This window comes from Bdellovibrio sp. CKG001, assembly GCF_055397465.1.
Genome location: NZ_AP029173.1, coordinates 976,697 through 1,034,367, shown reverse-complemented (window position 1 = coordinate 1,034,367; position 57,671 = coordinate 976,697). Strand labels below are relative to the sequence as shown.

Genomic DNA, 57,671 nt, shown 5'->3' with positions numbered 1-57,671 from the left:
GAAGACCGATGAGGACTCAGAGAACCCTTCCAATAAGAGGGGTCGCTCTTTGAACACCGAACCAGATGCTCCAAATGAGAAAGAAGAACAGTCTTGTCCGATTCTTTTACCGCGGTATTTTCCGGGGCCCCCCAATAAACATCTGGAATATTGGATGCCCTGGCTTTATTCAATAGATCCTGAAAGAATTCAGTGAGCGTCATGGGCCCATTTTATCAAGGCCCACATCGGATGGAAGTCCAGACTATTCAACTGGAAACTTATGGCGAGTTCTTTTGGTTGCAGCCTTAGCAATTATCACGTCATATTCCCATTTTTCATTCGGATGAAATACTTTTGGTGTGACAACAGCGAAGCGCCCGCACATGCAGTCCGGCCCAACAAAGTCTTTATTTAGAGGGTTTGGATTGTCGGGGATATTCACGCCCATCTGATGTCCACAAACACAGTCGTAAAGGTATGTTCTAAAGCTCATGTAACCTCCATTCAGTACTCTTCGGAATAAACTAAAAAAACTTTATAGCAACCAGGATCGTGAAGCTCTTACAGGGATTGATAGGGCTGCAGGAGAATTCTTCGTTAAATTTTGCTTAAAAAATGGTTATTAGACTCGGTTATTAGACTTGATTCAGAATTTAGTGATTTCAATAACTTGGAAAAGTATATGGTGCAGTCGGCAGGACTCGAACCTGCAACCCCTTGGTTCGAAGCCAAGTGCTCTATCCATTGAACTACGACTGCACAGAGAACCTCAGACTACCAATGAAGCCTTTCAGAACGCAAGGATTGGACCGGCGCAACGTAGCGTCATTAATCTTCAAGCCACGCGGGCACGCCATAGAGACCTCGGGGGTCTACAGTCTGACTGCCCGTCACCGGATCCAACACCAGAGTACCGTCATTGTATTTCGCACCTTCGACCGCATTAATGTGAGCCATGATGATGAGTTTGTCAGAAACCTCTCTTAGAGCACGGTGCGCCCAGAATGTGACGTTCGGTGCCCAACCAGTCACAGTGCCATCGGTATAACTAAAAGCCGCCAGCCCGGAACGAGCCAAACCATCCACATTCGAGAACTGCCCGTACAGGTAAACGTTCCCATTCAAAATGGCCAGTCCGTTCACCCAACTGTCAACGGAAGGAATTCCTCCCAAAAGGGCCCCTGTGTCCAAATGGATCTTGGCCAAATTACTGGCTGCCTGCCCATCGACATTCGAAAAACCTCCACCGATGATCAAATCAGTGCCTTCGATATCAAAGGCATACACACGTCCATCGACTTGAGAGGTCCAAGGCAATCCCGAAGCATCGATAAAGCTAAGCTTTGCCAAAAATGCCGCCCCCATGCCGTCACTGCCGATATTGGTAAACTCCCCGGCCACCAGCAGACTTCCCTGCACGCTTCGCATGTCGGTGATTTCATCATTGGCACTAGCATCCCATGAAGTCACTTCACCATTCATATCAAGCTCGACCAGATAGTCTCTGCCTGACGGAGTGGTCCCAATATCCCGGAACCTGCCGCCCACAAATATTCTTCCGTCCTGAACCACGACAGCCTTCACATAGTCATCCGGGTTGGGGTGCCAAGGCATCAGCTCCCCTTCCGCATCGTACATGGCCAGGTAACGAGTTTCAGGAAGTCCCAGAGTTTTCGAAGAGTGTGCAAAAAGAAGATCTTCACCCTGAACCAGAGCCGAAATGAAGACACTATCGCTCACCGGACTTGGCGAGTTCGGATTAAACTGAGTTCCATCGGATTTATTCCAATATCCAACAGTCCCGTTTGTGAACGACATAATGTGACTGTCCGTGACTTTCATCAAGGACACCCAACCCTCGGGCTCATAGGTTGTAGACCAGGATGTCACCAGCACAGGAGTCACACCGCTAAAATCAAATCTAACCAGATTGCTGGAGGTATGACCATTGATGGAATCAAACATTCCTCCCACCCAGAGCTCATCACCATGAAGCTCATAGTCACTCAAACCACCCCAAATCGGCGCGATCGTCAAACCACTCACGAACCCGGCGTCAGCCCCTGTCGTCGCATTCAACATCACAAAGGCCCCGCCATCTGTTGCCAGCAAAGAGCCATTATGCAGTTTCAGTTTTCCAGAGTACGCAGAAGTGGCGGCAGTGAAAGAGACATCCGCATTGTTATCAGCAGAATTAAGTTTTGCAATTCCAACAGACACATGGGCATTGGCTCCGACAGTCCCGAATGCTCCGGCTATATAAACAGATCCGGCCGTGGTTTCAATAGAGCGCACAAGCAGCTCGGGAGTGGCATCGGCGGTCAGAGTGGGCGCCCACGAAGTCAGCTCTCCAGTTGCCAGATCAAAAGACGCCAACGCTGTTCGCGGCTGTGAGGGACTGCCTGCTGCGGAAAACTCGCCACCGACATACAAGATGCCATCTTGAATTTTCAAAGCCATGACAGTCGGAGCAAGACTGCCGTAACTGAGATGAGGATCCCAGTCCGACAACGTGCCGTCGGGTAAGATATGAATCAGAGCCTTGGCACCATTTTTTCCATCAAACTTTCCCCCGATAAAAAAACCACCGGCCCCATCAGCAACAATGACCTGTGCTTCTCCAACCGCGGCATCCACCGGACCGAGGGCCGAAACCACCCCCGTTGCCGGATTGTATTTAATAAAGGGACTGCTGCAAGGACCGATTCTAGAAAAGTCTCCGGCAAGGATGGTTCCTCCGTCCGGCATTTGAGCCTGAGAAAAGACCGGCCCATTGGAACAGATTTTCTGACTGATTGAAGGAGCATCCACGATGTCATCAGCCCCATCAGGACCCAACAACGAGGGCAACATTTGCTCAGAGATATTAGCTTCCAGGGTACACCCGGAAGACAGAAGCGCGACAGCTAAAATTGAGACGTACAGAATAAGGACTCGCATACCTAACTTTTCGGGATCCGAGTCTGCAGAATTGAATTACAACACCGATTATTACTGCGAATTAACGTGGGCGTACCACTCCAAAACAATCAAATGTCTTTGACGATCAGATGGTTTTTAAGCTCATTGGAATTACCTGCTGTTAGCGGGAAGTGCGTTTGCAAATCTTTGCCACAAGCCTCTATCGCGGCAACGAACCCATCCGCCCACTTGCCGTCATGCAGATGTTTACCAAGCATACCCAGAATCTCATCCCAGTGCTCTTTTGGCAGCTTCTTGGAAATGCCTTCATCAGCAAGAACCACGGCTTTTTTCTCCATCACAGAAACAAAGATCAAAACCCCCGTCCCATTTTCAGTGCGATGAATCCGGTTCAGATAGAATTCCAACTGCGCACGACGGTGAACGGAATCGAGCTCATCCTTTTCAGGAACAAACACCTTCTGAATCCACTTGGACTTGGCCAACACTTGCGAAAGACCAAAAAAGACCACAACAATCACCGGCCACAGATAAACCCAAGGAGTCACCCACAACCAGTCACTGAATGGAAACTCAACAATGACCAAAAGCAGAGTTAAAAGCAAAGTCAGCGTCAAAGGCACATGCCCCACCGCTGAAGAACGACGAACAATTACAGGAACAATCTCTCCGGAAGTGGTTTCTTCCACTTTGGAAATAGCCGACTCAATCCGCGCAAGATCCGCTTCAGAAAGATATTTATTAATCCAAGCCATAAAGTTCCCTCAAAAAATCAATTACCGCTGCCCAAAACCAGCCAAAACGACTTCAACACCCAAGGCTAGGCTTTAAGCAAAAAGGAGAATCCTAGGTTGTCAGCCAGGCCTCGTCTGCGACTTGGGGAAAGGCTCTTTGCCTTACTCGCAAGTTCCGCAAGCGAACACCAAAAACCCAGCGGCAGCCACCACAGAAAACCAAGAGCGAGGACTGTCCGAAGCGGGTAAGGCAAAGAGCCTTTCCCCAAGACGCAGCCCGGAGAGCTTGGTTTACCAACTGCCGGATGAGCCCCCGCCGCTGAAGCCGCCGCCACCACCGGACCAGCCGCCTCCGCCCCCACCAGAACTCCATCCCCCACCGCCGCCGTAGCCACCGCCCCAGCCGCCACCACCACGGTAGTAACGTCCACGACCACCACCAAAGCGACCCAAGATCGAAATAATGATGAACAGAATGATGATCACACCAATTGGAATATCGCCACCGGCACCGTCACGGTCACTTTTCGCCGGAACACCTTCCTGCAGGCCGTTTTGCTCCGCAAATTCCTTATCAGCAAGACGCAGAATTTCGTGTGTGCCCAGAACGACACCGGCAGAAAACTGACGAGCCCGGAACAACGGCACAACCTGATCACGAATGATCCGGCTGGCGATAACATCAGGGATGGCCCCTTCAAGGCCTTGACCCACTTCAATGCGCAGCTTGCGATCATTGGCAGCAATCAGGAACAAGACACCGTTGTCTTTCTTTTCGTCGCCCAGCTTCCACTTGTCAGTGACAGCAATGGACGCCATTTCGATAGGCATGTCATCCAAAGTGGGAACGATCAAGACCTGAACCTGAGCGACCCCGCGCTTGTTGAAGTCATACAGAAGCTGCATCAGCTCTTGACGGTCGTTGCGGGATAGGTAGCCGACCTCGTCCATCACCGGCCCGGTCAAAGTCGGAACTTTGAATTCAGCCCGGGCCGCAAGACTCAGGCTGAAAAAGATAGAAAAAAGAGAAAGTGTCAGAAAACGCATGAGCGAATTAGAACTTCACGTCTGGAGCTTTTTCCGCTGCCGCTTTTTCTTCCGGTGCCATATCCCACTGAGGCATTTTTTCGAAGTGATACATGATCGCATTCGTCCAGCTTGTTGGCGGGACGCTGACAAGATTATTAAAGCCATTGATGGATTCAATGTATCTTTGACGGGCAATCGTAATGCGATTTTCTGTGCCTTCCAACTGGGCCTGAAGATCACGGAAGTTTTGGTCGGCTTTCAACTGTGGATATTGTTCAGACACCACCATCAAACGGCCCAAAGCCTGGGACAAACCGGATTGAGCCTGTTGGAACTTCGCCAACTGCTCTGGAGTCACCTTGGACGGATCAATCTGCATCGCGGTTGCTTTTGCGCGGGCCTCGGTCACAGCCGTCAAAGTCGCTTCTTCGTGTTTGGCATAACCTTTAACGACATTTACCAAATTCGGGATCAAGTCAGCTCGACGTTTGTATTGGTTGTTCACTTCGGCCAAAGCCGCTTCAGTTGCATTCTTAGCCTGTGGCAAGGACTGAATTCCACAGCCCACCATAAAAGGCATCAGCATCAACATAAAAACTAAAACACGGTTTTTCATAAACAAAAGCCTCCAATAGATTCGTTAGAACTTATAGCTGGACTCCGACGCAAGTTCCGCAGTGAGCCATATTCAGCCAGCGGAGCCACCCGCAAAAAACACGAGCGAGGACTGTCCGAAGCGGCGGGGTCCAGCTATAAGTTCTAACGAATCTCCCAGTGACCCACAATGAAAACCGGATTATATTAGTCGGATGACACGGATTATTAAGCTTCACCACACCGAGACAGCCGGCTGCATTTTCGTTGACAAGATTGCCGGCCTTAACACGCATACGCCCGAATACGGGCAGCGTGGCTGTGTGGAAATTTACGAAGACGAACTGGATCGCAAGCTCTACACCGTGCACCGCCTGGACAAGGCTACATCCGGTGCCCTGGTCTTCGCGACCTCTTCCGAAATCGCGGCAGAGCTGACTCAGCTTTTTGAGCAGCACAAGGTTGAAAAAAAGTATCTCTTCCTGACAGATAAAAAAATCACGCGCACCGAGTTCACTTACGAATCTTATATCAACAAAGAAAAGAATATCTTTGTCAGCCGCGAAACGACAGAGCCCAACTCTAAGACCAGCTTCAAGTGGGTGAAGTCCTTGGGAGGCTATGAATTGTGGGAGGCCGTTCCCCACACCGGCAAACCCCATCAGATCCGCCTGCATGCCGAAGCCAATGGCATCGCCATCCTGGGAGACAGCGAACACGGTGGTTCCAGTCACTTCAGACTGTGTCTGCATTCCCTGCTTTTGGCTTTTGAGCTTAAAGGTCAGAAAATCCGTTTCGAAACAGCACTTCCCGTTTGGGCTCAGGACAATGCCCCTACCGATCCTGAAGAACGGATTCTGGCCGAGGCCTTTCAGCGTCGCGAAAGAATGTTCAACTTCACTCAACTTCAGGAGGAGTGCCTGCGCTTGAGCCATCGTGAACTGGACACCTATCGAATTGACCAGTACGGGGACTATCTGTGGGTTTATTGGTATAAAGAATCCGATCCAACCGTTCAGGATCTTTTGCGCTTTGAAAAGGTCTCAAAGCAATATCACAAAAAGATTTTGATTCGAAAAATGCTCAATCGTGGTGAGGACCCCAATGCCCAGCTTTTGTGGAGCATCGGAAACACCGCACCTCGCTGGCAGGCCAAAGAAAATGGCGTGATTTATGATCTTCGCAGTGACACTGGCCTGTCACCAGGCTTGTTCCTGGATCAACGTGAAAATCGCCTGTGGGTGAAAGAACATGCCAAGGACCGCAGTGTCTTGAATTTATTCTCTTACACCAGTGGATTCAGTGCCGTGGCCGCCCTGGGTGGCGCCCGCGAAGTCTGTACGGTGGATGTGTCAGCCAACTTTATTGAGTGGAGCAAAAACAACTTCAAACTCAATGGCCTTGATCCCGAGGCTGAAAATCACGAGTTCTGGGTTCAGGATTGTCTTTTGTTCCTTAAGGGCACCATTCGCCGCAAGCGCAAATTTGGTTTGATCATCTGTGATCCCCCCTCCTTTGGGCGCTCCAAAAGCGGCGTCTTTTCTATTAGCAAGACCTTTGATGAACTGATGATCAACTGCCTTTACTGCCTGCAAAAAGACGGTTTGCTGCTGTTCTGTACCAACTATGAAAAATGGAACACTGGAGATCTGCATTTGCGCCTGAACAAACTGAAGCGCGAATTTTCCTTCAAGATTCTGCCGGCACCAGCTCAAGGGTTGGACTTTGAGCTCCCGGATCAGGAGCCCTTGATGAAGTCCATTATCCTGCGTAAAAACTAAGGATAAAACTCGTAACGAACCTGAACTCGCTCTTCCCCTTGCAAACCCATCTTGGATCCGCTGGCATAAGGGGGAACCGCACGAGTGGTTTTCTTTTTCTTTGCCGGGAAGAACTTATCAGCCACATAGCAGTCAAAGCGCTTGTCCTTGCATAGAGCTGTGAACTCTTTCTTGTCACCCTTATGGACATACAGCTCAACCGCTTTTGTCATGCGCTCCAAAGCCGCCAGATCCTGCGGGTCCACAACGATTCCGGAGTGGCGCGCCAGCTCCGCCGGGGAGGCCTCGGACTTTGCTCCGGATTTGTCGGTCTTTTTCGCCGCAGAAGTTTTCTTCGTCGCCGGCGCATCATCAAAATCCAAATCCTGAGTTCTCTTATGCGCGCAAGAGGCCATCATCAGCATCAACGAAATCAGCACCAGGATCTTTTTCATTTCAACACCCACTCACCCCAAAGAGCGCCCTCTCCATTTGGATGGGCTTTAGCATAATTGTAGAACTCCTGAACAAAGGCCGCACGTTCTTTTTGATAAACATGCTTCCAGTCCCCAGGTTCAGCCACCGCCAGAACATCATAGTCATTACTGAGTTCGGTATTTCGTTTGATGATTTCATCAAACGAGGTGTCTTTGGCATTTTTAAGCATATCAAACAGGATCATAAAGGTGGTCGTTCGCCCCTTTCCTGCACGGCAATGAAAGTGCACCCAGGCATCAGGTGGCAACGCACGTACTTTTTCAATAAAGCGATCCACTTCCGAATCCACCGGGCGCACATGATCCGTCACCGTCAGACGCACGTACTGATGCCCCGAGGTGCGCACCATGCTTTCTTCCGTCTCAAGGCTTTTGATAACGGTGCCGCCGATCTTGTCCCCCACATGCAGATCCCCCAACAAACGACGTTCACGACGAACGGCTTCGTCGTGATTCAAGTCGGCATTGGCCCAGTCGCGTTCCGCGTACCATGTGACAGGAATATCGTTGATCAGACCGTGGGACTCCTGGCGAAGGTCAAAAACGTATAATGCCGCCTTGTTCTTTTTAACCGGCTTCGCAACCGTCTTCATCGCCTTTGGCGAAAACGTCGCACTGCCAGACATTCGAAGTGCATCACTTTTTCGGTAGTTCACAGGCTGAGCGCCCTCGCGATTGTGATCAAACACCAGCTGCACCGGAGTGGTGGGCTGAGGACGAGTCATAAAAAATGGAACTTTTGTATTCGCAGAAGGTTGGGAATCTGTTGTGACCGCTTTTTCTGCACAAGCACCCAACATCAAAAAAATGGGAAGCAACGCTGCTTTCTTCATAAGGACCCCCTTCACCCAAAATTCTAGGGGAAGGGTCCGCTCATGTCCACCCACTATCTGACTTTTAAAAGGCTATGCCAAAATGCCCCGACTGAACATTTCTTCCAGATACTTCGCCGCACTGTCTTGTGTGCGCATATAGTAGTGAGCACGCAGGATTCCCTGCTCTTCTTCCGTCAAAGAGGCATTGGCCCCCAAACGTTTCAGACGATCCTGAGAGATATGGTATAAAGCCAAAGCACCGGCGACAGAGATATTAAAGCTCTGTACAAAACCGGTCATGGGAATAATCACAGTTTCATCAGCGGCCGCAACCATTTCTGGAGTCACACCGTCGCGTTCATTGCCAAGCACCAGCGCGGTTTTGCCACTGAAATCAATTTCATGCAGAGGTTTGGATTTGGCATCCAGATGGGTCACATAGATCTTGCAGCCCTGGTCTTTAAGAGCCTTCACACAGTCGGCGGTCTTTTTCCATTTTTTGACCTCGACCCACTTATCAGCCCCTTGGGTGACACGATTGGCTTCTTTGAATTTTTCCTGGGTTTCAATCACATGGAAGTTACCAAAACCCAAGCCTTCCGCACTTCTCATCACCGCGGAAATATTCCCACGGTCATAAATCCCCTCAAGCACGACTGCGGTGTCGAAGTTGCGCAAGGACACAACTTTTTCGATTTTTTCGCGACGCTCGTCCGTCAACAGGGGCCCGATCTTATCAAGAACGATTTTGTAGTTCACAAGCAGATCGGATTTGATTTCAAGTTCGGGCCCGTAAGGGAACATGCTGACCTCGTCGATGCAGGACTATTTGTAAAGTGCTTCCGGATTTTTTGCCAAGTCGCGAGTGATGTTCTTTTGGTGTGCCTCCAAAGTACCGCCACCGATTTCAAGCAGCTTCGCGTCTCTCCAAAGTCTTTCCACCACGTACTCGCCCACATAACCGTATCCACCCAGTACCTGGATTGCACGGTCAGCCACATTTTTCGCCATGGTTGTTGCCACCAGCTTAACACCGTCAGAATCCAGACGGTTGCCTTCCTTGTTCAAATCCATGCGACGGGCTGTTTCGTAAACATAAGCACGCGCTGCTTTGTATTCCGCATAGGAATCAGCGATGTAGCGTTGCATTTGACCGAAGTGGTTCAGGGATTTTCCGAATGCTTCACGCTCTTGCGCGTAGCGGTTCATAATCTCGATTGAACGTCTTGCAATGCCCAAGCTCATCGCCGCCAAAGTCAGGCGCTCGATTTCCAGGTTGCGCATCATGTGCAGCATGGAATCACCTTCGTGACCAATCAACGCACTGGCTGGCACATGGCAATCCTGGAAAACCAGTTCTGCGGTGTTGGAACCACGCATACCCAATTTGTCTTTGATCTTCTGGCCCACAGAGAAGCCCTTGTGATCTTTTTCAACCAAGAAAGTGGAAATCAAAGCACGACCGTGTTTTTCACCTGTGCGCGCATAAACCAGAACCAGGTCACATGGAGTGTTGTTTTCATCAATGGTCCCGTTGGTGATCCACATCTTGCGGCCGTTGATCACGTACTCGTTGCCTTTTTTCACGGCTGTCGTTTGCATGCCCAGAACGTCAGTTCCGACAGCAGGCTCAGACATCGCCATAGCGCCCACCCATTCACCAGAGCAAAGCTTTGGCAAAATACGCAAGCGTTGTTCATCACTGCCGTTCACCGCGATGTTGTTCACACACAGCATGGAGTGCGCCAGATAAGCCAGACAGAAACCTGGGTCAGCAGCAGAGAATTCCTCATGCACGATGGTTGCGGCCGTGGCATCCATTCCCGCACCACCAAATTGTTCGGGAACTGTGATGCCCAAAAGTCCTAGCTCGCCCACTTTTTTGAACAAAGCCAGATTGAATTTTTCGCTGCGATCATATTCATGCGCCTGCGGTTCAATTTCCGCTTCAGTGAAAGCCTTCAAAGTTTCACGCAACATAGCGTGTTCAGGTGTTGGATTGTAAAGATCAAATTCTTTCCAATTGAAAGACATAAAGCGACTCCTTGAATCGAGATGCATACTGTCAGGCGAATCTATGAAGAGACCGCCTTCGGGGCAAGGGTTAGACCACAATAATGCGCCGCATTTCAAGCATTTAGCAAGAGGTACTAGACGCTGATTATGCCTTGGAATAGTTTTTTAGGTGCGCCTTAAGGAGAATCACAAATGAAAGCCGTCGTTTTGGGTATTGGAACAGAGCTGACCGATGGGCAGATTGTAAACAAAAATGCTTCTTGGATCTCCAAAAAACTCAAAGACCTGGGGCTGACGACCCAAGCTCATTTAGTGGTGCCCGACGAACGCGATCTGATGCTAGAGGGGATTGAGTTTTGCGCACAAAAAGCAGATTTGATCTTTATCACCGGGGGACTGGGCCCAACTTCAGATGACTTCACCCGGGATGTGGTGGCGGACTGGGCTAACAAGAAACTCGTCTTCGATGAAAGCTCCTGGCAGCATGTGAAAGACCGCCTGACATCGCGTGGGTATGTTGTTAAAGAAATCCAGAAACAGCAATGCTTCTTCCCCGAAGGGGCCCAGGTGCTTCCCAACAAAGAAGGCACGGCCAATGGTTTCTTCCTGGAGGCTCATAGCAAAAAAGTCTTTGTCCTGCCGGGACCTCCCCGAGAAATCGAAGCTGTCTGGAATGCGAGCATCACCCAGTGGCTGCAGCAGAACACCCAAGGTCTGGATCCTTACATCACACGCAAATGGGATACGATCGGCATTGGCGAATCCGATGTGGCTATGATCGTGGAAGAGGTTTTGCGCGGGATCAAGGTGGACAAGGGCTATCGCGTTCACCTGCCGTATGTCGAAATCAAGGCCTCGTTTCACCGCACTCGAGAGCAGGAGCTGCAAGCACCGCTGGAGCATCTGACGGAAGCCCTGCAGTTTTGTACGATCGCCCGTGATGGTGACGACGTGGCCGAACTTTTCGCCGAAAAACTTCGAGAGATCAAATCCATTTGCGTGATCGATGAGGTCACGGGTCAGTTTCTGATGAACCGTCTGATGCCGGTCTTACGCGGATTTATGACAGATCAACTGTGGAGCTTTTCAAAATCCCGGGAAGTCAAAAGCCCTGCGGACCTTCATCTGCACCTGCTTCCCAAGGACGAACACAGTTGCGAGGTCAGTCTGGATTACCGCGGACGAAAGGTGAAAGACTTCATCACAAGTCCCTATAAAACCATGAACATGAAAGAACGAAGACACCAGTACTTTGCCGAAATGGCGGTGATCTTCTGGCTGAAAAACCTATGAGGATCAGCCCGCCCTGCGGAAGCCACTGAAAAGCTTTTCGATAAATCCCTGCTTGGTCCAGTTTTCTGGTGCCTCGATCAGACGAAGATAGTTCTGATCTGCATAACGAAGATGATCATAGATCATGGCACAGGCATCTTGAGCCGAGGCATATTCCGAGGCCTTGATGCTGTTTTTATAAAAGTCCCCGACGATGTCGATACTGCCGTTGGGATTCAGAAAGACCTCGATCACACCAAAATCGAAGTACATCTTGCGCTCCAGCGGACGCAGCTTATGACCTTCAAACTTAAAATGTTGAAAAACCCATTTTTCTTTGGCTGCCTCAAGCAGCTTGCCCTCGATATAGGCTGTGATCTTGTTGCTCATAATCAATCCCTCAGTGGTACGTTCAAGCGAGGTCTCCGACTGATACACTTATCGGCTCACCCAGCAGTTTTATTGAGGGGGTGGGCCCAAATATGAGAAAAACCCCTGTATATTCCTATACAGGGGTTTTTTCGCGGGAAAATCTTAAGTTTTTTTAAGCGTTTTACTTTTTTAGATTCAGCCCTTTCAGAGCTTCCGCCATAGCCCCCAAACCAGAGGCTGCAGTGGAATGAGACTTCCAGCTGGTGTCTTCCACTTCGCCAGGAAGCCCCAAGGCTATCTTCTTTTCTTCGAAAAGAATTTGATCCACCTGAACAGTCACATCATCACCACGCTTTTTGTTTTCATATTGAGCGGCATCCACAGAGTCACGCCATTTTGAACGTGGCAATAGACCCGTTACACCCGGAGCGATGTTCACAAAAAGACCATAGGTTTCTTTCTTTTCCACTTTCCCCTGCACCACGGTGCCCACTGGGAACTTCTGAGGAACCGTCATCCAAGGATTGCCCGCCCCGTCAGCCTGTTTCAAAGAAAGCGAAATCTTCAGTTTTCCGTCGATTTCTTCCATCTTCAAAAGTTTCACCGTGACCGGTTGGCCAGGCATCACAACTTCTTTCGGATCATGAACGCGAGACCAGGACAGCTCAGAAACGTGGATCAACCCTTCGATACCGGATTCCAGCTCCACGAACGCGCCGAATTTTTCAAGACGCACGATCTTACCCTCCAACAAAGCTCCCGGCTGGTGCTTCAACATGAAGGTGCCTTCGTTTTCGGCTTTTTGCAGATCCAGAACCTTACGACGGGACACAACGATGTTGCGGCCTTTCGGATCCAACTGCGTGATCATGAAGTCAAATTTCTTACCCACGTATTCGTTGGCATCCTGAACAAAGCGACTGTCAATCTGACTGATCGGGCAGAAAGCTGTTTTACCCTGGATGCTGACACGGAAACCGCCGTTGCAAGTTTCAGTCACACGGCCTTCCACCGGAAGCTCCATATCGAATGCATCCTCCAAGGAATCTGTGGAGGCATTCAAAGAACCTTTTTTTGCCAGACGGACTTCACCGCCCTTGATCGCCGTCACAACACAATCGATATAATCACCGACTTTGTATTTTACTTCCTTGTTTTCATCCAAAAGATCCTTCGTCAGGATCATACCATCGGTCGGTGTTCCGGTGGAAACAAAGGCTTCTTCTTTCCCGATAGAAAGAATCTCGCCATGCACTTGATCACCGACACTCAAACGAGTTTTCAAACCTTTTTCAGATTGAGCAAAAAGTTCTTCAAAAGAAGCGAAGTCCTTTGATTCAGGAACATCATCACCAAAAATATCTTTTTTAGACATAAAGCAGTCCTTAAGTTTAAAGAGAAGATAGAGAATAAAGGCAGCCCACCCCTTTGACCAGCACCGCCGCACAAAGCCATAGCCCCTTCCCCTGGGCTTTACCCCCGCTTTATGAGCAACCGACAGTGCTGCCGCAGTTGGGGCAGCGATAACATCCGCTAGTCAGCACTGTGTCACTCCCGCACTCTGGGCATTTCATGGTGAAATTCGGCACCGAGACCTCCTCCACCACCTTGGGCTTTTCCTTCAGATTCAAGGGCTGGCTTTGCTTGCTGCCGTCCCGATAGACCGCCACAGCCTTCACGCCCAGCTCCCAGGCCAGGAAGTAAATGCGACTGATATCGTCTTCGGTGGCCGTGCTGGGCATATTGACTGTTTTTGAAATAGCTCCGCTCACAAAAGGTTGCACCGCCGCCATCATCAGGACATGGCTTTCTGGAGAAAGGACGCGATGACCCGGGGGAGCTGTTGCACAATCGAAAACCGCCACATCCTCAGGGCGTATGTGAGGTGCGCCCACAACGGAGTTGTTTTCCTCGATATACTTCAAAATTGCCTGACGCTCTGGCTGTGGATATTCCAAGGCTTGCAAGGCCGTATCAACAGATTGATTGACGATTTGAATCTCACCGCCGCCGACAAGTTTTTTAAATTTGATCAATGAAAAGTCCGGCTCGATCCCCGTGGTGTCACAATCCATCAAAAGGCCGATGGTTCCCGTCGGTGCAATCACCGTCGCCTGAGCATTGCGATATCCATGCTTTGTGCCATTGTACAAGACGCCCTTCCAAAGATTTTTAACAGCCTTGTCCACTCCGGCTGGCAACAAGCGCCATGGAATTTTTCCCACGGCCCGCTCATGCATCTTCATCACCTTCAGCATACTGGAACGGTTGCGACGGAAGCCGTCAAAAGGTCCTTTGGCCCGCGCCATCTCCGAACTGGTCAAATAGGCGACACCCGTCATCAAAGAGGTCAAGGCTCCAGCCCAGGCGCGGCCCTCCTCACTGTCGTAAGGAATGCCTTTTCTCATCAACAAACTTCCCAGGTTCGCAAACCCCAGGCCTAAAGGTCGATAGTTGTGCGAATTCTGCGCAATCTTCAGCGTCGGATAACTGGAATAGTCCACCAGTATTTCCTGAGCGACAAACAACGTGCGTGCCGTATGAATGAAAGCTTCAAAATCAAAGTCTCCAGATTCACCAAGGAACTTTGCCAGATTTATTGAAGCCAGATTGCAAGCAGAATCATCCAGGAACATGTATTCAGAACAAGGATTGCTGGAGTTGATTACATCTGTTTCAGGGCAGGTGTGCCACTTGTTGATCGTGTTATGAAACTGGATTCCCGGATCCGCACACATCCACGCCGCCTTGGTGATACGCCCCCAGACTTCTGTGGCCGGGATTTCACGCAAAGATTTTCCCGTCATTCGGGCTTTCAGTTTCCACGGACGATCTTCCTTCACCGCCTTCATAAAGGCATCCGTAACACGCACAGAGTTGTTGGCATTCTGACCGGAAACAGTTCTATAGGCCTCGCCTTCAAAATCCGCACTCAAGCCCGCGGCAATCAGCAGATGAGCCTTTTGCTCTTCCCGCATTTTCCAGTCAATAAATTCCAGAACTTCAGGGTGATCAATGTCGACCACCACCATCTTTGCCGCACGCCGAGTGGTGCCACCGGACTTAATAGCCCCCGCACCACGATCCAAAACTTCAAGAAAGGAAATCAGACCAGAACTTTTTCCACCCGACCCTGTGGTTTCATATTTGCTGCGAATTTTGGAAAAATTAGTGCCCGTCCCCGAGCCGTATTTAAAGAGCTTTGCTTCGGTCTTGGCCAGATCAAAGATCCCTTCGATACTGTCGTCCACACTTTGAATAAAGCAGGCTGAACACTGGGGACGCTCGTAAGCATTCGTTGTCGGTTGAATGGACTTTTTCTTTTCATCCCAGGCAAAATGCTCGCTGGGGGAATCGGCCTTGTAGGCCTCCCAAAGGCCAGCATTAAACCACACCGGACTGTTGAAAGCGCCCCGCTGGGACAGCAGGATGTATTTCAATTCCTTTCCAAAGATGTCCGCTTCTTTGCGCGAGCTAAAATAGCCCCCTTGCTTTAATGCCGAGGCGACAATCGCTTTCACCACCCGATCCACCATCTGACGAACCGAAGTTTCATGCTTCGTTCGCGGCACGCCCACCTTCCTAAAGTATTTGCTGGCGGCAATATCAATTGCCAGTTGCGACCAGCCTTCCGGGGCCTCCACATTCTTCATCGCAAAGAACGTTTCCCCTTTACGATTGCGAATTTCACAGTGGACTCTTTTCCAGGAAAAAAGGCTTTCGGGATTCTTGCCCGCAGGGACGAAGTAAGACGGACTGTGCAGTGTTTTATTCTTCATGATTACAGTCTAGTGGGACTTTTCGGGGTAGCCAAGCAAGAAGCCCCTCACACTTGTTCGAAAGCCCCACCAACCAAAGGCCGGGATTGTGTTAAGCTTTTGCAACATGTCTTGCCTTTAATCCTTGAAGCTTGTCCAGGTCTGTCAGCAAACCGTTAAGAAAGAATCAACACAGGGGTGGGGAATGAGTCAAGACCCGGTAAAAAAGAAGCTCCTCATTATTAAATCAAACCCGGCAAGTCTGGGGGCCGTTGAGGGTTTTCTTCGCAATCGCGATTGGACCATGAAATCCACAACCAATCTTAAGGAAGCCCTGATCTTCCTTGTTCAGGAACAACCACAGTTTGTTCTGGTCAGCATCGACCATCCCAACCGGAAAGTTCGCAATCTACCCAAGATTTTGACCCAGGCTTTCCCCGTTTGTGTGATCGCGTTTGCAGAAAGCAACTCTGCAGCGTCCTTCACTTTGCTCAATAGCTGCAACACCGAATACGTTCTTTATCCTCCCGTCACCGGGCCCGCCGTCGAGAGGACGGTCAACAAATACTATAAAGATCAACAGATCCGCGAAAGCTCCGCCGGCTTTAATCGTGGTGCTGCTCCAGCAGAAGGCGCCGACGGAGTCATATCCATCAAAGGCCAAGGCCCCGCCGGGGACATGTCCAGTGCCCATAGCATTTTGCAACAACTTCTCAGTGGCGACGAAATGAGCACCATGGCCCACGGCCCGGGCGGTTCTTCTGTGGGCGGCATGATCCCTGGGACCGGCAACAACTCTATGAATGGAATGATGACAGGCCCGGCTTCGACGATGGCGTCGCATACTTCTGCCACCAACAACGGGCTTGGGCCGGAATGGGCCCGCCAACAATCCCCGGCGGACGACCCCTCTTTGGGCTCGCCTACTGGCAGCGGCCCGTTGCGAAATAACGGCCCCTCCTGGGCCCCGATGGAGGGACGCAAAAAGAAAAAGGATCGCACCACCCCGGAACAGATTGAAGAAAATCCGGCGGCCTCCAAACAGGACTCGATCATTCTTCGTGGAGCGAAAAACGCCCTGGACAAGTCGTGCATCAAAACTTCTTTTGCTGAAGCGGAGGCCATTGAGGACTCCACCAACACTTCGTGCATCGTGGTCGAATCCCCGCGTTTTTCAGGTTACCTGATCACCGCCATGGGGAAAGATCGCAAGATCGATGACAGTTTTATCAACAAAATACGTGAAAGACTTTTCCGCTTTCTGAAAGAAAACGGTGAACACATCGAAGACAGTGATCCGATGCAGTTGAAAATAAAAGAGGTCCCTTTTGAGGATTGGGCCCTGGCTCAAGCAGAATTTCTGCGCAAATCAGTGCATGAAGGACAGGAAGTGGCCATGGCCTTCTTCCCCTGCCCGGATGTGAAAATCTGCACCGGAGCCTCTGCTGATGAGGAAATGGCCAGTATTCATCTGAATGAACTTGCCGGTGATGTGGCCGTCGAGTTCAACGTTTATATTTATTTGCCTAAGAATAACAAATACGTCCTTTACACGCCCCGAGGCAGCAAGTTCTTCGCCGTCCAAAAAGAGCGACTGCAAAGCCAGGGCGTGTCCAATTTGCATATTCTCAAAGCTGAAATTCAGGATTTGGACAAATACCGAGCCCAAAACTTCCTGAACGAAAAAATCCAGCTTTTTGAGGAAAAACTGAAAGAAAAAGTTCCCGCCTAAAGCACGCCAAGGCGCACTTTCCTGATTTTTTATTGACCCCGCGCCCGCGCAAGGTTTAGCTCTTAGGACATATGGAAATGAGCTCCGAACGTCCGATGGGAACTACTTTGCAACAAGACAGCGCTATTTATCTGGATTACAACGCCACGACTCCGGTAGACCCAAGGGTCTTTGCTGCCATGGAGCCCTATTTTAAAGATCTCTTCGGCAATCCGGCCAGCGCAGGTCACCATTGGGGTTGGGTGGCGGAAAATGCCATCAGCAAGGCGCGCACACAAGTGGCCAGCCTGATCGGAGCCCGTCCGCTGGAAATCACCTTCACAGGTGGCGCGACAGAATCCAATAACTGGGTTATTTTCGGTCTGCTTTCCAAACTTCGCGAAGAAAACCCCACAGCTCCGATTCATTTTATTACCAGTCAGATTGAGCACAGTTCGATCATGAAAGCCATGGCGGCTGTACAAAAACAAGGGGTCGAAGTTGATTTTCTTCCCGTGAACAAATACGGACAGGTTGAACCTGAAGCAATCAAAAAGGCCATCAAACCGCATACAAAGTTGATGAGCTTCATTTGGGTGAACAACGAGATCGGCTCGATCAATCCGATTCCGGAAATTGCACAGATTGCACGGGAACATCAGATCTATCTGCACACCGATGCGACTCAGGCCGCGGGAAAAATCCCCGTGAATGTGACTGACATGGGCATTGATTTGATGTCCTTCTCTGGTCACAAGATTTACGGCCCTAAAGGGGTCGGTGCCCTTTACATTCGCGGAAAAGACCCGAAGGTTCAACTCAATCCGCTGATCTATGGTGGCGGCCAGGAACGTGGTTTGCGCTCTGGCACCGTCAATGTGCCTGCGGTCGTCGGTTTCGGAGTGGCTTGTGAAATCTGTCAGCAGAATCTGACTGCTGAAACTCAACACATGACCGAGCTTCGCAACTTCCTGTGGCAGCAGCTTCAAGAAGCCATTCCCGGAGTTCGCTTAAATGGCCACCCTACGGAAAGATCTCCGGCCAATTTGAATATCACTTTGCCGGGTATCAAAACTGAGCAGATTCTGCCCCGCCTGCAAAAGCTGGGAGTCAGCACGGGGTCCGCTTGCGGCACCGGAGCCATGGTGGTCAGCCATGTTTTGCGCGGGTTGGGACTTTCCACGGACGAAGTGCAGTGTTCTTTGCGTTTAAGCCTGGGCCGCTGGACAACGCAGGAGGAACTGATGAAAGCTGCTCAAATCCTGAAGAACGCCATAAATAAGTAGTATTTTCATATATTTACACATATCAACCCGAGGCTTATTTGAAGCCTCCCAACCCCTTGACAGCTGTGGTATACTACCCCCATCGTACAGTGGTTAAAGGAGTTCGCCATGATTAACATTTCACCTGAGGCAGCACAGAAGCTTGCGACATTAAAAAAAGAAGAAGGCAAAGAAGAGGCCGCATTCTTGCGTGTGGAAGTCAAAAAAGGTGGATGCTCTGGTCTGTCTTATAAGATGGATTTTGATACAGTCACCCGTGAAGGGGACAAATTCTTTGAGTCTCACGGTCAGAAAGTGGCTGTTGATTCCCAAAGCATGCTTTACCTTCTGGGCATGACACTGGAGTATTCCGGAGGACTTAACGGTAAAGGTTTTGTCTTTAACAATCCCAATGCAAACAAACATTGCGGTTGCGGTTCCAGCTTTAACGTTTAGTTATTGAATTTAAATATTGATATCCAAAAGAGAGCTTCGTGTGAGCTCTCTTTTTTTATGCGGCAACAGCGGTGCTGATAAACTCTTGAATCAATCGTGCCACTTCTTCCGGCTTTGTCTTAATGGCCAAGTGCCCCGCCCCGGTCAGGGCCACCACATCTTCACAGCCAATATGGCGGGCAAATTGCCGATAGGCTTCCTGATTAAACAGCAAGTCCTGCTCATCATAAATCAAACGACAGTCCCCACGGTAAGTGTAAAGACGCGTGTTCCAGTAGGCCCAGTCCTCAGACCGAAGAATCCATGAAAAATGATGAATCATATGAGCCACAAACTGCAGCTTGCGTCCCTTCAATGTTTCCACCGACACTGCCCCTTCGCTGCGTTCATCACGAAAAATCTGCGCCGATCTTTTAAGGAAACTTCGCCCCATGGGTGTCGACAGCATTACATAGACACTTTTCAGATTCAGTGGAATCGAGAAGAAAAATTTCAACTCTTTAGGCAGGAAATAACGAATGGGGTCCGTCACCATCGGATTGATTAAGACCGTCTTTTTCACAAGATGAGGATGGTGTGTCGCCAACCCCCAACAAAGAGCCCCACCATAACTTAAGCCCGCCACATGCACCCGCTGGTTCGGGAAGTTTTCCTGAATAAAGCGCGCCAGCACTTCAATTTGCACTGTGAAAAACAGCTTATCGCTGCTCATATAAACATGGCTTAGATTCGGAACGACCACGCGATAGGTCTGCGACAGGGTTTCAGCGATAGAATCCCAATGGTGAACACTTCCTCCATAGCCATGAAGAAGTATAAGCAGCGGCCCCTGTCCCCGTTCCCGGAAAGTGATCTTGTGTGACATCCATGAAACGTATCGGTAAAGATCTGTTTACAGGACACTGCGCTTAAGTCCAGACCGCAGACTATTTCTGCGGCTTTCTGTCTTGCTGCTGATTTTGTTGTTGTTGCGTTTTCTGCTGCGGCTGTTTTGGCTGCTGCTGTTGACGAGGTCCCTGATTCTGGCCCGGGTTTTTACCAGACTGAGCCTTCTGCTGATTCTGCTGCTGCTGCGACTTTTGCTTTTGCTGCTGTTGTTGCTTTTGCTGCGGCTGTTTTTGCTGCTGCGGCTGAGGGCGTTTTTCATCCCCTTGCACTTGTGGCGGAGCCTGGACTTTGTCCTGGGTCGGCTTATCTTCCGGCTTTTCCGTCAATAGCATCGTGTCGTTCACAGCCTTGGATTCGATGTGTTTGTTGGCGCGGAAGCCGCGAATCTTCTTGGTTTGGTTCTCGATACGCTCCACTTGCTCAGTCAAATCCACTGTCACGTCACCATAACAATGAACCTGGCAGCTCAAGCGACGACCATCGATAAAATGACTGGTCCCGATCAAATTCAGCTCGGCCTTGTTCGGAGGAAGAATATTGGATTCCCCCTCTTTGATGCGGACACGGCATTCCGCACAGGATGGGACACCCTTGCAGATCGAGCGGATCTCAATCTTATTTTCCGTCGCAATCTGCAAAAGGCTCTTATTGGGAGTTCCTTCGACTTCGATATTCTGAGGGAAAAATTTGATTTTCATAACCAAGATCCTTTGAAACAAACAAGCTCCGGGCCATTCCTCTGGCCCAGGGCACATTACTTAACTACGATTTTAACAAACTTCTTTTTACCAGCTTTAACTACAAAGCTTTTGCCGGAAAGCAGATCCATCTTCAAACGAGGATCAGAAACCTTTTCCCCATCAATCTGAACACCGCCCCCTTGAATCAAACGGCCCGCTTCGCTGTTAGAAGCAGCCATACCTGCTTTGACCAACAACGCCGCAAAACCAACTTGAGACTCTGGCGCAACTTCAAAGTCAGGAACTTCATCCGGCAGACCTTTTTCAACAAAGATGCGGTTGAATTCGTCTTCCGCCGCCTGAGCCTCTGACTGGGAATGGAAACGTTTAATCAGGAACTTCGCCAGCTCCACTTTCACCGTTCTTGGGTGCTTGCGGCCTTCAGCCACATCGGTCTTCAACTGTGCCAATTGATTGCCCGTGATATCCGTCAGAAGTTCATACCAACGGAACATCAGTTCATCAGAAATTCTCATGGTCTTACCGAACATATCCTTCGGCGTATCAACCACAGAGATATAATTATCCAAAGACTTGGACATTTTATTCACGCCATCGATACCTTCCAAAATCGGCATCGTCAGCACACACTGAGGCTCCTGACCGTAAGTGCCCTGCATCGCACGGCCCACCAGAAGATTGAACTTCTGATCAGTCCCCCCCAGCTCCACGTCTGTTTTCAAAGCCACAGAATCGTAACCTTGTGTCAGTGGATAGATAAACTCGTGAATACCAATTGGAGTTCCTGACTTATAGCGTTTGGTAAAATCCTCACGCTCCAGCATCTGAGCCACCGTGTACTTGGAAGTCATCGTAATAAACTCCGCCGGATTCATTTTCATGATCCAGGAAGAGTTGTACACAATCTCGGTCTTGTCCGGGTCCAGAATCTTGAAGATCTGCTTGGCGTAAGTCAGACCGTTTTGTTCGATCTCTTCCCGAGTCAACATCGGGCGTGTGGTGTTTTTTCCAGACGGGTCCCCGATCATCGCCGTGAAGTCCCCGATCAGGAAAGACACCTTGTGCCCCAGGTCCTGGAAGGTCTTCAGTTTGTTGATCACAACCGTGTGTCCGATATGAATATCCGGACGAGTCGGGTCCGCACCCAATTTAATATTCAAAGGCTTGTTGGTTTCTTTGGAACGCTTTAGTTTTTTAAGCATGTCCTCGTCGCTGATAAATTCAGCGACACCGAACTTGATTCTTTCTAGCTGTTCTTTAGGGTCTAAAAACATTTACCTAACTCCAATTAAGTCCAGTCTTCGCGGCCAGGGCCGCTACGACATCCTCGCCGTGGGGCGGATTAAGTCCAGTCTTCGCGGCCAAGGCCGCTACGACATCCTCGCCGTAGGCGGCATCCTCCGCGTCCGCGGATTATCTCGCGTGCTCCACAGAGCGGGTTTCGCGCACGACGGTGACTTTAACTTGTCCTGCCTGAGGGACTTCGCGTTCGATCTTGCGAGCGATATCGCGAGACAACATGACGGCCTGATCGTCGGTTACTTTTGCAGATTCAACCAAAACGCGGATGTCTTTACCCGCCTGCAACGCCAGAGTTTTCAGAACGCCGTCGAAACTGTTACCGATGCTTTCAAGGTCTTCCAAACGATGGATGAAGGAATCCATTTGTGGACGACGAGCCCCCGGACGGGACACAGACAAGGTGTAAGCCGCATGAACAATCCACGCCAGGATTGAGTGCGGTTTTTCTTCTTCGTTGTGAGCACGAATCGCGTGGCACACATCTTCAGATTCGTTGTATTTTTTAGCAGCCTCAGCACCCACAAAAGCATAACTGCCTTCAACGGTGTGATCGATCGCCTTACCAATGTTATGCAATAGACCTGCACGGCGAGCCAGCTTCACACTGACACCCAGTTCCGCTGCCAGAAGACCCGCAATCGTCGCCACTTCCAAGGACTGATTCAGGGCATTTTGCCCCTGATAAGAACGGTATTTCAAACCACCGATGATCTTGATCAGTTCCGGGTGCATGTTCGGAATACCCAGTTCCATCACGTGGCGTTCGCCCTCTTCTTTGATGGACTTCATCAGCTCGTTACGTTGTTTTTCAGCGACTTCTTCAATACGTGCCGGATGCACACGACCGTCTTCCATCAGTTTTTCAATTGTACGACGAGCCAGTTCGCGACGAACCGGATCGAAGCCGGAGATAACCACCGCCTCTGGCGTGTCATCCACGATCAGGTCCACACCACAGTGAGCTTCCAAGGTACGGATGTTACGACCTTCACGGCCGATAATTTTACCTTTCATCTCGTCATTTGGCAGAGCCAAAACGCTGACAGTTCTTTCAGAGGTGTATTCAGAAGCAAAACGCGCCAGAGCCGTCGCCAGAATACGCTTGGCTTTAACTTCAGATTCTTTTTGTGCTTCAGCTTCAATCTGCGCAATTTTCTTCGCAGCTTCTTGCTTGGCTTCATCTTCCAAAGCAGTCAAAAGCTGACGACGGGCCTCATCCTGACTCATTGCCGCCACTGACTCCAGCTTGTTCTTCAGCTCAATCGCGTGCTGTTCACCTTTTTTCTCAAGATCTTTGATACGGTTTTCAGAGATCGCCACCTTTTCTTCGCGATCCTTCAGGGAATTCAGATATCTTTCGTTTTCTTCCATCTTTTGTTTGAACTGATCTTCGATCTCTTTCAAACGACGGTCCAACTGCGCTTCTTTGTTTTTTAATGTGGATTTTTGCTTGTGGATGTCTTGTTCGACATTCTTGCGGGCGCGGGATTCAAAGTCCTTGGCTTTATTTTCAGACTCTTTTTTTAGCTTAGCAGCCTCAGCATTGGCCTTGTTGATGATTCGTTCCGCTTCAAAGCGAGCTGATTTCTTTTTATTGTTATCTTGCAGACGCTTGATAACGAAAACAACGGTGGCACCAATGAACAGGCCAATAATGGCGCTGATTACGATCTCCATGATTCATTCACTCCTGATACTTCTTGCAATCGACCCAGCCTGATTCTGTGATAAGATAATCCATCACCACATCATGAGACTCGGTAGGAAGCGGATCTGCTGCGACTTGAAAATCAAAACAAATTCCAACCTTGATCCCCTGGTAGTCTTGCAGAGTTTTGTCATAAAACCCCTTACCTTTACCCAGGCGATTGCCATTCTTATTAAAAACCAAACCGGGAATAAGCAGTCCCGAAATCTCGGGAAGGAATCTTTGCACAGAGCCAGGCTGAGGTTCCCAGACTCCATAAGGTCCCAGGTCGAAATCCCGGGTCTCAAAGAATTCCAAATGCCCCTCGATCATTTTCGGAAAGACCCAGCGCAAGTGTGGGATGTGAAACACTTCCTCGACCTGCGCCTCTTCCGGCAATGCCCGATAGGCTCCCCACACGCCCGCCTGCGATTTTAGAAAATCGTGCAAGTGAGCGTTGAGCTGCTTTTGATGTTGAACAAGACCTTGCGCAAACTCTTGAGCGCAAAGAGATTTAAAGAAGGACCGACAGTCCTTTTTAGAGCTCCAGGAAACAAACATGGACACTCCAAGAAATCAAAACAAAGTCAGTTGTTCAAAACCTTGTTGCTCTTGGAATTTTCTAGATCCATTGAAAGCTGCAAAGCTCTTTCCTCAAGTTTTTCCAACTCGCGGTGCGCTTTACGTTTCAATAGAATAAGTTCTTCGGCAAGATTCATCGCCGTGAGTACGGCCGCATTCTGGAAAGAGCCATTCTTTGTAAGAGACATGGCTTGATTCATCCTGTTGTTTACAAATTCAACGAGCTCCTCAACGGTCGCGTCGTCGTGAGAGGTTTTTAATTTGTAAGGGACACCCGCAATTAGGAAATTGTAGGTTTTTTTCTCAGATGTCACTAGCACCTCAACAGCTGCAGAATCTATGGGGCCTAAACCGGCCAGTAAAAATGCCTAAACCTTTTAAAACTCTAGAAAAATTCCTAGATCAACACTCTTAAAATTATATCCCTAAAAGGTCGATATTCAACAGATTTATTTTTTAGAACAGGTGCATATAATGCCGAGATTCTTCTGATTTTCGCACACGATGGACCGACTGCCCGGCCCGTCGTTCAGCTCATACTCGATGACGTCCTTGAAGTTGCGCATATACGACGCAGAAACTCCATTAAGCTTCGTGTCATTATAAGAGTATTCATCTGTTTTGATCACGGAATTCAGCAGAAAGTTGTTGATGGTGTCTTGCTTGGGATTGATGCGCTGATTCTCAGTCAGCTTAACATCCGTCACCACACCCTTTTCGTCGACCTGTTGCAAGATCAGCTCTGTCTGGACCTTTTTGGCTCCGGAAAACTTGGTCCGCAGAATCAGGTTCATCGCCTGTTTTTCTGCATCCAGATAGTGGATCTTTCTTTGACGCAGCTGCGACTGAGACGTCACAAACTTTTCGTCAGCAATATCCTTCAGGCGGTTTAGATCCACCTTAAAGGACAGCTTTTCATCTTGAAGTTCAGGGAAGCAGCGCATGAGATTTTCATACGATACGGAAATAGGCTTCACGCCTTGGGCCGCCACTGACAACGGCCCCAAAACCAAAATCAAACCAAGTACGTTCTTGAGCATGTACCTAGGGTATTGAAAAGACCCCAGGGGTTCAATCAAAAACCAAGAAAGGCCGGGTTCAAGTCTACATTCCGACTTGGACTGAGACACCAGCTTTCGCATCTTTACCCAGAGCCTGGACAGTGTAAGAACCCGGGAACACCATGACATAGGAGCCTGGTCTGGTCGGGGTCGCAACCAAGTATCGGTCATGAGTGATGGTCATCTTGATACCCGGCGCCGAGACCCAGTTTTGAACGATTCTGCCATTCTTGTCACTACTGAAGTCAAAAAGTCCGGCCAAGTCCGAAGGACTGGAAGCATCACGAACTAAATTGCACAGCTGATCCACTTCCAAAATTCTTTTTCGGTCAGCTTCTGGAAGCTCATTTTTAGCTCGTTCGGATAATCTTCCAGGACAACCTTCGTACGAAAGGCGCTGAATCGAATCTTTCTCCCAAGCACCAGTTAAATAAAGATCTCCGAAATTCCCTTTTTCCAGGCGGAAGAAGGACTTCTTATTATAAAAAAAGGAGGACAAAAACTTGTCCTGTTCTGCTTTGGAATAAAGATTACGATAAACGACCACCCGCTCACCCTTAATCGCCGGAATGTCCAAACGCTCCAAATTCAAAACTGTATTCTGCCCTGCCTGAACCGACACCAATCCCGGATAAAGAGTGTTTTCAAATCCGACCAGATAAGTTCCTGCAGGCAATTCCTGGCGTACATTCAAATCAAAAAATACCGGTTTGCCACAAGAGCCACTTTGACCTTGAACACACTGCGCGACCTTCACCTTTTTGAACACCTGCGACGGAGCCGCCTGCCCGTTCACTGTCAAAGAACCCAAGCTTTGTGCCTGCACCCACGAAGCGCCTAGCAACACAGAGGCATAAACTGCAAAAGTTCCGAATCGTTTTAAAAGTTTCATTAGAACAACTCCCCGTACGATTTCACCTTGATCATGTTCACAATACGCTTGTCCTGACCGTAAACATCCGGCAAGAAGCGAAGTTCAGCATCATCAGTTCTATCGACAGTATAATAAGTCAAAAACACAGGAACCGGCGTGATAAGAGGAATACGCATCTTCTGATAACGCGGATCTGGACGATCACCTTCACGAGAAGGCACTAATCCACTCATTTCATACTTCGTCCAACTGCCGCCAGAGGGACTTATCGATGTCGTATTTCCCGCCAGGATGTATTCCGCAAACTGGAAAGGATCTTCCAAGCGAACACAACCGGAACTCAGTTGCCGACTGGTATCATCGAATAGATTTTTGTTATCGGTGTAGTGCAGGTAGATGGAGTATTCATTTCTCAGCGGGAATTTCACCACCCCAAGCGCATTGTCCGTGCGAGCCTCCTGCACCAAGACATAATTTCTGACGAAACGATCCCAGTTTATGTTTGCCCTTTCACTGGCTGAGACATCCACCAACGAACCATTCACCCATTTGCGCACGCTGAAACCTTTTTTAGACAGATAATTCGGATCCGCCTTGATCAAAGGGATCTTGGTCGCCGCAATACTATCCGGCACGACCCATTCAGGATTCAGCTCCACATAAGTCACACGGTCATTATACAGCATCGGCGTGCGCCAGTGCTCACGACCAGAGATCGCACGGAACTTCATAACACGTTTGTAGTTGTCATAAAGACGGAACTCTGCCGCCGCAATATTAACATACACATACCGAGTCGGCATTTCACTGGGAAGCCAGCGCAAACGTTCCATGTTAGCCTCGATCTGCATGATACGCTCGCTGACAGGAACATTCATAAATCTCAGAACCTGCGGACCGACAATTCCGTCGCCTTCCAAGTTATTGGACACTTGAAACTTACGAACGGCCTGATCAAGTTCACCATCAAAAACATCATTTTCAAAATTACTCAATCGGTATCCCAGTGACAGCAATCGAGAGCGAAGCTGCACAACCTGAGGCCCCTTATAACCCAACATAAACTTCTTCGCAGGAGCCTTGATTTCCCCCCACTCGTTGTCATTTTCTATACTGCGGAAGTAAGCCAGCAGTTGCTTCAGATCAGCATAATTCCCCCCATGTGGGGCGAATTTATCCAGCAGCACACGGAATTCCTCTGCGGTTTTGGATTCAGCGGCATCCAATGTGTTTTTCAAAACTTCGAAATCCTTAAAGACTTTTCGATCGACTTTGATATCAGAATCTACCTGACGCGGATCCAATCGGCCATTTTGCAGATGATCCACATAGCGCAGCAGCGCCTCTGTCATCATCAACTCTAAAGTGATTGAAAAACTGGCCAATTTAGGATGGTTTGAGTAGCCTTCCAGAGTGCTATCCCAATAGTCAGCAACGTTAAGACCGTGAAGATGCGCTGTCTTTAGAACAGACTTCAGTTTGAGAGCTATAGGCGTAAGCTTCCCATCCGCTGTCACCCAGATAGGACGGTAGTCGCGCAACTTATAAAGAGTCAAAAGAGGCGTCTGATGCAGGAAATAGTCACCAATCTTAAACAATGGCGAAGGACTTTGCCTGGTTAGTTGAGCTTCGATCTGTGAAGACGTTGTCGCTCCGGCAACGGACGTCATTAAAATGCTGAAACCGCAACTCAAATAGATAGACTTCTTAACCCAGCTCTTCATAGACATAGAAACCTCTTCAGGTTCCTGATATCCAAATAAAGTGCCACCCCTAGTACTTTCCTGAATGATTTCAGGTAAACATTTCTAGACAGGAGCCGCGAATTGTCAGCTCGTCTCAAAATGAGACAGGGGCATTTCAGCCCCTGCTTTCTAAATCAGCGAATTCAACAAACGAATGATATCCACATCCGGTGGCTGAGCAATGCCTGCCCCTGGTTTGGGCCCGGTCAGCTCGTCCAGGGAATAGTCCATGCGCGAGTCATAACGGCGCTCCCACTGATAGCGCAACCACTTCTCGCGGTCATACCACAAACGCTTGTTTTCATCATCACGACAGGATGCAAGCTCTTGCGGACTGCTGGCCCCCCAGCGCAGCTCGACACAATGATAGGGATCAAAGCTCATGGCAAACACACGCTGGCGCCCCTCTTCCAGATTCAACGTGACTGGAGATCCGCTGGAGTTCACATAGGTGAACTGACAAGCTGCTGATTCACGCTGATAAGTAGCCAAGAGATCGGCGGCCAGGTTCGCTCCTGAATACACAATCGCCGGATCGCCGGCACGATGGCGCTGAATCAGGTTGCGTGACTGATTCAGAAGGTCCATGAAGGACACCTTCAAACGGGCATCCCGTGATGGCGAAGCATAGTCCTCCCATTCCCCGGTCGTCCCGTAAATGTTCGTCGGCAGACGCTCGGGATGGGGCTTCATATCTACCCCCGCCTTGCGCGCCTGTTCCACCGCCACCACACGATCCTTCAAGTTCACACAAATATCAGCCAGAACTTGCTGCATATCTTTGATAGGATCTATTCGCAATTCACCACTGGCCATCATAATGCGCAGATAGTCATAGTAAGGGAAGGCCACCCCGCGATACAGGAACTTTCCTTTGTTCCAGACTCCTTCCGGATCCGGGCTGTTGCCATAGAACTGCTCGGTGCTAAAGCCCGCAAGTTGATCATTGCGTGCACCCACGATCTTTCCGCCGTAGTACTCCCCCGCGGAATTCCGACTGGCCCCTTGCAGCGCCAAAGGTCGGAAGTTCTTAAAGCCCGCTCCGTGCTGAGGATGGCTTCGTGAAAATTTAGGAGTGTACATACCCGAGGTCAGAGTATTGTCCGGATGAGAATCAATATAGAAAATCCGCCCATCATCAGTCACCTTATAGATGATCGCCACGTGCCCGTTCGGATCATAAATGACAGTCCCAGGACGAATGGTTTCCCGACTCAACTTCACCGGATAGAAGTCGGTAAAGCGTCCCGTATCCTCCAGACCAATCATGCGGAAGGTGGCTGAATATGTCATGTCAATCAAAGTACTGTTCAACAAAGCCACGGCATTAGGTGCACTGTTGCGGCTGGGAATCACATCATAGCGGCCGGTGACGTAGTTCCCCATCGTGGAATAGCGAACATCCTTATTCGTATTTCCAGGACGAGACGCAATACTGCTGACAACGGACATGGGAAGCCCGTTCTTCCAGGCAAAATAGCTGCGCAGATAATAAGGAAGGTCTGCGCAATCAGCGAAGAGCCGAAGACTTGCCGGATCTGTCCCGGCATAAGGGTTCGCAGGACTGCGCAGACAGGTATCCACCTTATCGCATTCCCGTCGTTCCACCGCACCGCCAATTCGAGAGACAAACTCACCAAAGCGTTGTTCATCAACTGTCGTCCAGGACGGCTTTGTAATACGCCATCTTGAATTACTTTGGGCTTGCGCAAAAGCCGGCAATATCAACAAGCTCAACATCAAAATCCGTTTCTTCATCATGTACCTCCATGTGCCCTTTATGGGCGCTTTGACTACTTGTTCGACGGGCGAAAAACGTTCTTTTAAAAAATACCGCAGCAAGAACACCTGTCACGCTTCTTGCTGAGGGGATTTGAGTCAATGACAGAAGTTTAATAGATATTGGAAATATCGGAGGACGTATCATGACAAAGTTTAAGTCTCGCAGACTGTGCTCAGCCTTGTTGAGTTTGTTGATTGCCAGCTCGCCCTTGATGAGTATCGCGCAAGAAATCTCAGCCGTAGAGGCGAACGCCACTTCTTCTGCCAAACCTCAAAGTTTGCAAAAATCTGAATTGCAGGTCGGCGGACGATACTTCATTTCTGCGGACGCTTTGAATGTCCGAAGCAGCAATGCCACCACCGGGAATATCGTAGGAAAACTTTCTTTGAATGATGAAATCGAAATCATCGACGTTCTTAACGAAGGAACTCCCCTGGTGCAGATCAAAATCATCCGTTCGGCTTCAGTGAAAGCGGATGCAGCACCTGAACTTTTTGTTTCCAAAGACTATCTTAGTACAAAAGAGCTGGTGACTGCGGCGACAAAGTATTTTGTGATCCAGAACGTGGCCACTGAAAAGACACGTGTTTATGAGCGCTGCACAGCGACTCCAGACTGCGCCCACAAGCTTGTGATGGAAACGGACATGGTCGTGGGTCGCCCGGAAGAGGGAACAAAAACAGATCCTCACGCCTTTAAAACCTGGCTGGGCCACTCGAAGATTTCAGAGTGGGTGAAATTCTATCAAGACGGGCAGCAACACTATCCACATTGGTATAAAGCTGGCGAATCTTTAAAGTACATCCCGGATCCAATCACTGACAGCATGACTAAAACCTTGGGCTCCCGCAAGTGGATGGTCAAGGATGCCAAAGGCAACACCACCATGCACGGTGCCTTCGGCTGGTATGCTGCCAAAGTCACTCCGGCTGACGACATCAATGGCATGAACTATCAATGGATGCACGGAACTATCGGTTGGGGTAAAGATGGCGCCGCAGCGATCGAGCTGACTCGCGGCTTCTTTGCCAACATGTTCACAAATCCGGGTTCCTCTGGCTGTACTCGTCTGGAAAACCGCGCGATTGCCTACCTGCGCTCGATCCTGGCTCCGGGTACGGACATCTATCGTGTCTATGCACGTGAATCGACTCGCGAGCTTGAAACGGTGACTGGCGTCTTCAAGAAGAAAGTGACTCCACTTCCGCGTTATGCACATAACTTCGAAAAGCCAGCCGTTTGGAACTTTATCCTTCTGACTGATGGTGCACAAAGAACCAATGGTTTGACTGCCGATGCACAGGAAATCATCAATAAGGCGATTCCGGTCATCGCAGGTCAAAATCTGATTGAGCAAGGTACCTACGAAGTGGATCAATATCCAAATGCAGCAGCTCTGAACTATGGCAAGTCTGCAGCATCTGGAGAATCTGGAGATCGTTATAAAATTGATTCCGGCTGGGAAAAAGACGCCGCGAAAACAAACTTCAGAGGATACTTCCTGGTGGACGAAGGTCGTTTCGTGGACTACGCTCATCCTGATAGCGTAAAAACAAAAGGTGCGATCCGTGTCAGCGGTTTGGCAGACTTCAGAACATCTGTTCCTGAATTCCTGAAAACTTCCGGCAAGCACAATCCACCGAAAGTGACTTACAGAACTGAGAACGACAACGGCAGTCCTAACAGCAGGTAGTGCCACTGGAGATCAATGATCTATCCAACTGATGTCTGTATGACAGGCGTGACGGGGCTCGTGGGACACGAGCTCCTTCTGCTTTTAGCCCATATCGATGAAATCAAAAGTATCAAAGCCGTCTCACGACGTCCTTTGGGCCGCATTCCCCCGAAAACCGACAATATCATCCTGGACTTTGAAAACCTGGAAAAACACCAGGAGGCCTTGAAAGCCAGCATCTTTATTTGTTGCCTGGGCACCACGATCAAAAAAGCCGGTTCTCAAGAGGCCTTCCGCAAAGTTGACTATGACTATGTGGTGAAATTCGCCAAGGTAGCCGAACACGTCGGTGCACAAAAGCTGCTGGTGATTTCTGCGCTGGGCGCAGATTCCAAGTCCGGCATTTTCTATAATCGGGTCAAGGGTGAAATGGAAGAGGCGTTGCGAGGTCTTCAAATTCCTCAGATTGAAATCTTTCAACCGTCTTTGATCTTGGGTGAACGCAAAGAAGTCCGACGCGGCGAAGAGTTTGCGCAAAAAATCAGTCCGGTGCTCAACCACCTGCTTGTGGGCCCTCTGAAAAAATACCGCGCGATTTCTGCCAATGATATTGCCCGGGCGATGGCTATTGCCACTTTAAACTTTCACCCGGGCTTTCATGTCTATAAGTCAGATCACATTCAAAGAATTGCTGACCAAAGATAAACGGATCAGATCAAACTATCTGATCTCAACATAAGAAACCGTGTATTCTACTGGAACAAGGACTCCACAAATTCTTGGGATGAGAATGTGCGAAGATCCTGAATACGCTCTCCGACACCAATCAACTTGATCGGGATGTGCAGCTCTTGCGCAAGCCCCACAGCCACTCCCCCTTTGGCAGTTCCATCCATTTTCGTCAAAACGGCTCCGGTCAAACCCAGGGCATTATGGAATTCTTTGGCCTGCATCAGAGCGTTCTGCCCTGAGTTTGCATCCAATACAATCAAAGTCTCGTGCGGAGCTTCAGGAATCACCTTGGTCATCACACGCTTCATCTTTTTGATTTCTTCCATCAAGTTGGCCTGCGTGTGCAAACGTCCTGCTGTATCCACAATCACCACATCATAACCCTGCGCTTTCCCCTTGGCCACAGCATCAAAGGCCACCGCACTTGGGTCCGTCACACCTTCCGGAGAGAAAATTTCCACATGGGCACGATCGGTCCAGACTTTCAATTGCCCACCTGCTGCCGCACGGAAGGTATCACCCGCCGCCACCAGAACCTTTTTACCCTCACCGGCCAGTTGGGCCGAGATTTTACCGATCGACGTTGTCTTGCCTGCCCCGTTGACTCCGACAATCATCAGAACAGTCGGTCCTTCAGAGGCAAATTTGATTTTTGAGAGGATTCCACCTTGCACAGCCGCAGAAGCAGAGTCTGAGAAGATGTTTTTAATCTCCTCCTTCAAAGCCTCACGAACTGTGTCGTAGTCGGCGCGTTCCTTTTTGGAAAGCTTGTCTTCGATGGCGCCCATCAGGCGCTGAACCGTTGTTGGCCCCAGATCGCTGGTGTAAAGAATCTCTTCGATCTCTTCCAGATGTTTGTTGCTGGTTTCACTTTTGAACAGATTGCGAATGCGGCCGAAAAGATTTTCCTCTGTCTTACGAAGAGCCTCGCGCAGATCGACCGCTTTTTCTTCCAAAGCCACGGCGGCATCATGCAGGTCCGGCACGGACAAGTCAGAGACCACATTTCCCGTGGAATCAATGTGCGCCAGACGCACGCCTTCAGGCTCTTCCACTTGTGTGGTTGTTGGAATTTCACGTTTGGCTTCGTGTGAAAGTTCCTGCGCTTTCTTTTTGGAGTTACGAACCATGCTGAGAATCAATGCGCCGAAAATCACCGCAAAGATCAACACCACCAAACCAGCCAAAATAGTAATTTGTTGCTCATGCCCCGGGGACATCATAGAAACCTCCAACCATACGCGTCAAAAGAGACTGAAAAACACCCCCTATTTACCGTATTTTAGAGGCAGAGACCAGAGCATTCTCTGCTTGTTTAAGGCCCTGAATATCAATAGTTCGCCATCCGACGGCGTTTGACTTCTTCCATATAGAAGTTTTTTTCAAAGCGGCGATAGGATTCAAGGCGGACCTCTGATCCCAGCGTTGTTTTCATGCGGACCAGGGTCTGATTCTCCAGCTCACGCATTTTTTCGATGCCTTCCTTGATAAAGTCCGGATGGATCTTTGCACGCTTTTCCGCAAGCTCTTTCACCAACGCGTTAGAGGCCGAAATCACCTGAATGGACTTATCCTCGTCCACACGCCAGGTCTTCAACAAATAGGCAGAGGCAGCTTTGTAAAGCTTTTGCTGGAACTGGGCATCCGTGTAGATGTCCAGATAGTTCCGGGTGTAGATAACCGCATCCGTATAGGTGTCTTTGATCTCTTCGGCCTGAGCAGGATTGAAGCGGCGTTTTTCCAGTTCATCCTGGCGTTTCTTCGCCTCCAGACTGACCATGGTTTGCATCGGCGTCTGATCGCGAATGACTTTATTGACAACAATCTGGCTGACGAAATAGCCAATAGCCCCCATAGCCAGTCCCAGAGTCACCCAACGCATTTTTTCGCTTTTGCGCTTTTTCATCAGGTCCACAGGTTTTTCAGCCATCGAGGATTGGGACAGGGTAGCCACCTTGCCTTCGATGGCTTCTGTGATGTGATTTTCCACGGATTGCGAAATATTTCGCCATTTTTCCGGCTCCATCAGCATCACGACTTCTTTTTCAATGGCCGCATGGATTTCTTTGACCAGCGAGGATTTCTTGCGAATCACGTCGTCCAGAAGGTCGCGCTCCATCTTCTGCATCTTCTTGGCCATTTCCAGACGCAGCTCTTCCAGACGCTCTTCTTCCGAACGGGCCATCTGACTTTTTTCTTTTTCCAGCTTTTCATTCAAGAAGATCTTCTGTGCTTCGTATTCTTTGAAAAGATGTGTCTTCTTACTTTCGATGTCATGCACATCCATGGTCAGGTGAGCCTGTTTTTCCTGCAAAGACTTCAAAGAGGTTTCCAAAGAAGTCTTTTGCTTTTCAAGTTCCTCATGGGAGACCTGAAGATCCTTCAACAAAGCCTGCGCATTGCCGACCTGACTTAACAAGTCTGCATTATCGGTGCGGGTTTTGTTCAAGTCTTCAGTAGCTTTTTGCAGCTCTGCCGTTCGTGCCGCCACATTTTCAAGAAGCTCATTCAGAATCGCCTGCTTTTCATCACTGACAGACTTGATCTCGGCCACTTTTTGTTCAGCCGTTTGGATCATTTGCTCGGCCTCAGACCTCGCGGCAGCAATCAAGGACTCATTTTCTGATTTGGCCCGAGCAGAATCATCACTGATACGTTGGTTGTTCTTTGCCAACAGCTCCTCGGATTCGGCCAGTATGCGCGCGGCATCCTCTTTGGCATTTTGCAATGTCAGTTGAATTTCCTGCTGGGATTTTTCCAGATCACTGCGGATCCGGGCTTGAGTTTCCTCGATCTGTAATTTGGAAAAATCCAGAATCCGATCAGCTTCCTCGCGCGCGGTTTTCAGCAATTCCTGACTTTCCTGGCGCGCCAGTTCACGCCCGCTGGCCAGTGCTTCATCTTTCATTTTTTCAGCGGCCAAGGTCCCTTCAGAAACAATTTCCTCGGCATCTTTCTTGGCTTTCTGCCGCAGACCTTGCACATAGGAATCCACTTCCTCGCGCAGTTCTTGCGCCATTTTGCGCGCATCGTGCAACAGACTTTGTCCTTGCTTCTGGAAGTCCATAAGAATTGCATCGGCTTCCTTGTGAGCCTCAGCCATGCGCGCCTGATAGAAGATCTCAGCCTGAGCCTGCGCCTCCCGGGCCTTCTGGTAAATCACCTGCACGCGCTTTTCTGCCTGGGTCTCCCCTTCCAGAATGATCTGGGCGGCTTTGCGTTTGGCTTCGTGAAGTATTTTTTCCGCCTGGAAAGGAGCCATATTCGGAGCGGGCATGGCCACCGTGGCTTCCAAAGGTGCTTCCTCCCCTTCAACTGGCGGGGCCGGCTGGTAAGAGGGCTCTGGATCCGGTTCGGGAGCAGGTTCGTCCAGCTCCAGATCCACATTCAGAATATATTCAGAACGGCCCAATTGAATTCGGTCTGAAGGCACCACATTGACCGGGGTCCCCTGCACAATGCGAGTGCCATTGATATAGGTGCCATTGGAAGAGTTTTTGTCCTCGATCCAGATCTGGTTCCAACGGCGGCTGACCACCAGATGCACCCGACTGATGTTTGTGTCATTCAAGGACAAGTCACAATCCAAAGAGCGGCCCATGGTGAATGAATCTTTATTCACCTCGCGGCTTAATACCTGATCCTTCCTGTGGATTGTGACAATGAACTTATTCAATTAAGCTCCTCGGGAGACTACGGTCGTCTTTCCAATCTCCTTGTTGAGTGCATCTTCGGCCAAAGCTTCTACGGCGTCACGGTGCTCATCAAAAGGACGTTCATGGGCTGGGTATTCATTGTTGTCGCTGCGGTACCATAGCAGGTCCAAAGCACTTTCAAAGCGGTCAATCATGGACACGTAGGCTCTTTCCGGTGACAAAATCACGTTCGCCACGTGAGCCATCAACGAGAAGATGATTCCCGCGATGGATGTTTTCATCGCAAATGAAATCTCGTGCAGGAAGCGGTCCATGATGTTTTTGGTATTTTCAAGGTCCTGCAGATTCATCGTGCCCAGCTCTTGAAGTCCCCCGGCGATACCGATGAACGTTCCCAAGATACCCGCAACAACGAACAATCCTGGCAAAATTGAAATCAAATCATTCATCCCCACCATCGGGAAAATGCCAAACACGCGATTGAAACAAGGATTATGTTGCAAAGTCGCCTTGGTGATATTCAACAGCTTTGGATTGTCATGTGTCCAACGCAGGAACTTCACCTGCTTTAAGATGTCTTTTACCAGCCAGGCGCAGCCCTGACGCACTAAAAAGATACGGTCACTGGTAGCCATCACAGAATCCGGCTTGCGACGTTTCATACGATCACGAATTTCAAAAACCTCGTAATAAGTTCTTTCCAGGGTTTTCTTGGTTAGCACATAGAAAGACACGTTTTCGACTTTGCCGGGAACTTCGGCCTCGATAAAGCGGTTCACGCGTTTTTCAAATTCTTTGGCAAACCATTCGTGGCGGCGAACTGTGTAATAGATCACAGAACGGAAGAACAGACCGACCAGAAAAACAGCGGCCATCGCATACGGCAGACCTATAATAAAATATTCAGCTAGTGCCTTCGTTGTCACAACCCACCCCTTTTATTTCTTTTGATCCATGTTAAAGCGGATGATCACCCGCTGCGCTTTTTTACAGTCGTTCTGACGGCAGAATTCTGCGGCAGAGGCGACGTTGCGGTTTTGCACCTTCATGACTTCCAGGAAACTGCGTCCTGAAACCTTCATCAAAGACAAAAGCTCGCGCTGATGTTCAAACTTCATGTTTCCTTCATCCAGCATGTAGCTAAAGATGGAGTTCGCACGACGATAACTTAAATCCATATTGTACTTCAAAGCAGCTTTATCTTCGGGTTTGGCACTTTGAGGATCGACGTAGCGGCCTTGATAAGTCGGTGAAGCAAATCCAATGATTTCCACCGCAGAAATTTTGTCCGAGATTTTAGGATTGCCAAACAGTGACCGCGAATAGATCGGCATGGCTTTTTCCAGTACACCTTTCATTTCGTGTTTCAAACGGTCCGAGTCACTGTCAAAGTAAGCCTGACCGAAATCCAAAACCACATCACCGGTTTGCATGTCGATGTCTGCTTTGATCCCCGCTTTGGCAAAACCCTTCTGAATCTCGCCCGCAACAGATTTTCTCGCTTCGATTTCAGCTCGAGCCTTGGCCAGCTGACCTTGGGTGTCACTCAAGGCCCCCTGCAAAGCCGCCACTTTTTGTGCCCCTCGCGCCCGTTCGTCAGCCAAGCCGGATTCTAAACCGGCAATCTTCGCCGCAGATTCAGCCTTGGTCCTGGAAAGAGCCCCGGCCAGATGAGTGGCCTCTTCCTCTTTCTGTGACAGCAACCCCTGAGTTTTGGATAGTTCTCCCTGAACCTGACCCAACTGAGCATTGGCTTGATTCAACTGAGCCTGATACTGGGCATTGACCTGGCTTAACTGCGCCACCTTTTGGTTTCCTTCAGCACGGGCCTGGGCCATCTTCTGTTCAAACAGTTTCTTGGAAAGTTTGTTGGCTTTGTAGGCTCCGCGCAGTTCTGCCAGACGCTTTTGCAACTGAGCTTGTGTCTGTTCGATTTTCTGTTCACCTTGAGCGATCAACTGTTTCTTCTGCTGAATATCTTTGTTCAACTCGGCGATCTGACCTTCCTGAGCCTCGATTTCAACGTCTTGTTCTTTGATTAGATCATCACGGTTGATAATTTTGGCTTTCGCCATCTTGTTCGCATTAAGGACGTTGCGCACCATCTGCTGGTATTTGTTCAGGGCTTTGACCTTCTCGCCATTTTCACGAGCTTCCTGGATCAGACGCTCTTTTTCGTTTTTTGCGTCCTCTTGCAAAAGTGTCAGCTTGTCCATCAGTTCCTGGTACTCTTGCAGCTCATCCTTGGGGGCCTGATTGGCTAGGTACTCATTTTTGACGGATTCATACATCTTCAACTGACTCTGCAGTTCTTCGACCTTCATGGAAAGCTTTTGATTTTCAACCTGCCCGCGCAAGGCATCAGTCCCCGTACGCAGACTGGATGTCACGTACAATAGAAGGAAGATCGTACTTAAACCCAAGAAGAGATCCGAGTACGACGTCCAAAAACTGTCGCTCGAATGTTCTTTGTTTTTTTGGTAATTAAACGACATACCTACGCACCCCACCTGCATTTAAGAATAACAGCGTCGATCTTCTTTTCGGTGGATCAAAAACAGAATTGAGTGTTTTTCTTTTTGGTAAAGTGGCGAAGTTTCCGACACTACAGAGGGCTAGTCGATGTTTTTTGAATCTTTCTGGCTATTCTTTTTCCAAGGACAATGACGACAACCTGAACCACAACAGTGCCCACGCTTCAAATGATAAAAAGCGGTGAAAACTGTATAACCTGTTTCGGGGTCGATGTAGAAATCTTGATTCGCCTCGCTGGCCTGCTGATGCAGCTCTTGCAAAGCTTTCTGTGATATTTTCTTATCGCTCATGTAATAGTTTCGCGTAAATCAGCGTGTCTCGTCTTAAGCCGTTCTCCACCGCGTGCTCGCGCAGACGGGCTTCAAACTTGTAACAACAGCGTTCTGCCACGGCACTGGACTTCCTGTTAAGACCCGAACAATGAATCTCAATTCGATAAAAACCTGTTTTGAACAAAACATTTTCCAGAGTCTGAACCGCTTCGCTGACATAGCCCTGGCCTTCAAACCCACCCAAAATCCAGTATCCCAGCTCGCAGCGCAGGTTTTCCCAGCTGATGGTGTGCACCCCGATATTCCCCATGTACAGATCGCCCTCATTGCGAAAGATGCCATAGTCGAACATGCGGCGTTCATCCCACTGATTGTGGGTCATTTCAATATAATCACGTTCATCATCGATGCCTTTGGTGAACTTCACCCATGGCAGGAACTGCCCCAAACGTTCCCGGTCCTGATCCACATACTGAAACATGGCGGCCGCTTGAGATAGAGCATGCTTACGAAGAGTGATGCGCGGACCTTGGATTTCCTCTGGCAACGAAACGGGCGTCACTTGGAAATCCTGGAGGTCAGGTCAGAAAGACGGATTCCTTGCAGATATTGCATGGAATTTGTTTCCATTCCATCGACCACCTCGCACATCAACTTTTTCATGGAGCAACTGACAACACAGTTTTTATTAGGATCTTTATCAGGTGTGGCGATCAAACGTTTTTCAGAAATGGCAACGTAGACATCTTTTAGCGAAATCTCTTTAGGTGCCTTGGCCAGCTTCACACCGCCGGATTTTCCTTTGAAGGATGTCAACAGGCCAGCCTCCACCAGTCTGGAAATCAAACGGCGGATCACCGTGGGATTGGTGCGGATGCCCGCGGCCAGCTCCTCGGAGGTCATGAGCTCACCCTTGTGATAAGCCAGGGCGGTCATAATATGGACTGAGACAGAAAATCTTTGGTCAACCATAGATAGACTGTACCCCAAGCCTCAAAAATAAACAACCGGGTCGAATTATATGAAGCTTCCTTTAAATGTGCTTTTTATAGTTGCATTTAGGATCAACCCCAGACATAATGTGCTCATATTGGTTACATTAAATAGGAGACCCTCCCGATGACACATAAGACCCTTCAAGATGCGCTGGAATGGCGCTATGCCACGAAAAAGTTCGATCCCACCAAGAAGATCTCAGACGCGGACTGGATCCAACTGAGAAACTCTTTGACCTTGGCTCCCTCTTCTTATGGCGTTCAGCCATGGAGATTCCTGGTCGTGGAAAATCCCGAGATTCGCAGCCAGTTGAAGCCCGTGTCCTGGAATCAAACCCAAGTCACGGATGCCAGCCACTATGTGGTCTTCCAGTACAAAGAAAAAATGGACCCGGATTTTATTCAAAAATACATTCAACGCGTGGCCGACGTTCGCCAGACTTCTTTAGAGTCTTTGGATGGATACAAAAATCTGCTGATTGAAAACCTGGTGAAAGCCCCCGAAGAAAAGATCCGTGTATGGTCCCAGCGTCAGGCCTATATTGCGATGGGCTTCCTGTTGCAAACAGCGGCGCTTTTAAAAATTGATGCAACCCCGATGGAGGGCTTCGATCCTGTAGCGTACGACAAGATCCTGGGCACCGAAGGTTCCGGCTGGAAAACCGTCGCCACCGTAGCTCTGGGCTATCGCCACAGCGAAGATCCTTTGCAGCATCAAAAAAAGGTCCGCTTCGCTGAAGCAGACCTTATTCACTACATTAAATAATGTTCCAACTTCCGCTGCTGACTTGAACTGGCAAGGTCCCCCAAAAGACGCTTTGCCATTTCATTTCGGCAGCGGACCTCCGTTATAAACTCAAGTCAACGCCGCCGACGCAGCAACCAAACAGTGGTGGGGTTGAATTGAGTTTACTGCAGTTGCCAGCCTGGCGATTCACACACCTGCAGCGACAGAGCTCGCCATCTTTCAATGACGGGCTCTCCTTTTTGCGCCAGAACCTTATCCAATTCCAGCAACGAACTGACGGTGATATCGGAAGCCCCGTCACCACGATAGAACAAACCATAGACCTGACGGACTGCTTCGGCCGTCGGAGCCGCCGGACGGTTCGGAATCTTTTCCAGAATCGCATTCACGCCCTCGTCCATCCCCAGAATATTTTCGCAGAGCTGCACCCGGAAGGATTCGCGCACGGTATTACCATCCACTTTGATCGGCAAATTGGCGTTAGAGACATCCCCACCACAGTCCCGCCCGGAATAACTGTTGTAAGGGTTGCATCCCAGTCCGTACTGGGCGCCACGATTGACAACCCATTGATTCAACAGGCCCTCCAGATTCGGAACCGGCCCGTTGGAAGTTGTAAAGATCTCGCGCATCAATGCTGCCACATACTCTCGATTGACCACCTGAACTTTTTGCGTCGGCAGAACCACGTCTTTTTGTGGAGGATGATTCTGATCCGTGTCTCCGGTGGAGCCCATATCCAAGTTCAATGACGATTGATCCAAAACGGCAAAGCCGCCCATCTCGCCACAGTTTTGATAGAACTGGGTCATCACGGTCCCAAGCAAAAGCAAACCGAAGATCTTGTATTTGTTGCTGGTAAACATCAACCACCTCATACGATTTTCGCCGCTTTCAGAACCTGAACATCATTGCCGTTCAAACGAATCAATGGTTCCGCCAGATTCTCATAAGGGTTCTTCGTGCGCAGCAAAGCCGCCACAGTGGACGCCGCCATGGTTGGCGACGGCATCCCTTTTTGATTGTAACCTTCAATTGGTGCGGCACGACCTTGGGTGCCGGTATAGCCTCCGCCATGGCCGGATTTATAGATATTACCCACAACGAACGGACCTTTTTGAATTGCGCCGGAAAAGGCGCTGGTGACCAGCTGATCAAAGCCGTGGTCACTGCCAGAACCATTCGCCCGCGCCGAGCGGTTGAATTCAGATATCACCTGAATCACCGTTTCGGACCACAGGTCCACTCCGTTGACCTTGCTGGCTTTGAGTTGGTCAATCAACTCCAACATACCTGCACACAGGGCACGGTAATAAGCCGTAGTGATCAAGACCCCTGGGATGGAGCCCGTTTCATGCATGTCCTTAATGGCCGTGTGACTTGCCGTCACACCGTTCGCAGCATCCATCATGGTCAAACCGGTGGGATCACCCATTTGCAGATTCATCGTGCTGACCAGGCCTTCTTTTAAAACATATTCTGCCAAAGCAAAGCCTTCAGCCAAAGCACCCGGACAGGTCATGGTCTTGATGGAATCACGAAGGTCCGAGTTCGCACTGATGGTCATACCACGATTCCCGTCAGCCACGTGCACGCGCCAATGTTCATTCTGAGCAGAAATCATCGGAACGTCATTAATCCCGACCAACCCCTGCTGGCGCAAACTAGCTTCCATCAAACCGCGATAGCGCGCCACGGCCGCGTCCCAGTAGGCACCGATATCTCCGATGCCTCTTTTCATCAATGCCGAGGCGTTAGACAAGTTCTTTGCCAAAACTGTAGAGCCGGCAAAATCAGACTGTGCATAGGCACGCAGCCGTGCCTGGGCCAGATCAAAAGCTTCCTGATTGCGCTCTTTCAAAGTGCGGCCTTTAACCCGCCCCCCTTGAGGTCCACCAAATCCTTCCAGAAGCGAATTCAGAGGATTGCCAGTGAGTTTGTTCAACGCCTTACCGTTCATCGAGGCATAGTTGCCATAACCGCCCCGATCCGGCCATTCAATCGCTTCAAAAGTTTTCTTGGAATAGTCAGCCGCCAAGCCCATCAAAGAAGCCACGCCACCGACTGGGGCCTGTTGAATGGTGGCATTGAATAAATGTCCATCAAACCCGGTGCCAAATCCACGAACCACCAGCATGTGATTCAGAAGCTCCGTCAAAGCGCGGTTTCCTGCAGACGTCGTTACCGAGTGGGAAAACATATGCGGCACCAGCACACCATTATAGTTGAATGTGGCATACTCAGTCCCCACAACACGGCCCCCGGAAGAAACAAACTTCGTGGCCACCATGGGGTTATAGTCCAGCTGTGGGTCGGAAGGATTCGTGCGCATCCACGCATCAAACGTATAGCGCATCGGCCCACCGGCCATCAGAATGTTAATATAATTCCGAGAGCCTTCCGTGCCGTTGGCTTCGGCTTGCGCTTTGTGAATAAACCCGGTGCTCAGGACATTCATCAGACGCTCAAAAGGTGTCAGCGCCAAAGCAGTTGAAGCCCCGACGACAGCGCCACCGGCAATGAAGCCTCTTCGTGTCAGATTTTTTTTGTCCCCCATAATCCCCCCGGATTATTTTTCGCGATAGTTCACGTCGCCGTAGTATTTAGAAGCCATAATCCGTTTCACCAACTGACGCACGGATTGAGTTTGCTGAAGCTCATCCCCCAGAGACTCCACAAACTTGCGATCTTCGATGGCTTCTTTGGAAAGTTGCATGTTCAAAACTTCATTCGCGGGATTCGAGCGGTCATAGAGAGCCACCGTGATCCCTGTGAAGTACTGGAAATATCTTTTAGCAGCACAATAGTAATAGTCCTTGGTTTCACTCATCGCCAGGCCCAAACCACCGATTCCATTGACAGACTTGTCAATAAGTTGACCGGTCATGGAACGGAAAAACAGACGACCGTTCGGAGTTTGACGGTGGAAGTTTGCCACCGGCTCCGAAGGCCATCCACTGACTGAAGCAAACTCAGGACGGTAGCTTGCCAGATGCAAAGCCGATTTGGCATGCGTGCGACTTCCAGCACTGAACTCGGCATAGTCTGAATTCCCTACAACCACATTACGAGCCGTGTAGGCCATAGGGTCCAGAGTAGCATGGCACATCACACAGCTGGCGGAATTGCGGAAAGGGGCCGAGGAATTCCCCACAACATACTGAGTGATATCTGATTCACGCAAAGCCGGAAGCTGTGCACACAGGAAGGATTCCATATTGGCCTGGGACCACCGACGCGGAACCTTTGTCGTTCCGTTGGCTTCAAGCCCTCGACCATGACCATAATTCAACATCAAATAGATCGGAGATCCCAGAACACCGCCACCAAGATTCTTCAGGATATCAAAGCTGAAATCCAAACCTGGCTGGTCACTCGCCCGCTTGTCAGCACCCAAGGGCTGCAAAGACATATTCGGGATGACTGCGGTCTCTGTGGTGGTACGAATTCCCACCAGTTCTCCGGTTTCAATCTTAGGCAGATTCATGAAAATCGAATTGGTCGTGTCAGAGTTCCCATTAAATCCACCACTCAAGGCCCGGAAATGGAAAAGATTTTCATTCAAGCCGCCATTGTTGCCATAAAGGCGACGACCCGGAAAATTCACCGTCCAGCCGATGGACGAACGAACACGGGGGTCATCTTCCCTCTGCGCACGAACTCCTTGATTGGCAGTGATCACATCAGCATACCGGGAACCACGCGCAAACATCGCACGGGTCAAAGCCAGACTGGGCTCCGTGGAATCATAGATATCCACCGTCCCCCGGGACATCTCCTCGCTATATTCCTGAATCTGTTCCATGGTATTGGAAGTAAACCAGGTGCGATGAAAATTATAGAAGGTGTTCAGGACAGAACGCGCTTCGTTGTCATTACGATTGATTAAAGGACCGCTGGCATCGAGCTCAGCTTTGTCCAGCAAAGCATTGCACGCATCCAACGCATTCATCTTCCCTGCTCGGATCTGCGCCATTGTGGAATGTCCCAACGGAACCGGTTTTCCGGTCAGATGGGAATAACATCGATTGTATAAGCCAACCTCGCTCATTTTTTGCGAATAAGCGGGCCCTGCCAGAAACAGCAAGCCTATTGATAGATATTTTAACACGGTCATTCCCCCATAGAAGTTTCCGCGACACTTCTATCTTATCGGAGAATTCCTCGATAGCGCGACCACCGTTCTCAAAATGAAACAGCTTGATTGGTCAAATTTTCATTAAGTTGTTCCGGGGGAACAGGCAAACGCAGTCAACGATTCAAACCAAGACGATTTACAAACGGCGAAGGCCCGGATAGCTCCGGGCCTTGGCTTCTGGGGATTGTCTTTCTCCCATTTCTATTGCTGAATATCTTCAATAGTCACATCCATATCAAAATGACTTAGATAAGAATTATTAATAAACCAGTCGTAAGAAGTTGTGTATCCGCCTTGGAAGAAAAATTTCTTGTCGGCGGCAAGATCAATACCAGTGTTACCTGTACAGAGTGGTGTGCCTTCGCCATAACATTCATCATGTCCATTGGCATTTTGCCATGCACTGCCGTTCCACCATTGGCTTAGAACCTTTCGACCCGCTGCTGGTGTTCCTTTAATAGACGCAAAGGATGCATAAGTAGAATTGTCGCTATTGGCGCCATCGCCCCAAACAAAGGCCATGTCATTGACATCCGAAGCGACCAAAGTAGTCGCATTGATGTTGCCCCCCAAATACAGGCGCAAGTGGCGGCTAAAACTTGCATCTGGTGTTGCAAATCGGCCTTCATAAGCCAGACTGCCTGAGGCTCCGGGATTTACATACACTGCAAATACTTCTTTGGAAGTCGTTCCACCGGCCAGAACCAATCCATCATGGACAGCAACCGCTTTCGCACCAGCATCATCTTTGACCATAATCGTGTAACCTGAACCGACCTGCGCGCTGAGATCGGTTCCAAATTTGATTTGTAAAGCTTTAGTCCAAGCACTGTTCACAGTGACTTCACCCAGCTTATGAGTGGCCGAAATGTCCAAGGCCGTGACATCGACATTGAACGACGTCTTACCAAACTGCGTTTGAACCACATCGACGAAATTCTGCGGAAAGCATGCGGTGGAAATCTTCATAGTCGCTGCACGCTCGACACCATCAAAGGTCAGACTTCCAACAGAGCATACAAAGCCCGTGGCTTGTGCAAAAGCACCAAGAAGAGTGTCTGGCCCGGTCCCTTGAGTTCTTGTCAGACAATAAAGCTGTTTGGATGCCCAGTCCGGATCATTATGATCCTCAAAGAAGCCGCCATCAGAACATGTGATCGCCGCTGCAAGATAAAACGGGGCTTGAGTCGTCTTTGCTAACGGCACAAAACCCGGAACAATGTTACTGCTCGCCGTGGCTGTATCCAGTGTTTTGTTAATCGAGGTCATCAAGGCACTGACTTCGTTCACAGTGGTACTTGGTGGCGCTTCACTGTCAGATGACGAGCTGCAAGCGCTTAGATAAATGGCAGTGACTGCCAATAAAGACTTAACCATAACTTTCATGTTTTCTCCTTTTGGTTTGGTTAAAAAAGGTAACTTTGTAAAATCCAACGGTGTAAAAGCGAAGGTCTGGACTGTTTTCTACTCTTTAGTTTCCAGGAAACTGCTCTGACGCTTTTGTAGGTTTTTCAGTTCACCTTGAAGTCGTCGCAACTTCGCCTGTAAGCGTTGTTCACGATGCGCAGACTCCGAGTTATTGGACAGCTCTGCCTCGATGGCGTGGATTTCCTCTTGTTTTTTCAACAACAAGGCCTGGACCCTTTGTTCCTCGCCAGCAAGACCACTGCTGGAAACGATTAGTCCCAAGAAAAGCAGAACCACTTTTTTTGCAGAAAAAATTGAATTGCTTGTCACGAAGCTCCCCCCAACAGCAGTTTTTCAACTGCGCCGAAAATCCTCGTTTATGCTATTTGACGTCGGGATACCGACTTCGAAAAAAAAGAAAAAGGCCTGAAAACCAGACCATTTTAGCTCTAAAATTCTGTGGACAATGCTGAGTGCCGCAAAAAGCGCTTACAATGCAAGCGCTACAGATCCAAACCAAGACGTATTGTTTTTTGTGCAATTCGACGCATCGGAACCTCTGCATCCAGATCAGCAAGTATCGCCCATGTGCTGGCTGAGTACACAAAAGCCCAAAAGACGTCCTTGTTCATTTGAAGCTGATATTTTTTATTGAAAACACGTCCCTCACGGGAAATGGCTTTGGCGTAGTCCCGTGTAAATCGGAACTTCCCTTCCGTCAAAAGATGGACGTTGGCCTTCATCAAAAAGTTCCAGAAAGCATCAAAGTCAAACTCTGCACCCTCTTTGGCGAAAAGGGCCGGAGCCATTTGACTGCATCTTTCGTAGTCTCGCTCTAAGAAATGCTGATAGAAGCGACTTTCAACCTTCATGCGTTCCCGGGGATAATCGATGACTCGACCAAAATCCAATAAAACCACTTTGCCGTCGGTGAAAAGAAAATTTCCCGGATGCAAATCACTATAGGTTAAACAATAGCCAAAGGCCGCCGTCGAAAGTGCTCCCAGAAGACTTTCGGCAGCGACATTCCTCTGTTCCTGAGTGGCTCGGGTTACAAAACTCTGAAAACTTTCAGCCTTGATGAACTGACTTACCAAAACTCTTTCGCGAATCAGATCGCGATGCACACGCGGAACAATGACCCCCGGAAAATCTGACAGAAGATTCCGAAACTTTTCCTGATTCAAAGCCTCTTGCTGATAATCGCATTCTTGCAGCAGCGACCGGCTGATCTCGGGTGTGATATTTGCCGCATCCTTACCCAAAAATGCCACCAAGGACTGCACCAACTCGAGTTTTTGAATCTGCTTATTTAAGGTTTCACGGATGTTGGGATGCTGGACCTTCACAGCCACCTCATCGCCATCAAGCAACCGGGCATAGTGGACCTGGCCTAGACTGGTGACGGCCAATGGTTCTTCCCGCCAGTAAGAAAAGACTTCTTTAATGGGCTTACCGTACTCTTCCTCAAGAATCTTTTGGATCACTTTGGGTTTTTCGGGAATTGCACGGGACTGCAAAGTACCCAGTGCCTGACGAATCTCCATGGGTAAACCCATTTCCAGAAAACTGGCCAACTGAGCCACTTTGACTGATACACCCTTTCGACTGTGCAAAGAATTTACCAGACGCTGAATAAACAAATGCTTAATCTTACCGCTAAGACTGTTCATGGATATGGCATCTTCTAGATACTCTTCCATGCCCTCGGACAAAGAGCGCACGGTCTGACTGTCCCGGTCTTGCGTGGCGGAACTCAAAGAGTCACGAATACGCTCCAACAGTTTTTGAGTTTCGGAGGAGGTCCGCTGTTTTCCCATTGACGGCAACGAGTCCTCGTAGAGCTCCATAAGCTTTAAGATGGGCCCCGGTATCGCACGCGCCCCAGTCTCCCAGCACGCAATAGCCCCACTGGAAACCTGAAACTCTTTCGCCAGCTCTCTTTGTGAAAGTCCCAGTTGTTCTCGAAGACGCACAAGGCGCTCTGCAGGGTGCAAGCTCTTCATTATGTCCATAGCTTCACGATTATAGTCAGAGTTTAGAACTTCGCAAGCGACGCGAAGTACGGGCAAATAAAACCCTCTCCCGTCCGCAAAAGAAAAACCCCGTTGATAAATTCAACGGGGTTTTCGGATTCAGCTTCAATAAATTTTGACTTACTTGATGTCCTGCAAGGACACAGAAACCATCGTGGAAACCCCACGCTCTTGCATCGTCACGCCGTACAACTTACCCGCCACTTCCATGGTGTGTTTGTTGTGGGTGACAACGATGATCTGAGAACGTTTGGCCATCTCACGAACCAGGTCGTTGAAACGGAAAACGTTGGCGTCATCAAGTGGAGCGTCAACCTCATCCAGCAAACAGTATGGAGAAGGTTTAACCAGGAAGATCGAGAACACCAGAGCCACCGCAGTCAGGGCTTTTTCACCACCCGACATCAAAGACACGTTTTGTGTCTTCTTGCCCGGAGGACGCGCCATGATCTCGATACCCGCTTCGCCTTTTTCCTCGTTTTCGATCAAGGTCAGATTCGCCTCACCGCCACCGAACAGAACCGGGAATACGCGAGTGAAACGATCGTTAACCAAATCGAAGGTCTCTTTAAAGCGCTTGGAACAGATTCTGTTAATACGATCGATCACTTTACGAAGCTGCTCTTTGGCTTCTGTCAAATCAGCGTGCTGTTTTGTCAGGAACTCATAACGTTGAGCTGTTTCTTCGTACTCTTCGATCGCAGACAGATTGACTTCACCGATTTTAGCCAGTTTTTCACGCAGGTCTTTCAACTGCGCGTCCGCCTCAAGGAAGTCCCCTTCACGGCCCGCGTATTTTTCAACTACGTCCGGAAGATTCAGCATGTAACGCTCACGGATCTGATCGATGAGGTACTGCTCTTTCATCTTGGCTTGTTCCAGCTTCAACTGGGAGTCATTCATTTTGTGCTGTCTTTCGTTGCGTGCACGCTGAGAAGACATGGCTTCTTCTTCGATGGCACGGGCAGATTCAGACATCACTTCGTATTCGTCTTTGGTGCGGCCGACTTGCAGTTTTAGCTGCTCAACTTCATCCAACAGACGTTCAAATTCGATTTTCTTTTCTTCCAAAGCCATCTGGCTTTCAGTCATTTGAGAGTTGTACCCTTGAGCCTCTTCGCTCATGCGGGTCAACTGGCTGTCCAAATCGTTCAAAGACTTGGTCACCATCTCAAGCTGCCTCAGGACACCTTGGTATTCCTGAGTTTTGGAAGCGGATTTCACCTGAAGTTCGGTCACTTCAGCCTGCAAACCGTCAAAGCCCTGACGGGTGCTGTTCAACTCTGTGTTCAGAGTTTCAACTTCCATCTCCAGAAGAACTTTCTTCTCGCGAGCTTCCAGCAACGCCGAATTCAGTTCTTCCAGTTTGGCTTCCTGAACTTCAACCTGTTCCGTGATCTTCTTCAGCTCACGCTCCTGTCTTTCAACAGCAGTTTGAGCATTCGCCAATTCGTTTTCAGCGCGCTCAAGGTCCTTACGAAGCTCAGTGACTTTGATTTCTTGTTCAATTTTGCGTTTTTGCGCACCTTCGAAGTCATTCAAAACGTTTGCCAGTTGCTCTTCTGTTTTCTTTAGAGCCGCTTGAGCCAACGCCAGCTTGCCTGCGAATTCGTCTTTTTTCTCGGACAATTCTTTGATTTCACGACGACGTTTCAAAACGCCAGAGTCTGCAGATTCAGAAGAACCACCTGTCAAAACTCCGTCAGCTGTCAGGGTGTCCCCGTCAACAGTCACGAAAGTCCAACCCTCGTAACGAGGACGCAAAGCCAAAGCCGTGCGGATGGAATCCACAATCGCAACACCATCAAGCAGGTAAGCCACTGTGTTCTGGAACTTGTCAGCCGACTTAACAACGTCTTTCAAGATCGCTTGAACGCCCGCTTCAGAGGAAGGAGCCGCCGCGCGGTTCAGACCTTTGCCATTGTCATTTGCAGACAAGAAGCTGGAGCGACCGGATTTATTTTCTTTCAAGTGAGTGACAGCATCCAAGGCGATATCTGCATCGGAAGAAAGAAGCATTTGCAGGCGAGAGCCCAATGCCGCTTCCATAGCCACTTCATATTCAGCCGGAACTTCAACAACCTCAGAAACCGGTTGGAAGTGAGTCACAACAGAACCGTCCGCCATCATTTCCTGAGTGCGGGTTTTCTGCCACAACATGACCTGCTTCACACCCTCTTGGAAACCTTCAAAGTTGTTTTGCAGGTTTTCCAAGCCGTACAAGCGGGACGCCACTTCGTTCAAGCTGTCTTTAAACTGTTCCACTTCAGCTTTTTTAACTGCCGCGGAATCCATAAGGATCTTTTTGTTAGCTTCGAAGGAATCAACGTCGTTCGCCAGATCCAGTTGCATCTGACGTTCTTTTTCAAGTTCGTTGAAGACCTTCTTGCGACGGGCTTCAAACTCAACTTGTTTTTCACGAAGTTCGTTCAGAACCAGTTGTTCGTTGTCCTGGCGCTCGGTGATGTCAGCGATTTGTGCTGTCAAAGAGTTCACACGGGCATCCAAAGAAGACTCAGACTGACCCACGGCGAACAACTCACGACGTTTGGTCGTCAGTTCTTCATCCACAACAGAGATACGAGAATTGGAGTTTTGGAAGATCTCGTTTTTCTGAGCGAAAGTGGCCGCCAGTGTTTCGGCTTCCTCTTTCAGTTCAGCAACCTGTTCATCCAAAGCCGCTTTATCACGAGTCAGAAGCTCTTTACGGGCTTCCTGCTCTTGCAGGATCGTGCCGGTCATTTGTTCGTTACGACGGGCCTGTTCGATTTCAAAACGAAGTTCCTGGATTTCCAGTTCTTTCTTTTGAACCGTGGATTGTTTTTCGTGGTACTGGGTCTGCTGTTCTTCCACCATCTTTTCTTTTTCAAGAATTTGCAGTTTCAGAACTTCCAGTTGGCCCTGCAAAGTGGAAAGGTTGGTTTCGCCTTCCACTTCCATGCTTTGTGCTTCATTGAAGATCGCCTGGGCTTCATCGGCAGCGCGCTTCAACTCAATGTACTGAGCTGAAGACAACCACAGATCCAGGTCTTCAATTTGATTTTTGATATTGCGATAGCGTTCCGCACGCTGAGCTTGTCTTTGCAAAGAATCAATCTGGCGTTTCAACTCGCCGATGATGTCCTGCAAACGTACCAAGTTCTGGTCGGTGGAAATCAATTTACGCTGGGATTCTTTTTTACGAGCTTTGAACTTCGTGATACCCGCAGCTTCCTCGATAAGCATACGACGATCTTCCGGTTTCGCAGTGATGATCTTACCGATCATACCCTGAGCGATAATGGAGAAACCTTTGGCACCGGCACCGGTGTCCATGAAGATCTCCTGAACGTCTTTCAAACGTGCAGGCTCTTTGTTCACGAAGTACTCACCCTCACCGCTTCTGTACAGGCGACGAGTGACCATGATCTCGGAATGTTTGATGTATTTGGCAGGGAACGCGCCCCCGTCATTTTCCAAAGTCAGAGAAACTTCGCACATCCCCAATGGCGCATACCCCTCCGCACCACCGAAGATAACGTCCGTCATCTGGGAACCACGCAGGTCCTTGGCAGACATCTCACCCATGACCCACATAAGCGCGTCAACGATGTTGGATTTACCGCAACCATTAGGTCCGACGATCCCCGTGATACCAGCATCGAAGTGGATCACTGTGCGGTCTTTGAATGACTTAAAACCAATCAGTTCAATCTTTTTAATTCTCAAGGTACAATCCCCTCTTGAGTACTTCCCCTCAAATACAAGCCCAAGGTCTAGCTAGACCAAAGACCATTAGAATTTCGCGAGTGTTGGGAAGCATGTCAACCAGAGCCTCTCAAAAGAGCCCCTAACGCTGAAAACTTAAGCAGACTTACAACCGATTTACATGTCGCATTAAGAAAAGGTGCCTGGTTGTTTTTTCTGGCTACGGCGCAGCAGAAATCGGAGCTTCTTACAAGTCCCACATCGACTGAGCCCACGGACTTTTAAGAAAACAACAGATCTCACCTGATGCGTTGTAGCCAGAAAAAACAACCAGGCACCTTTTCGGGGAATGAAAAACGGCGCGCCGAGGGGGTCGGTGCGCCGTTGAATATTCTGATTTTAGAGAAGGAATATTCAGACTACATACAGGTAACAATTTGACCAGAAGTCGTCTGAACCACAGATCCAGGGTGGCAAGTATGAGTTACGCCACATGTCCCTTGTTCAATCATTCCATACTGGTTCTGCCAGCGAACTGTTTGGCCGTTACAGTTAATCGCCGAACCATTACCTGACGTCGTTGTGCAATAGTTCTGCGGAACTTGTTGGCCCGTGGAAGTCTGAACACACTGACCGTAAGCATTGTAAGAGTAGCCATTCCCCACGCCCGTGTTTGCGCAAAGAGTGTTTGTCACAACGGCATTGTTCACATCGCGACATTGATAGGTGGAATAACCATTCTGATAACTATTGTTGTAGCAGTATGAATTGTCCACCTGAGTGCTTGTTCCATTATAGGAGTTCACCTGGAAGCAGCGATAGGCTGTCGTCGTGGTGGTCGTCGAATTCCCTTTATCCTTGCTACAGTTTGCCAAGCCAACTGTCATTGCAGTCAGCGCCAAGGCTTTCATCATCGTCAGAATATAGTTTTTGATTTTCATAAAATTTGTTCCTTCTCTATGCCTATCCCTAAAGCAAATCCACGGCCACAGCGGCACCAAGGACAAATCCAATTAAGATTTCAAGGAGTTATAAGACCGTGTAAGAAAGATGGAGCAAATTTAAATCGTCTGCCACTTTGACAGTGACGACAATTGTCGTTTTGAAAAGGCATTAATCACTTCATGGTTGTTCCACAATGAAACAAACAACTTAGGACTGTGCAGGAATTTTAAACACTTTATAGGCAGCCCCTCGTCCACTTCCTGACTCGAAATTGACGAGGGCCCATTTCACACTTTTATCCCTGGCTCTATGCCTCTGGTGTCGGGCGCGACAGCTTGCGCGCAATCAGGCGACAGGCCACTTCCATTGGATCACTCCACGCGGCCGGCCGATCGCTAAGCAGCGACACAACTTCTTTTCGCCCGAAAACCCGGGCCAAATCCAAGGCAGTCATTCCATGGGGATTTTTAAGATCTGTCATAGCCCCCTGAGCCAGCAACAACTCAACAACACGCACATGCCCTTTAAAGCAGGCCCCCATCAGAATGGAGTTCCCCATATCATCCAGGGAATTCACATCGGCTCCATGCTCAATTAAAAGCTCCGAAGCCTCTTCCTGGTCATGATAAGCCGCCAACATCAATAAAGTGTGACCTTTGTGGTTGCGGATCTCAATATCACCTCCGAATGCCAGATATTGTCGAAGGGCCTCACAGTTCCCCGTGCGGGCCTCTTCGAAGATTTCAGGCTCCATCACCATTGTTCTTTTAAATTCTTCCCAAGTAGGCATAAAAAACTCCTTTAACTAATGATGAGACGGCGCCCGGTGCTCTGCATCCGTGTACACACGAATCCCCATCAACTTTGCAAGCCCCAGTCCATAATCCTGATGAACACGCATAAAGACATCGATCTGGCGGCGCACGATTTCTTCCGGCACCTGCCCGCTCTTCATGTGTTCAGCGATATTATTCAGCAACTGATCCTTCTGATCCGGAGTCATCAAGTTAAACAGCGCCCGGCACTGGGAATAATCATCATTGCCCTCGCGATGGTTGAAACGATCCATAGTGGCGTCATCTAATCTTAAAGGTGGCTCGCGATACTGTTCCTGCTGAACCGGGCCTCCGTAAGAATTCGGCTCATAAAAGGCGTGATGATATTCCGGGGTATCAAAGCGCATGGCTCCGTCCAGATGATAGTGATGAACCTCCACCTTGGGTCTGTTCACCGGAAGCATTTCATAATGGGTCCCGATGCGATAGCGATGAGCATCGGCATAAGCAAAGGTACGCGATTGCAGCATCTTGTCCGGCGACCACGAAATTCCCGGGACCATGTTGTTCGGATTAAAGGCCGCCTGTTCGATCTGCGCAAAATAGTTCACAGGGTTGCGATTCAGCTCAAAGTGCCCAACCTCAATCATCGGGAAATCCCCGTGTGGCCACACCTTGGTCAAATCAAATGGATTATAAGGAGTATGTTTGGCCTGCTCTTCCGTCATAATCTGTACATAGAACTTCCAACGAGGGAAATCCTTGGCCTCGATGGCGTTATACAGATCTTCCTGGTGACTTTCCCGCGTGCGCCCAACCAGCTCCGCCGCTTCATGATTGCGCAAATTACGAATACCCTGCTGAGTTTTAAAATGAAACTTCACCCAATGGCGCTCGCCTTTTTCATTAATAAATGAATACGTGTGCGAACCAAAGCCGTGCATGTGTCTATAAGTCGCAGGCAAACCTCGATCCGAAAACAAAATCGTCACCTGATGACAACTTTCCGGACTGAGTGACCAGAAATCCCACATCGCCGTGGGGCTACGTAAGTTGCTGCGCGGGTCCCGCTTCTGAGTGTGAATGAAATCCGGGAACTTGTAGGGATCGCGCACAAAGAAAATGGGAGTGTTATTTCCCACCAGATCAAAGTTTCCTTCTTCAGTATAGAACTTCATGGCAAAGCCACGCACATCACGCTCGGCATCGGCAGCCCCCCGCTCTCCAGCCACCGTGGAAAAGCGAATCAGCATATCTGTCTTTGTACCTTTTTTTAGAAATTTAGCCCGTGTGTATTTACTGATATCATGTGTGACAGTCAAAACACCAAAAGCTCCCGAGCCTTTGGCATGAACAGTTCGCTCGGGGACACGCTCTCGATTCTGATGGGCCAGCTTTTCAATCAGGGCCACATCCTGCAAAACCAACGGACCGCGAGCCCCTACAGTCATCGAGTTTTGATTGTCCGCCACGGGGGCCCCTGCCGTCGTTGTCAGACCATTTTTCGTGCGTGCCATATACTTCCTTTCGTGAGTTTTTAAACGACCCAGACAGAATAAGTAGCAACAGCTTCAACTTTGAATGAGGTTTCGTTAATGTTGTTACCTGGCGGCAACGAAGATCGGATCTTTGCAAAAATACAAGAACGGGAGCTCTCCTCTGCGGTCATAGAACTTGGTAATTTAACGCAATTTAACAAAGATTTTATGCTGGCGACGTGCTTTTTACTCGGTCTTAATTCACTTGGCGATAATATCCGACACAGGAAGGAGGCCCCATGCAGTACAAAAAAGCAGAGCCCGAATACAGACCCAAAAAGACTAATGCGGAAATCGCATTCACTGTTCTGATAACAACATTGGTCTTCGGAATTCTTGTCACATACTTTACAAAATAGTCTTACAAAAAAGCCCTCGTTAAGAGGGCTTTTTTACATATTCAGATTTAGTGTAACTTTTTGCCAACCAACGCAGCTCGTGCTGCCGCCAGTCTGGCAATAGGAACGCGGAACGGAGAGCAGGACACATAGTCCAGACCCACACGGTGGAAGAATTCAATTGAATCCGGATCACCACCATGTTCACCGCACACACCGACTTTCAAATCCGGCTTCGCGCGACGACCCAATTCCACACCCATCTTCACCAAAGAGCCCACACCCACCTGATCGATGGACATGAACGGATCTTTTGGCAGGATGCCTTGAGAAACGTATGAACCCAGGAAGCGACCGGAGTCATCACGAGACAATCCCAACGTCGTCTGAGTCAAATCGTTCGTACCGAAGCTGAAGAAGTCTGCATGCTCTGCAATCGCATCCGCAGTCAGGCAGGCACGAGGAAGCTCAATCATGGTTCCAACTGTGTATTCGAACTTCACGTTCTTTTCAGTTTGAACCTTCTTCACTTCACTGATCGCCTGGCCACGCAGGGTATCGAGCTCTTTGTCGGTCGCCACGAGCGGGATCATGATTTCCGGAGCCAATGTTTTGCCTTCAGAGATCAACTGGGCCGCAGCTTCCGCAATCGCGCGCACCTGCATGGTGTAAATTTCTGGATAAGTGATTGCCAAGCGGCAACCACGATGACCCAGCATCGGATTGAACTCATGCAAAGATTTTACTTTCGCGCGCAGACGTTCGTAGTCTGTGTTCAAACGTTTTGCCAGTTCCTTTGTTTCTTCATCCGTGTGAGGAACGAACTCGTGCAATGGCGGATCCAGCAAACGGATCGTCACTGGCAAACCATCCATGATCTTGAACAAGCCATAGAAGTCTTCACGCTGCATTGGCAATAGCTTTGCCAATGCTTTTTCACGGTCCGCTTTGTTGTCAGCAATGATCATTTCACGAACGGCATCAATGCGGTCCGCGCCGAAGAACATGTGCTCGGTACGGCAAAGACCGATACCTTCAGCCCCAAAGTTACGCGCAGTTTGTGCGTCTTTCGGGGTGTCAGCATTTGTGCGAACCTTCAACTTACGGATGCCATCGGCAATCTTCATAATACGTTCGAAGTTGCCATCAAGCTTCGGCTCAATCGTTTTAACTTCACCCAGGAAGACTTCCCCGGTGGAACCATCCAAAGTGATCACGTCGCCCTTTTTAAGAACGTACCCTTTCACTTTCATGGTCTCGTTGCGATAATCCACTTCAATGTCACCACAACCCGCCACGCAGCATTTACCCATACCACGCGCCACAACCGCTGCGTGAGAAGTCATCCCCCCGCGAGTCGTCAGGATACCTTGAGCTGCCACCATGCCGGCGATGTCTTCCGGAGATGTCTCAATACGCACAAGAATGACTTTCTTGCCTTGCTCTCTCCACTCAACCGCTTCTTCGGATGTGAAGACGATTTGACCGTTCACACCACCCGGAGACGCTGGCAAACCTTTGGCCAAAGTGGTTTTCGCCGCCTTAGGGTCCAATGTCGGGTGAAGCAACTGATCCAAAGCAGATGGATCCAGACGCAGGATCGCCTCATCCTGCGTGATCAATTTTTCATCGATCATATCGCAGGCAATTTTCAGTGCTGCTGCCGCCGTTCTTTTCCCGTTACGGGTTTGCAGCATCCACAGAACACCACGTTCAATCGTGAACTCGATGTCCTGCATATCGCGATAGTGGGCTTCTAGTTTTTTATAAATATCGACCAACTGACTGTAGGCCTGCGGAAGAGCTTCCTCCAAAGACATCACACCCGCTTCTGCCGCTGCGACTTTTGTGATCGGCTGCGGAGTGCGGATCCCCGCCACCACGTCTTCACCCTGGGCGTTGATCAGGAATTCACCGTAGAAAGCTTTTTCCCCCGTGGACGGGTTGCGTGTAAATGCCACACCCGTTGCAGAGTCATCACCCATGTTTCCGAAGACCATGGACTGAACGTTTACGGCCGTACCCCAAGCCGCAGGGATCGAGTGAAGTTCACGATAAGTGATCGCACGCGGAGTGTTCCATGAATGGAAGACCGCAGAGATCGCGCCCCACAACTGATCCCAAGGATCCGCCGGGAAGGACTGACCCGTCATCTGATGAACCAGGTCTTTGAACTTCTTCACCAGAAGCTTCAGATCCTCAACAGTCATTTCAGTGTCTAGCTTGTAGTGCTTTTCTTCCTTCATATCCTCCAGAGTCACCTCCAGAAGGGAAGAATTCATGCCCATCACAACGTCAGAGTACATTTGGATGAAACGACGGTAAGAGTCCCAAGCAAAGCGAGGATTATTTGAGGACTTCGCCAAACCTTCAACAGTCTGATCATT

Annotated in this window: 49 protein-coding genes and 1 tRNA gene (2 of these 50 running past the window's edge); 9 read left to right on the top strand and 41 right to left on the bottom strand. The window is 49.3% G+C overall.

The annotated features are described in order from the left end of the window. Positions 1-196: the 3' portion of a hypothetical protein gene (locus ACZ50P_RS05070; protein ID WP_464133957.1), read on the top strand. The gene continues 197 nt to the left of window position 1, outside the view; the window shows 196 of its 393 coding nt (coding positions 198-393); its start codon lies beyond the left edge, outside the window; it ends in the stop codon at positions 194-196. A 48-nt stretch (positions 197-244) separates the two neighbouring features. On the opposite strand, the gene ACZ50P_RS05065 is transcribed toward ACZ50P_RS05070, so the two are convergent. The 6 genes from ACZ50P_RS05065 to ACZ50P_RS05040 all read right to left on the bottom strand — a co-directional run bounded on the left by ACZ50P_RS05065 (position 245) and on the right by ACZ50P_RS05040 (position 5,283). Next, on the bottom strand, positions 245-475 hold the full coding sequence (locus ACZ50P_RS05065) for a hypothetical protein (protein WP_464133956.1): 231 nt from the start codon (positions 473-475) through the stop codon (positions 245-247). A gap of 190 nt (positions 476-665) precedes the next feature. After that, positions 666-741 (bottom strand) — tRNA-Arg (locus ACZ50P_RS05060). Between the two features lie 69 nt (positions 742-810). Next, positions 811-2,835 carry a hypothetical protein gene (locus tag ACZ50P_RS05055; protein WP_464133953.1) on the bottom strand — a complete coding sequence of 675 codons (2,025 nt, stop codon included), beginning with the start codon at positions 2,833-2,835 and terminating at the stop codon, positions 811-813. 176 nt (positions 2,836-3,011) lie between these two features. Further along, positions 3,012-3,659: a TPM domain-containing protein gene (locus ACZ50P_RS05050; RefSeq protein WP_464133951.1), complete on the bottom strand. Its 648-nt coding sequence runs from the start codon at positions 3,657-3,659 to the stop codon at positions 3,012-3,014. A 270-nt stretch (positions 3,660-3,929) separates the two neighbouring features. Further along, positions 3,930-4,685 (bottom strand): TPM domain-containing protein, encoded by a 756-nt coding sequence (locus ACZ50P_RS05045; RefSeq protein ID WP_464133949.1) that lies wholly within the window; start codon positions 4,683-4,685, stop codon positions 3,930-3,932. Between the two features lie 7 nt (positions 4,686-4,692). After that, positions 4,693-5,283 (bottom strand): LemA family protein, encoded by a 591-nt coding sequence (locus ACZ50P_RS05040; RefSeq protein ID WP_464133947.1) that lies wholly within the window; start codon positions 5,281-5,283, stop codon positions 4,693-4,695. Between the two features lie 193 nt (positions 5,284-5,476). On the opposite strand from ACZ50P_RS05040, the gene ACZ50P_RS05035 reads away from it, so the two are divergent. Then, a complete protein-coding gene (locus tag ACZ50P_RS05035) occupies positions 5,477-7,042 on the top strand; it encodes a pseudouridine synthase (RefSeq protein ID WP_464133945.1) in 1,566 nt (521 codons plus the stop codon). Here ACZ50P_RS05035 and ACZ50P_RS05030 read toward each other — a convergent pair. The 4 genes from ACZ50P_RS05030 to ACZ50P_RS05015 all read right to left on the bottom strand — a co-directional run bounded on the left by ACZ50P_RS05030 (position 7,039) and on the right by ACZ50P_RS05015 (position 10,367). After that, on the bottom strand, positions 7,039-7,476 hold the full coding sequence (locus ACZ50P_RS05030; protein ID WP_464133942.1) for a hypothetical protein: 438 nt from the start codon (positions 7,474-7,476) through the stop codon (positions 7,039-7,041). The two genes, ACZ50P_RS05035 and ACZ50P_RS05030, sit on opposite strands and share 4 nt — an antisense overlap. Continuing rightward, complete coding sequence (locus ACZ50P_RS05025) at positions 7,473-8,351, bottom strand: phosphatase domain-containing protein (protein ID WP_464117782.1); 879 nt, start codon at positions 8,349-8,351, stop codon at positions 7,473-7,475. Before ACZ50P_RS05025 ends, ACZ50P_RS05030 begins: the two co-directional genes overlap by 4 nt. Before the next feature lie 72 nt (positions 8,352-8,423). Then, on the bottom strand, positions 8,424-9,137 hold the full coding sequence (locus ACZ50P_RS05020) for a TrmH family RNA methyltransferase (protein WP_464117784.1): 714 nt from the start codon (positions 9,135-9,137) through the stop codon (positions 8,424-8,426). Positions 9,138-9,158: 21 nt separating this feature from the next. After that, positions 9,159-10,367 (bottom strand): acyl-CoA dehydrogenase family protein, encoded by a 1,209-nt coding sequence (locus ACZ50P_RS05015; protein WP_464117786.1) that lies wholly within the window; start codon positions 10,365-10,367, stop codon positions 9,159-9,161. A 174-nt stretch (positions 10,368-10,541) separates the two neighbouring features. On the opposite strand from ACZ50P_RS05015, the gene ACZ50P_RS05010 reads away from it, so the two are divergent. Continuing rightward, on the top strand, positions 10,542-11,642 hold the full coding sequence (locus tag ACZ50P_RS05010) for a competence/damage-inducible protein A (protein WP_464117788.1): 1,101 nt from the start codon (positions 10,542-10,544) through the stop codon (positions 11,640-11,642). 3 nt (positions 11,643-11,645) lie between these two features. Here ACZ50P_RS05010 and ACZ50P_RS05005 read toward each other — a convergent pair whose 3' ends face one another. From ACZ50P_RS05005 to ACZ50P_RS04995, 3 genes are all read right to left on the bottom strand, one after another. Beyond that, on the bottom strand, positions 11,646-12,011 hold the full coding sequence (locus ACZ50P_RS05005) for a hypothetical protein (RefSeq protein WP_464117790.1): 366 nt from the start codon (positions 12,009-12,011) through the stop codon (positions 11,646-11,648). 163 nt (positions 12,012-12,174) lie between these two features. Beyond that, the gene (locus ACZ50P_RS05000) at positions 12,175-13,368 is read right to left on the bottom strand and encodes a S1 RNA-binding domain-containing protein (RefSeq protein ID WP_464133939.1); all 1,194 of its coding nucleotides are present in this window, start codon (positions 13,366-13,368) and stop codon (positions 12,175-12,177) included. Positions 13,369-13,477: 109 nt separating this feature from the next. Next, entirely contained in the window at positions 13,478-15,772 is a 2,295-nt protein-coding gene (locus ACZ50P_RS04995; RefSeq protein WP_464133937.1) for a vitamin B12-dependent ribonucleotide reductase, read from the bottom strand. Between the two features lie 184 nt (positions 15,773-15,956). Here ACZ50P_RS04995 and ACZ50P_RS04990 point away from each other — a divergent pair, with 184 nt between their 5' ends. The 3 genes from ACZ50P_RS04990 to ACZ50P_RS04980 all read left to right on the top strand — a co-directional run bounded on the left by ACZ50P_RS04990 (position 15,957) and on the right by ACZ50P_RS04980 (position 19,183). Beyond that, on the top strand, positions 15,957-17,483 hold the full coding sequence (locus tag ACZ50P_RS04990; protein WP_464133935.1) for a hypothetical protein: 1,527 nt from the start codon (positions 15,957-15,959) through the stop codon (positions 17,481-17,483). 77 nt (positions 17,484-17,560) lie between these two features. Then, positions 17,561-18,748: a cysteine desulfurase family protein gene (locus ACZ50P_RS04985; RefSeq protein WP_464133933.1), complete on the top strand. Its 1,188-nt coding sequence runs from the start codon at positions 17,561-17,563 to the stop codon at positions 18,746-18,748. Between the two features lie 108 nt (positions 18,749-18,856). Then, positions 18,857-19,183 carry a HesB/IscA family protein gene (locus tag ACZ50P_RS04980; RefSeq protein WP_464117799.1) on the top strand — a complete coding sequence of 109 codons (327 nt, stop codon included), beginning with the start codon at positions 18,857-18,859 and terminating at the stop codon, positions 19,181-19,183. Positions 19,184-19,238: 55 nt separating this feature from the next. Here ACZ50P_RS04980 and ACZ50P_RS04975 read toward each other — a convergent pair whose 3' ends face one another. The 10 genes from ACZ50P_RS04975 to ACZ50P_RS04930 form a co-directional block, all read right to left on the bottom strand. Continuing rightward, positions 19,239-20,048 carry an alpha/beta fold hydrolase gene (locus ACZ50P_RS04975; RefSeq protein WP_464133930.1) on the bottom strand — a complete coding sequence of 270 codons (810 nt, stop codon included), beginning with the start codon at positions 20,046-20,048 and terminating at the stop codon, positions 19,239-19,241. 61 nt (positions 20,049-20,109) lie between these two features. Continuing rightward, positions 20,110-20,769 carry a 2Fe-2S iron-sulfur cluster-binding protein gene (locus tag ACZ50P_RS04970; RefSeq protein WP_464133928.1) on the bottom strand — a complete coding sequence of 220 codons (660 nt, stop codon included), beginning with the start codon at positions 20,767-20,769 and terminating at the stop codon, positions 20,110-20,112. A 56-nt stretch (positions 20,770-20,825) separates the two neighbouring features. Next, positions 20,826-22,046 carry a tyrosine--tRNA ligase gene (gene tyrS / locus ACZ50P_RS04965; protein WP_464117805.1) on the bottom strand — a complete coding sequence of 407 codons (1,221 nt, stop codon included), beginning with the start codon at positions 22,044-22,046 and terminating at the stop codon, positions 20,826-20,828. Between the two features lie 139 nt (positions 22,047-22,185). Further along, positions 22,186-23,751: a ribonuclease Y gene (gene rny / locus ACZ50P_RS04960; RefSeq protein WP_464133925.1), complete on the bottom strand. Its 1,566-nt coding sequence runs from the start codon at positions 23,749-23,751 to the stop codon at positions 22,186-22,188. A gap of 7 nt (positions 23,752-23,758) precedes the next feature. Next, complete coding sequence (locus tag ACZ50P_RS04955) at positions 23,759-24,322, bottom strand: 5-formyltetrahydrofolate cyclo-ligase (protein ID WP_464133923.1); 564 nt, start codon at positions 24,320-24,322, stop codon at positions 23,759-23,761. 26 nt (positions 24,323-24,348) lie between these two features. Continuing rightward, positions 24,349-24,657 carry a cell division protein ZapA gene (locus tag ACZ50P_RS04950; protein WP_464117810.1) on the bottom strand — a complete coding sequence of 103 codons (309 nt, stop codon included), beginning with the start codon at positions 24,655-24,657 and terminating at the stop codon, positions 24,349-24,351. A gap of 135 nt (positions 24,658-24,792) precedes the next feature. Beyond that, positions 24,793-25,383, bottom strand: a complete 591-nt coding sequence (locus tag ACZ50P_RS04945; protein ID WP_464133921.1) for a hypothetical protein — start codon at positions 25,381-25,383, stop codon at positions 24,793-24,795. Positions 25,384-25,447: 64 nt separating this feature from the next. Continuing rightward, positions 25,448-26,296, bottom strand: a complete 849-nt coding sequence (locus ACZ50P_RS04940) for a hypothetical protein (protein WP_464133918.1) — start codon at positions 26,294-26,296, stop codon at positions 25,448-25,450. Beyond that, complete coding sequence (locus tag ACZ50P_RS04935; RefSeq protein WP_464133916.1) at positions 26,296-28,008, bottom strand: L,D-transpeptidase family protein; 1,713 nt, start codon at positions 28,006-28,008, stop codon at positions 26,296-26,298. The genes ACZ50P_RS04940 and ACZ50P_RS04935 overlap by 1 nt, the downstream gene beginning before the upstream one ends. Before the next feature lie 144 nt (positions 28,009-28,152). Continuing rightward, positions 28,153-29,784 (bottom strand): hypothetical protein, encoded by a 1,632-nt coding sequence (locus ACZ50P_RS04930; RefSeq protein ID WP_464133914.1) that lies wholly within the window; start codon positions 29,782-29,784, stop codon positions 28,153-28,155. Between the two features lie 164 nt (positions 29,785-29,948). Between ACZ50P_RS04930 and ACZ50P_RS04925 the strand changes: the two genes are divergently transcribed. Together ACZ50P_RS04925 and ACZ50P_RS04920 are read left to right on the top strand one after the other, a co-directional pair. Then, positions 29,949-31,499, top strand: coding sequence for an SH3 domain-containing protein (locus ACZ50P_RS04925; protein WP_464133912.1), 1,551 nt, complete (start codon positions 29,949-29,951; stop codon positions 31,497-31,499). Between the two features lie 15 nt (positions 31,500-31,514). Then, positions 31,515-32,186 (top strand): Rossmann-fold NAD(P)-binding domain-containing protein, encoded by a 672-nt coding sequence (locus ACZ50P_RS04920; protein ID WP_464133910.1) that lies wholly within the window; start codon positions 31,515-31,517, stop codon positions 32,184-32,186. 47 nt (positions 32,187-32,233) lie between these two features. Here the strand turns inward: ACZ50P_RS04920 and ftsY are convergent, their stop codons facing one another. From ftsY to ACZ50P_RS04885, 7 genes are all read right to left on the bottom strand, one after another. After that, entirely contained in the window at positions 32,234-33,436 is a 1,203-nt protein-coding gene (ftsY, locus tag ACZ50P_RS04915; protein WP_464133908.1) for a signal recognition particle-docking protein FtsY, read from the bottom strand. A gap of 107 nt (positions 33,437-33,543) precedes the next feature. Continuing rightward, positions 33,544-35,889: an FHA domain-containing protein gene (locus tag ACZ50P_RS04910; RefSeq protein WP_464133906.1), complete on the bottom strand. Its 2,346-nt coding sequence runs from the start codon at positions 35,887-35,889 to the stop codon at positions 33,544-33,546. Further along, entirely contained in the window at positions 35,890-36,795 is a 906-nt protein-coding gene (locus tag ACZ50P_RS04905; protein ID WP_464117829.1) for a hypothetical protein, read from the bottom strand. A 12-nt stretch (positions 36,796-36,807) separates the two neighbouring features. Further along, positions 36,808-38,364 (bottom strand): OmpA family protein, encoded by a 1,557-nt coding sequence (locus ACZ50P_RS04900; RefSeq protein WP_464133904.1) that lies wholly within the window; start codon positions 38,362-38,364, stop codon positions 36,808-36,810. 120 nt (positions 38,365-38,484) lie between these two features. Next, entirely contained in the window at positions 38,485-38,694 is a 210-nt protein-coding gene (locus tag ACZ50P_RS04895; protein ID WP_464133901.1) for a DUF5522 domain-containing protein, read from the bottom strand. Beyond that, entirely contained in the window at positions 38,684-39,238 is a 555-nt protein-coding gene (locus ACZ50P_RS04890) for a GNAT family N-acetyltransferase (RefSeq protein WP_464133899.1), read from the bottom strand. The genes ACZ50P_RS04895 and ACZ50P_RS04890 overlap by 11 nt, the downstream gene beginning before the upstream one ends. Next, the gene (locus ACZ50P_RS04885; protein WP_464133896.1) at positions 39,235-39,648 is read right to left on the bottom strand and encodes an RrF2 family transcriptional regulator; all 414 of its coding nucleotides are present in this window, start codon (positions 39,646-39,648) and stop codon (positions 39,235-39,237) included. Before ACZ50P_RS04885 ends, ACZ50P_RS04890 begins: the two co-directional genes overlap by 4 nt. 147 nt (positions 39,649-39,795) lie before the next feature. On the opposite strand from ACZ50P_RS04885, the gene ACZ50P_RS04880 reads away from it, so the two are divergent. Next, positions 39,796-40,437, top strand: coding sequence for an NAD(P)H-dependent oxidoreductase (locus ACZ50P_RS04880; protein ID WP_464133895.1), 642 nt, complete (start codon positions 39,796-39,798; stop codon positions 40,435-40,437). A gap of 143 nt (positions 40,438-40,580) precedes the next feature. On the opposite strand, the gene ACZ50P_RS04875 is transcribed toward ACZ50P_RS04880, so the two are convergent. The 11 genes from ACZ50P_RS04875 to ppdK all read right to left on the bottom strand — a co-directional run. Next, positions 40,581-41,285, bottom strand: coding sequence for a hypothetical protein (locus tag ACZ50P_RS04875; RefSeq protein ID WP_464133892.1), 705 nt, complete (start codon positions 41,283-41,285; stop codon positions 40,581-40,583). An 8-nt stretch (positions 41,286-41,293) separates the two neighbouring features. Continuing rightward, positions 41,294-42,976, bottom strand: coding sequence for a twin-arginine translocation signal domain-containing protein (locus ACZ50P_RS04870; protein ID WP_464133891.1), 1,683 nt, complete (start codon positions 42,974-42,976; stop codon positions 41,294-41,296). A 12-nt stretch (positions 42,977-42,988) separates the two neighbouring features. After that, positions 42,989-44,536, bottom strand: a complete 1,548-nt coding sequence (locus tag ACZ50P_RS04865) for a hypothetical protein (RefSeq protein ID WP_464117840.1) — start codon at positions 44,534-44,536, stop codon at positions 42,989-42,991. 222 nt (positions 44,537-44,758) lie between these two features. Beyond that, on the bottom strand, positions 44,759-45,943 hold the full coding sequence (locus ACZ50P_RS04860) for a hypothetical protein (protein ID WP_464133888.1): 1,185 nt from the start codon (positions 45,941-45,943) through the stop codon (positions 44,759-44,761). A gap of 78 nt (positions 45,944-46,021) precedes the next feature. Then, positions 46,022-46,294 (bottom strand): hypothetical protein, encoded by a 273-nt coding sequence (locus tag ACZ50P_RS04855; RefSeq protein ID WP_464133885.1) that lies wholly within the window; start codon positions 46,292-46,294, stop codon positions 46,022-46,024. Positions 46,295-46,467: 173 nt separating this feature from the next. Then, the gene (locus tag ACZ50P_RS04850; protein WP_464133882.1) at positions 46,468-47,970 is read right to left on the bottom strand and encodes an AarF/UbiB family protein; all 1,503 of its coding nucleotides are present in this window, start codon (positions 47,968-47,970) and stop codon (positions 46,468-46,470) included. Positions 47,971-48,120: 150 nt separating this feature from the next. Beyond that, the gene (gene smc, locus ACZ50P_RS04845) at positions 48,121-51,708 is read right to left on the bottom strand and encodes a chromosome segregation protein SMC (protein ID WP_464133879.1); all 3,588 of its coding nucleotides are present in this window, start codon (positions 51,706-51,708) and stop codon (positions 48,121-48,123) included. Between the two features lie 398 nt (positions 51,709-52,106). After that, positions 52,107-52,628 carry a hypothetical protein gene (locus ACZ50P_RS04840; protein ID WP_464117849.1) on the bottom strand — a complete coding sequence of 174 codons (522 nt, stop codon included), beginning with the start codon at positions 52,626-52,628 and terminating at the stop codon, positions 52,107-52,109. A gap of 311 nt (positions 52,629-52,939) precedes the next feature. Next, positions 52,940-53,422, bottom strand: coding sequence for an ankyrin repeat domain-containing protein (locus ACZ50P_RS04835; RefSeq protein WP_464133877.1), 483 nt, complete (start codon positions 53,420-53,422; stop codon positions 52,940-52,942). Positions 53,423-53,437: 15 nt separating this feature from the next. Next, on the bottom strand, positions 53,438-54,925 hold the full coding sequence (locus tag ACZ50P_RS04830; protein ID WP_464133874.1) for a catalase: 1,488 nt from the start codon (positions 54,923-54,925) through the stop codon (positions 53,438-53,440). Positions 54,926-55,352: 427 nt separating this feature from the next. Next, positions 55,353-57,671 carry the 3' portion of a pyruvate, phosphate dikinase gene (ppdK, locus tag ACZ50P_RS04825; protein ID WP_464133872.1) on the bottom strand. 393 nt of this gene lie beyond the right edge of the window, so the window shows 2,319 of its 2,712 coding nt (coding positions 394-2,712); the start codon falls outside the window, past its right edge; the stop codon is at positions 55,353-55,355.

What these genes read in the sequence shown, in the direction of transcription:
- ACZ50P_RS05000 (WP_464133939.1), bottom strand. Translation starts at nt 13,368, where the DNA reads ATGTCTAAAAAAGATATTTTTGGTGATGATGTTCCTGAATCAAAGGAC.
- ACZ50P_RS04830 (WP_464133874.1), bottom strand. Translation starts at nt 54,925, where the DNA reads ATGGCACGCACGAAAAATGGTCTGACAACGACGGCAGGGGCCCCCGTG.
- ACZ50P_RS04955 (WP_464133923.1), bottom strand. Translation starts at nt 24,322, where the DNA reads ATGTTTGTTTCCTGGAGCTCTAAAAAGGACTGTCGGTCCTTCTTTAAA.
- ACZ50P_RS04940 (WP_464133918.1), bottom strand. Translation starts at nt 26,296, where the DNA reads ATGAAACTTTTAAAACGATTCGGAACTTTTGCAGTTTATGCCTCTGTG.
- ACZ50P_RS04835 (WP_464133877.1), bottom strand. Translation starts at nt 53,422, where the DNA reads ATGCCTACTTGGGAAGAATTTAAAAGAACAATGGTGATGGAGCCTGAA.
- ACZ50P_RS04920 (WP_464133910.1), top strand. Translation starts at nt 31,515, where the DNA reads ATGATCTATCCAACTGATGTCTGTATGACAGGCGTGACGGGGCTCGTG.
- ACZ50P_RS04995 (WP_464133937.1), bottom strand. Translation starts at nt 15,772, where the DNA reads ATGAAGAATAAAACACTGCACAGTCCGTCTTACTTCGTCCCTGCGGGC.
- ACZ50P_RS05040 (WP_464133947.1), bottom strand. Translation starts at nt 5,283, where the DNA reads ATGAAAAACCGTGTTTTAGTTTTTATGTTGATGCTGATGCCTTTTATG.
- ACZ50P_RS04860 (WP_464133888.1), bottom strand. Translation starts at nt 45,943, where the DNA reads ATGAAAGTTATGGTTAAGTCTTTATTGGCAGTCACTGCCATTTATCTA.
- ACZ50P_RS04925 (WP_464133912.1), top strand. Translation starts at nt 29,949, where the DNA reads ATGACAAAGTTTAAGTCTCGCAGACTGTGCTCAGCCTTGTTGAGTTTG.
- ACZ50P_RS05025 (WP_464117782.1), bottom strand. Translation starts at nt 8,351, where the DNA reads ATGAAGAAAGCAGCGTTGCTTCCCATTTTTTTGATGTTGGGTGCTTGT.
- ACZ50P_RS05035 (WP_464133945.1), top strand. Translation starts at nt 5,477, where the DNA reads ATGACACGGATTATTAAGCTTCACCACACCGAGACAGCCGGCTGCATT.
- ACZ50P_RS04840 (WP_464117849.1), bottom strand. Translation starts at nt 52,628, where the DNA reads ATGAAAATCAAAAACTATATTCTGACGATGATGAAAGCCTTGGCGCTG.
- ACZ50P_RS04900 (WP_464133904.1), bottom strand. Translation starts at nt 38,364, where the DNA reads ATGTCGTTTAATTACCAAAAAAACAAAGAACATTCGAGCGACAGTTTT.
- ACZ50P_RS05005 (WP_464117790.1), bottom strand. Translation starts at nt 12,011, where the DNA reads ATGAGCAACAAGATCACAGCCTATATCGAGGGCAAGCTGCTTGAGGCA.
- ACZ50P_RS04875 (WP_464133892.1), bottom strand. Translation starts at nt 41,285, where the DNA reads ATGTTTACCAGCAACAAATACAAGATCTTCGGTTTGCTTTTGCTTGGG.
- ACZ50P_RS04990 (WP_464133935.1), top strand. Translation starts at nt 15,957, where the DNA reads ATGAGTCAAGACCCGGTAAAAAAGAAGCTCCTCATTATTAAATCAAAC.
- ACZ50P_RS05030 (WP_464133942.1), bottom strand. Translation starts at nt 7,476, where the DNA reads ATGAAAAAGATCCTGGTGCTGATTTCGTTGATGCTGATGATGGCCTCT.
- ACZ50P_RS04880 (WP_464133895.1), top strand. Translation starts at nt 39,796, where the DNA reads ATGACACATAAGACCCTTCAAGATGCGCTGGAATGGCGCTATGCCACG.
- ACZ50P_RS05015 (WP_464117786.1), bottom strand. Translation starts at nt 10,367, where the DNA reads ATGTCTTTCAATTGGAAAGAATTTGATCTTTACAATCCAACACCTGAA.
- ACZ50P_RS05020 (WP_464117784.1), bottom strand. Translation starts at nt 9,137, where the DNA reads ATGTTCCCTTACGGGCCCGAACTTGAAATCAAATCCGATCTGCTTGTG.
- ACZ50P_RS04865 (WP_464117840.1), bottom strand. Translation starts at nt 44,536, where the DNA reads ATGACCGTGTTAAAATATCTATCAATAGGCTTGCTGTTTCTGGCAGGG.
- ACZ50P_RS04935 (WP_464133916.1), bottom strand. Translation starts at nt 28,008, where the DNA reads ATGTCTATGAAGAGCTGGGTTAAGAAGTCTATCTATTTGAGTTGCGGT.
- ACZ50P_RS04975 (WP_464133930.1), bottom strand. Translation starts at nt 20,048, where the DNA reads ATGTCACACAAGATCACTTTCCGGGAACGGGGACAGGGGCCGCTGCTT.
- ACZ50P_RS04970 (WP_464133928.1), bottom strand. Translation starts at nt 20,769, where the DNA reads ATGAAAATCAAATTTTTCCCTCAGAATATCGAAGTCGAAGGAACTCCC.
- ACZ50P_RS04895 (WP_464133901.1), bottom strand. Translation starts at nt 38,694, where the DNA reads ATGAGCGATAAGAAAATATCACAGAAAGCTTTGCAAGAGCTGCATCAG.
- ACZ50P_RS05050 (WP_464133951.1), bottom strand. Translation starts at nt 3,659, where the DNA reads ATGGCTTGGATTAATAAATATCTTTCTGAAGCGGATCTTGCGCGGATT.
- tyrS (WP_464117805.1), bottom strand. Translation starts at nt 22,046, where the DNA reads ATGTTTTTAGACCCTAAAGAACAGCTAGAAAGAATCAAGTTCGGTGTC.
- ACZ50P_RS04885 (WP_464133896.1), bottom strand. Translation starts at nt 39,648, where the DNA reads ATGGTTGACCAAAGATTTTCTGTCTCAGTCCATATTATGACCGCCCTG.
- ACZ50P_RS04985 (WP_464133933.1), top strand. Translation starts at nt 17,561, where the DNA reads ATGAGCTCCGAACGTCCGATGGGAACTACTTTGCAACAAGACAGCGCT.
- ACZ50P_RS04945 (WP_464133921.1), bottom strand. Translation starts at nt 25,383, where the DNA reads ATGCTCAAGAACGTACTTGGTTTGATTTTGGTTTTGGGGCCGTTGTCA.
- ACZ50P_RS04850 (WP_464133882.1), bottom strand. Translation starts at nt 47,970, where the DNA reads ATGAAGAGCTTGCACCCTGCAGAGCGCCTTGTGCGTCTTCGAGAACAA.
- rny (WP_464133925.1), bottom strand. Translation starts at nt 23,751, where the DNA reads ATGGAGATCGTAATCAGCGCCATTATTGGCCTGTTCATTGGTGCCACC.
- ACZ50P_RS04980 (WP_464117799.1), top strand. Translation starts at nt 18,857, where the DNA reads ATGATTAACATTTCACCTGAGGCAGCACAGAAGCTTGCGACATTAAAA.
- ACZ50P_RS04870 (WP_464133891.1), bottom strand. Translation starts at nt 42,976, where the DNA reads ATGGGGGACAAAAAAAATCTGACACGAAGAGGCTTCATTGCCGGTGGC.
- ACZ50P_RS04930 (WP_464133914.1), bottom strand. Translation starts at nt 29,784, where the DNA reads ATGATGAAGAAACGGATTTTGATGTTGAGCTTGTTGATATTGCCGGCT.
- ftsY (WP_464133908.1), bottom strand. Translation starts at nt 33,436, where the DNA reads ATGATGTCCCCGGGGCATGAGCAACAAATTACTATTTTGGCTGGTTTG.
- ACZ50P_RS05065 (WP_464133956.1), bottom strand. Translation starts at nt 475, where the DNA reads ATGAGCTTTAGAACATACCTTTACGACTGTGTTTGTGGACATCAGATG.
- ACZ50P_RS05045 (WP_464133949.1), bottom strand. Translation starts at nt 4,685, where the DNA reads ATGCGTTTTCTGACACTTTCTCTTTTTTCTATCTTTTTCAGCCTGAGT.
- ACZ50P_RS05055 (WP_464133953.1), bottom strand. Translation starts at nt 2,835, where the DNA reads ATGTTGCCCTCGTTGTTGGGTCCTGATGGGGCTGATGACATCGTGGAT.
- ACZ50P_RS05010 (WP_464117788.1), top strand. Translation starts at nt 10,542, where the DNA reads ATGAAAGCCGTCGTTTTGGGTATTGGAACAGAGCTGACCGATGGGCAG.